Genomic DNA, 40,794 nt, shown 5'->3' on the forward strand with positions numbered 1-40,794 from the left:
CTGAGGCAAGCCCCGGTCTGAGGCCGGGGCCTCTATCGATGTGACATCGACCAGGCTGCAACGACATCGCCCCGCCAAAGCGGGGCGATTCGAGCGACCTCTGACAAGCCGTTTTGACACGGCCTGCTCGGGGTGGCTTTTTTCATGCCTGGCACCGCGAGATGGGCGACTCAGGCCTCTTCCGCCTCACGGGCGCGGTGCACCGCCTCAGACAGCGAACGGGTCAGGTCGACGACCCGGCGCACGCCATCTTCGGGACGTGCGGCCTCTCCGATGGCGTCGGTGAAGGCAGAGCCGACCACCACCGCGTCGGCGAAGCGGGCGATGCGCTCGGCCTGCTCGGGGGTACGGATGCCGAAGCCGACGCCAATCGGCAACGCGGAGTGCGCGCGGATGGCCTCGACTTCCTCCGCCACGCGTTCGGCGGACGGCGCGGCGGCGCCGGTCACCCCGGTGCTGGAAACGTAGTAGAGGAAGCCCGAGGTGTTCTCGAGCACCAGCGGCAGACGCTTGGCGTCGGTGGTCGGCGTCGCCAGGCGGATGAAGTCGATGCCGTGGGCCTGGGCCGGCAGGCAAAGCTCGGCATCGTGCTCCGGCGGGAGGTCGACCACGATCAGTCCGTCCACGCCGGCCTCGGCGGCCTCGGCCAGGAAGGCCTCGACGCCCATGCAGTAGATGGGGTTGTAGTAGCCCATCAGCACCACCGGGGTGGTATCGTCGCGCTCGCGCAGGGCGCGCACCATGGAAAGCGTCTTGGCCATGGTCTGCCCGCCTGCCAGGGCGCGCAGCGTGGAGGCCTGGATAGACGGACCATCCGCCATGGGATCGGTGAACGGCATGCCCAGCTCGATCACGTCGGCGCCCGCCTCGGGCAGCGCCAGCAGGGTCTCGAGGCTGGACGCGTAGTCGGGATCGCCGGCGCTGATGAAGGTGACAAGGCCAGCGCGGTTGGCGGCCTTGAGTTCGGCAAAGCGACGCGCGATGCGGTCGTGGCGTTGAGTCATCGTCTCTCTCCTCAGTCTGCCAGCTCGGCGGCCAGGCGCTCGGTGACGGTGGTCATGTCCTTGTCGCCCCGCCCGCTCAGGTTCAGCACCATCACGTGATCTTCCGGCAGCGTCGGCGCCAGCTTGATCGCATGGGCGATGGCATGGGAGGACTCCAGGGCCGGAATGATGCCCTCCAGTCGGCACAGGGTCTTGAAGGCGTCCAGCGCCTCGTCGTCGGTCACGGCGACGTACTCGGCGCGGCCAACCTCGTGCAGCCAGGCATGCTCGGGGCCGATGCCCGGGTAGTCGAGGCCTGCCGAGATGGAGTGCGCGTCGGTGATCTGGCCCTCGGCGGACTGCAGCAGGAAGGTCCGGTTGCCGTGAAGCACGCCGGGGCTGCCACCCTGCAGACTGGCGGCGTGCTTGCCGGTATCCAAGCCTTCACCGGCCGCTTCCACGCCGATCAGTCGTACGCTCTCGTCCTCGAGGAAGGGATGGAACAGGCCCATGGCGTTGGAACCGCCGCCGATGCAGGCCACCAGCGAGTCGGGCAGTCGGCCTTCCTTTTCGGCCATCTGCTCGCGCACCTCTTGGCCGATCACGGACTGGAAATCGCGCACCATGGCCGGATATGGGTGCGGGCCGGCCACGGTACCGATGATGTAGAAGGTGTCCGCGACGTTGGTCACCCAATCGCGCAGGGCGTCGTTCATCGCGTCCTTGAGCGTGCCGGTACCGCTGGTCACGGGAATGACCTCGGCGCCCAGTAGCTTCATGCGCTGCACGTTGGGCTGCTGGCGATCGATGTCGGTGCTGCCCATGTAGATGATGCATTCCATGCCGAAGCGGGCCGCCACGGTGGCGGTGGCCACGCCGTGCATGCCGGCACCGGTCTCGGCGATGATGCGCTTCTTGCCCATGCGCCGGGCCAGCAGCACCTGGCCGATGCAGTTGTTGATCTTGTGCGCGCCGGTATGCATCAGGTCTTCGCGCTTGAGATAGATCCGCGCGCCGCCAAGAAACTCGGTCAGCCGCTCGGCGAAATAGAGCGGGCTTTCGCGGCCGATGTAGTCGCGGCGCAGCGCGTCCAGCTCGGCGTGAAAATCGGGGTCTTGCTTGGCCGACTCATAGGCCTGCTGAAGCTCGAGGATCAGCGGCATCAGGGTTTCGGCGACGAAGCGGCCACCGAAGCGGCCGAAGAAGCCATCGGCATCCGGGGCGAGTTCGGCGGTGGGGTGCGGCAGACCCATGGTGACGACTCCTGACAGTGGATAATGGCCACCAAGATACATCGCACCGCACCTTGTGATTAGCGATCATTGCTCGCTAACCTGTGAGAAAAGCTGACACATCAGGAGCCTGCCTTGAGTGATCGACTGCCCTCGCTGAATGCCCTGCGCGCCTTCGACGAGACGGCTCGCACGCTGAGCGTCACCCGCGCCGCCGAGGCGCTTCACGTCACCCACGGCGCGGTCAGCCGCCAGCTCAAGCAGCTCGAGGAACAGCTCGGGGTGGCACTGTTTCGGCGCCAGGGCCGCGGCCTGTCGCTGACCCAGGAAGGCGAACTGCTGCGTGCCTCGACCTCACAGGCCTTCGAACGGCTCGGCCAGGCCTGCACCCAGCTGCGCCGGCGCGCCTCGGAGGCACCGCTGGTGCTCGGCTGCCCAGGCAGCTTCCTCGCCCGCTGGTTCATTCCCCGACTGGACCGCCTCAAGGCCCAGTGCCCGGAGCTGAACCTGCACCTGACCGCCGACGAAGAAGTGGTCGGCCGGTTGGGCACCGACGTGGACGCCGTGCTGCGCTTCGCCGAACCGCCCTGGCCCGATGACGTGCGGGTGGTCGAACTGGCGCCTGAGCGCATGGGACCGGTGCTGGCACCGGAGCTGCTCGGCACGCCCTCTATCGACGCCTCCTCTCACGACAGCCCGGGGCACGACACCGCCGCGCTGACGTCGCTGCCGATGCTGCCGATGCTACATACCCAGTCGCGCCCCCAGGCCTGGTCGCAGTGGTTCACCGCCCAGGGCCTGGACCCCACGACGATGCGCCACGACCAGTCGTTCGAGCACCTCCACTACATGCTGGAGGCGGCGCTGGTGGGCCTCGGCGTTGCCATCGCGCCGTCCTATCTGGTGGAAGAGGACCTGCGCACGGGCCGGCTGGTCGCGCCCTGGGGCTTCATCGAAACGCCGGCTTGGCTCGGGCTGTGGCTGCCACCGGGCGAGCCGCGTCGGGACATCGAGCGGCTGGTCGAGTGGCTGACACAGGAGCTTGCGCGCTCCACCGGCTGACGCTCCGCCGACGCACGGGCAGCAAAAAGCCCCCGGGGTCGCCGGGGGCTTCTCGGTCCGCGTGCCGCCGGGTGGGCGGCGTCTGGGCTCGCCTGGTGCGATGTCTAGGCGACGCCTTGGGCCTCATCGGGCGAGAAGACTTCGCGGGCATGGTGATAGAGCACGCCGGCATAACCGTTGCGCTGCATCACCTTGAGGATCTTGGCAGGGTTCTGGTCGTCGAGCGCGCGACGCAGCTTGTCCTGCTGCTCGTCGTCCAGCGCCTCGTGCCAGTGGTAGGGCTCGCCATTCGCGCTGGCCGCCTCCGCACGACGGATCAGGTCCATCTCGACCCGGCCGCCGTAGCGGTACAGCAGATCGTAGCCTTCCTGGAGATGCAACGCCGGCACATCGCACGGCTTTTCCAGGCTTTCCAGCACGTTATAGTAGTAATAGCTGAGCGGTTCCATCATCACTCCTCTCGCGAATGAGGGGCATGGCCCGGCCTTGGAGAGCGAGGCGGCCGGGGTGCATGGAGCCGGGGCATCGAACGCCGCCGACTCTCCCAAGCTACACCGACTCGCGGACTCAGAACAGTCTTGTGAACGTCACCGGATGTAACGTCCCCGAACGCAAGACGCCTCCGCGGCTCAGCCGCGGAGGCGTCTCGGTAGACCGGGCCACGAATCGTGCCATCTCGAACACGACGGCAGCGCCGGCGCGCCCTCAGAAGTGGGGCTTGAGCTGCTTCAGCAAGGCCTTGAACAGGCGCGGACCGGCAGCCATCAGCTGCCCCTCGGCGGTCACTGACGGCTGGCCGTCGGGCGTACCCTGCAGGGCGCCGGTTTCCTTGAGCAGCAGCGAGCCGACCAGCAGGTCCTGCTCCTCGACCCCCAGTACGAAGACCGCATCGACGCGACCCGCCGCCAGCTCGGCGATGTCCAGCAGGCCGCTACCGGAGGCACGCAACAGCTCCAGCTGAGGCGCCAGCTGCTGGGTCAGGGTCAGGTAGGAAGGCAGTTGCCGATCGCGCAGCCAGGTCTCCGGCAGGCTCATGGCAACCCGGGTACCGGGGATCGCCGTGGCCTTGGACACGCGGAGGCGCTTGCCGTTGAGCTGAGCGCCGCGGCCGCGGCTGGCCAGGTACTCGTCGTCGCTGAAGGGACAGATCACCACCGCATGCTCCGGGCGGCCCTTGACCAGGCATACCAGCGACAGCGCGAAGCCGGGGGCGGCGACGGACAGGTTGGAATAACCGTGGAAGGGTTCGATGCGCCACAGCACATCGGCACCCTCGCCCTCGCCACTGCGGTGGGGCGTGTAACGGCCGACAACGCCGTGCTGGGGATAGCCACGGGACAGCTGACGCGTGATCAGCGCCTCGGCATTGCGGGCGGTATCCTCGAGCAGCTTGTCGAGGTTGTGCTCTTCGTGGGCGTTTTCGACGCGCTCACGGATACGCAGAAACTGTTCGCCGGCGCTGCGTGCGGCACGCAGGGCGTACTGGACCATCGGATGCATGATCGGGCCTTGGGGAGTCGGTAGTGTTAAAGAACGGGTCGGCGCGAATCCTAGCAGAACCACGTGCCGCACGCCACGCAAGCGCCCTCACCACTCAACGAAGCTCGAAGCTCGAAGCTCGAAGCTCGAAGCTCGAAGCTCGAAGCTCGAAGCTCGAAGCTCGAAGCTCGAAGCTCGAAGCTCGAAGCTCGAAGCTCGAAGCTCGAAGCTCGAAGCTCGAAGCCAGCATGCTAGACTGCGCCTTTCCCATCTTCGATAGCCCCAACCGGAAGTTCCCATGCTCGAGCGCATCCGCATCGTCCTGATCGGCACCAGCCACCCCGGCAACATCGGCGGCACCGCCCGCGCCATGCACAACATGGGCCTGGCGGACCTGGCCCTGGTGGCGCCACGCTGCGAACCGCTCACCGCGGATACCGTCTCCCGCGCTTCGGGCGCCGATGCGCTGGTCCATGGCGCGTGCACCGTGGAGACGCTGGAGGAGGCCGTCGCCGACTGCACCCTGGTGGTGGGCGCCAGCGCCCGCTCGCGGACCCTGCCCTGGCCGATGATCACGCCGCGGGCGCTCGGTGAGCGGCTGCCCGAAGAGTTGGCCACACCGGAAAGCCGCATCGCCCTGGTGTTCGGCCGCGAGGACAGCGGGCTCACCAATGCCGAACTGCAGCGCTGCCACGCCCACGTGCATATCCCCACCAATCCGGACTTCAGCTCGCTGAACCTGGCTGCCGCGGTGCAGGTGCTGGCCTACGAGTGCCGCCTGGCCTGGCTGGATCATCAAGCCGAAGAGCCGCAAGCGCCGGCCGAGCAGCCGCTGGCCAGCCATGAAGAGCTGGAGCACTACTTCGCCCACCTGGAGCGCACCCTGGTCGCCATCGGCTTCCACGACCCGGCCACGCCACGCCAGCTAATGGCGCGGCTGCGCCGCTTCACCCTGCGCGCCCGGCCGGAGCGCATGGAACTCAACATCCTGCGCGGCATCCTCTCCTACACCGAACGGCTGGTACCGCGGCGCGAGGACGACTGAGCGCGGCGACGGGGGCACCCGCGGCTTGAAGCCGGCTCGCCACGCCCCCACTATGAAGGGAACATCACGCCTCTTCAGGCCTCAGGCTCTGAACGAAAACTGTCTGCGCTCTGTGATGCTGCGTTGAATCGATGTCAGAATGCTCATTTACACCCCGTAAATTCCGCTTCTTCGTTCGATTTCGCCTTGCCTGACCGTCGCTCGACGACTTTTCGTACCAGGCCTAGCCCTGCAACCAAGGATCCGCCGCATGTTTCAACGTCTGCGCGAAGACATCAACAGCGTATTCGCCCGTGACCCGGCGGCGCGCAACTTCCTGGAAGTGCTCACCAACTATCCGGGCCTGCACGCCCTGCTCGTCCATCGCCTGAGCCACTGGCTGTGGCAAAAGAACCTCAAGTGGCTGGCACGCACCCTGTCGAGCCTGGCACGCTGGTTCACCGGCATCGAGATCCACCCCGGGGCCACCATCGGCCGACGTTTCTTCATCGATCACGGCATGGGCGTGGTGATCGGCGAGACTGCCGAGGTCGGCGACGACGTTACCCTCTACCAAGGCGTGACCCTAGGCGGCACCAGCTGGAACAAGGGCAAGCGTCACCCCACCCTGGAGGACGGCGTGATCGTGGGTGCCGGCGCCAAGATCCTCGGCCCGTTCACCGTCGGCGCCGGCGCCAAGGTCGGCTCCAACGCCGTGATCACCAAGGAGGTGCCCGCCGGCGCCACCGTGGTGGGCATTCCCGGCAAGGTGGTCAAGCGCGACGAGCCCGACACCGTCACCCCGCTCGAGGTCGATCCCGAGCGGCGCGAGGCCATGCGCCGCAAGTTCGGCTTCGACGCCTACGGCGTCAGCCAGGACATGCCCGACCCGGTGGCGCGTTCGATGCAGGCCATGCTCGATCACATGCACGCCGTGGATGAGCGCATCGAGCGCATGTGCTCGACGCTGCGCCAGATCGATGCCGGCTTCCGCGACGGCCGCCTGCCCGAACTGCGCGACGAGGACTTCGCCAACATCCTCGCCGACGTGGACACCTGCTGCGGTCCCCAGGAGGGCACGGACAAATCCGATTCCGACGACTCCAAGCCAGAACGCCAGGACCCCGAACCGCGCCGCCGCCAGAATGGTTGACCGCCACGCTCGGGCTTTATCATAATGGCTGGCCGACCCGACGCCACGGGCGTCGGCCCGCTTCACCGATGGTCGACGCCGGCGTCGGCACCGAGGTGATTACCCCATGCGCCTGACTACCAAGGGACGCTACGCCGTCACCGCCATGCTCGACCTGGCCATGAATGCCGACGAGGGCCCCACCAGCCTCGCCGACATCTCGCGTCGCCAGGAGATTTCGCTGTCCTACCTCGAGCAGCTGTTCGCCCGACTTCGGCGCGCGCGCCTAGTCGACAGCGTGCGAGGCCCCGGCGGCGGCTATCTGCTGGCCCTGGCGCCGGACGCCATCTCGGTGGCCCGGGTGATCGACGCAGTCAACGAGTCGGTGGACGCCACTCGATGCGGTGGACTATCGCACTGCCAGCAAGGCGACACCTGCCTGACCCATCACCTTTGGAGCGAGCTGTCCGAACAGATCCACGGCTATCTGGAAGGCGTAACGCTCGGCCAACTAGCCGGCCGCGAGGAGCTGCGTCGCATCGCCGAACGCCAGCAACGCCGCCTCGACGACGACCAGATCCCGACCGTCTCGCCTTGAACCCCATTACCGTCACGAGCCCATGAGCGCACCCGTCTACCTCGATTACGCCGCCACCACCCCCGTCGACCCTCGGGTCGCCGAGGTCATGAGCCGCTATCTGACCCTGGAAGGTACCTTCGCCAATCCGGCCTCACGCAGCCACATGCCCGGCTGGCAGGCCGAGCAGGCGGTGGAGAGCGCCCGGCGCCAGGTCGCCGACCTGATCGGCGCCGACCCCCGCGAAATCGTCTGGACCAGCGGCGCCACCGAGGCCGACAACCTGGCACTGACTGGCTACATGCGCGCCAACCGCGCCCGCGGCCGCCACCTGGTGACCTCGATCATCGAGCACAAGGCGGTCGTTGATACCGCCAAGTCCCTCGAGCAGGAAGGTGTCGAGGTCAGCTGGCTGACGCCGGATCGTGACGGCCGCATCACGCCGGAGGCGCTGCGCGACGCCATGCGCGACGATACCGTGCTGGTCTCGCTGATGGCGGTGAACAACGAGCTGGGCACCATCCACGACTTGCCCGCCCTGGCCGAGGTGGCCCACGCCGGGGGCGCGGTATTCCACGTGGATGCGGCCCAGGCGGTGGGACGCATCTCACTGGACGTGGCCGCTCAGGGCATCGATCTGATGTCGGTGTCGGCCCACAAGGTCTACGGTCCCAAGGGGGTGGGAGCGCTGTACGTGAAGCGCGACCCGGACATGCGCCTGGAAGCACTGATCCATGGCGGCGGCCACGAGCGCGGCATGCGCTCGGGCACCCTGCCGACCCATCAGATTGCTGGCATGGGCGAGGCCTTCGCCATCGCCGGTCGCGAGGGCGAAGACGATCAGGTCCATATTCGCGCCCTGCGCGACCGTTTCCTGGCCGGCCTCGAGGATCTCGACGGCGTGCACCGCAATACCTCGACCGAGCACGCGGTGCCCAATATTCTCAACCTGGCCTTCGAAGGCGTCGACGGCGAATCACTGCTGATGGCACTGCGTGACATTGCGCTGTCCACCGGCTCGGCCTGCAACTCGGCCAGCGTCGAGCCATCCTATGTACTGAAGGGTATCGGCGTGCCACGCCGGCTGGCGCTCGCCTCGCTGCGCTTCAGCTTCGGACGCTTCACCACCGAGGCCGATATCGACCGTACACTCGCGGCGCTGCGGCATGCCCTGACCGGGCTGCGCCGCTGACGAAGAGCGCGGCCCCGCCGGCTTTTCGCCAACGAACTTCTTACCTCCGCAGGAGACATACCATGGCGAATCTTTCGATCACCACCGCCGCCGCCGACCAGATCCGCCGGGTGCTCGACGAGCGCGGCCACGGCCTGGGCCTGAGGGTCTCGGTCAAGCCCAGCGGCTGCTCCGGCTACAGCTACGTGCTCGACTTCGCCGACGAAGCAGCCAACGACGACGTAATCGTCGAAGAGCACGGCGTGAAGGTCTACGTCGCTCCCGAGGCGCTGGACATGCTCGACGGCAGCGAGGTCGACTATGTCTCGGAAGGCCTGAACCGCTACTTCCGCTTCCGCAACCCCAACGTCAAGGACGAGTGCGGCTGCGGCGAAAGCTTCAGCGTCTGAGCCGACGCCACGGATTGTCCATCGCCATCCGGGGGCGGTATACTCTGCGCCCATTCGGCGTCCGGCGTCGAACCGCATCTTTTCCCGGCCTCGCGCCGCCCCGGGCCTTCCGGGGCGGCGCGAGGCCGTCAACGCTCGTGACTTTCCAGACTGGAGACCACCCATGGCTACCGAACGCACCCTGTCCATCATCAAGCCCGATGCCGTCGCCAAGAACGTGATCGGCGAAATCGAAAGCCGCTTCGAGAAAGCTGGCCTGAAGATCGTCGCCGCCAAGATGCTCCAGCTGTCCCAGGAGCAGGCCGAAGGCTTCTACGCCGAGCACAAGGAACGCCCCTTCTTCGGCGACCTGGTCGGCTTCATGACCTCCGGCCCGGTGGTCGTGCAGGTGCTGGAAGGCGACAACGCCATCGTCGCCAACCGCGACCTGATGGGCGCGACCAACCCCAAGGAAGCCGAGGCCGGCACCATCCGCGCCGACTTCGCTCAGTCGATCGACGCCAACGCCGTCCACGGCTCCGACTCTCCGGAATCCGCGGCTCGCGAGATCGCCTACTTCTTCGAAGACAGCGAGATCTGCTCCCGCTAAGGAAACGCCGATTTATTGCTGCGCTCGCGTAGTTGATACAAGAGCCGGCCTCTGACGGCCCTCTTAGCCCTCTTCGCTCGCGACATAAATCTGCAGTTTCCTCCCGGACTGGCAGCCTCACTGCCGAGCGGGGGCGATCTTGCCCCCGCACCTTGCCCCACCGACGCCGCTGACCGCCCATGACCGACACCACCGCTCCCCAACGCTCCAACCTGCTCGGCATGACCCGCGAGGAGATGGAAGCCTTCTTCCTTTCCATCGGCGAGAAGAAGTTCCGTGCCGCCCAGGTGATGAAATGGATCCATCACGAGGGCTGCGCCGACTTCGCGGCCATGACCAACCTGTCCAAGGCGCTGCGCGCACGTCTCGAAGAGGTCGCCGAGATTCGCGGCCCAGGCGTGGTCTACGAGGGCACTTCCAGCGACGGCACGCGCAAGTGGGTGCTGGAAGTGGAGGACGGCAGCTATGTGGAAACGGTGCTGATTCCCGCCGAGAACGGCAAGCGCCGAACCCTCTGCGTGTCTTCCCAGGTCGGCTGCTCGCTGGACTGCAGCTTTTGTTCCACCGGCAAGCAGGGCTTCCAGCGCAACCTGACCGCGGCCGAGATCATCGGCCAGGTATGGGTCGCCAGCAACAGCTTCGGCCCGCGCAACGACACCGCCAACCGCCCGGTCACTAACGTGGTGATGATGGGCATGGGCGAACCGCTGCTGAACTACGACTGCGTCGTGCCGGCGATGAAGCTGATGCTCGACGACAACGGCTACGGCCTCTCCAAGCGCCGCGTCACGCTCTCCACCTCCGGCGTGGTGCCGATGATCGACCGCCTGGGCGACGAGCTCGACGTGAGCCTGGCCATCTCGCTGCACGCCGCCAACGACGAGCTGCGCAACGAGCTGGTGCCGCTCAACCGCAAGTACGACATCCGCACCCTGCTCGATGCCTGCCAGCGCTACCTGGCCAAGTGCGGCGACACCCGGCTGATCACCATCGAGTACACCCTGATCAAGGACGTCAACGATCAGCAGGAACACGCCCGCCAGCTCGCCGAACTGCTCGAAGAGCTGCCGTGCAAGATCAACCTGATCCCGTTCAACCCCTTTCCCCATTCCGGCTACGAGAAGCCGTCGCGCAATCAGACCATGCGCTTCCAGCAATGGCTCGCCGATCTCGGCTATACGGCGCCGATCCGCTCTACCCGCGGTGACGACATCGACGCCGCCTGCGGCCAGCTGGTGGGCCGCGTCAAGGATCGCACCAAGCGTCATGCCCGCTACATCCAGTCGATCCAGATCGACGCCGATTGAGCCCCGGGGCACCTTGACTTCAACAAGGCACGACGCTTTGATGGTCGGGCCTTTTTCAGCAACGGTCGAGTGCCGCCCCCGCGCCGCTCCCTCAGAGAGGATGCCATGACACGCCGCCCGCCCGGTCATCGACAGTTTTCCATTACCGTCGTCCTGGCGAGCGCCCTTTGGCTGACCGGCTGTGCCGCGCCCAGCGGCACGACACCGCCCGCGACGGACACACCCGACCCCGTCGATGCCTATACCCGGCTCGGCACCGCCTACCTGGAGCGCGACAACCTGCCCCGAGCGCTGTCGGCCCTGGATCACGCCCTGGAGATCGCCCCGGACGACGCCGAGGCCCTACAGGCCATGGCCATCGTCTACCAGCGCCAGGGCGAGGCGGAGCTCGCCGACCGGACCTTTCGACAAGCGCTCGACGCCGCCCCCGGGCTGACCCGGGCACGCAACAATTACGCCGCTTTCCTGTATGATCAGGGACGCACTCGCGAGGCCTGCCGCCAGCTCGAACAGGCCACCGCCGACACCCAGTACGCCAACCGCGCCCAGCTGTTCACCAATCTGGGCCAGTGCCAGCGACGCCTCGGCGACGTCGAGGCCGCACGCACCAGCCTGCAGCGCGCCCAGGACATCGACCCGCGCCGCGCCGCCAGCTACCTGCGCCTCGCCCAGCTCGAATATGCTCAAGGACAGTATGGTCAGGCGGACCAGCAGCTCGAGGCCTTCGTGCGTCTGGCCGGCGCCACGCCGGTGGCGCGCCAACTGGCCGATGACCTGGCACGCGCCCGCGGCAACCGGTCGGCGGCATCCGATGACGCACCCTGATCCCGTTTTTCCCATGAAGGATGCCACGCCATGAGCGACACCCCCTATCTGGAGCCCGACGCGAACGCCTCCCAGGCCTCGCCCGGCGAGCTGTTGCGCCGCGAGCGCGAGGCCCTGGAGCTGTCGCGCGAAGAGGTCGCCGAGGCCCTGAACCTGCGCCCGGCCGTGATCGAGGGCCTGGAAAACGATGTCTATGACGAGGTACCGATCGCCACCTACCGGCGCGGCTACCTGCGCAGCTACGCCAATCTGCTGGGCATGGACGCCGAGCGGGTGCTGGCCGCCTACCAGGCGCGCTTCGGCAGCGAAGACAAGGAGCGCAAGGTCACCCCGGTGCACGTGGTCAACAAGCCGCCCTCGCGCCTCGGCGCATGGCTGTTCCGCCTGGCCACCCTGCTGGTGATCGCCGGCCTGGTCGGCCTGACTCTGCTGTGGTGGCAAAGCCGCGGCGGCAGCCAGCCACCCACTCCGGGCGACAACGCCCCGGTGGCGGTGGACAGCCTCGACGGCACCACCGTGACCGAGGGCGGCGAACCGGCCACCGACGATGGCGCCACGACGGAGCGTGACTGGAGCCGCGAGGTCGCTACCGAGGCCAGCGACGAAACCAGCACCAACGACGACGCCGGCCAGGTCACTAGCGACGAAACGTCAACCGACGGTGCAACTTCGGCGGCACCCGATGCCCAGGCTCAGACGGCAGACGCCACCCCTGACGCTGCCGCTGAGACCGACAGCGCCGCCGATGCCAGTGCCGAGCCCCAGGCCGCTGACGAGGCAACCGCGGAGGCCGAGGAGGCCACCGCACCGGCGGGAGATCGCCGAGTGCTGGAGTTGACCTTCAACGAGCAGTCCTGGACCGAGATCTTCGACGCCAACGGTCAGCGCATCTTCGTCGGCCTCCAGGAACCCGGCACCACGGCGCGCGTCGAAGGCGAACCGCCCTTCCGCCTGACCGTGGGCAACGCCACCGGGGTCGAACTGGCCTGGCGCGGCGAGTCAGTGGACCTGGCGCCGCGTACCGGCGCCAACAACGTCGCCCGCTTCACTCTGGGAGAATGAGTCAGATGCACGCTACATCGCCCATCACTCGTCGCCAGTCACGCCGCATCCACGTCGGCAAGGTGCCGGTCGGCGGCGGCGCGCCCATCTCCGTCCAGAGCATGACCAATACCGACACCCTGGACGTGGCCGCCACCGTGGCGCAGATCCGCCAGCTGGAGACGGCCGGCGCCGACATCGTGCGCGTGTCGGTGCCGACCATGGACGCCGCCGAGGCCTTCGGCCGCATCAAGCGCGAGGTCGAGGTGCCACTGGTGGCGGACATCCACTTCGACTACAAGATCGCCCTGCGCGTCGCCGAGCTCGGCGTCGACTGCCTGCGCATCAATCCCGGTAATATTGGCCGCGAAGACCGCGTCAAGGCCGTGGTCAGCGCCGCCCGCGACAACGGCATCCCGATCCGCATCGGCGTCAACGCCGGTTCCCTGGAGAAGGACCTGCAGAAGAAGTACGGCGAGCCGACCCCGGAAGCCCTGGTCGAGTCCGCGATGCGTCACATCGACCATCTCGAGCGCCTCGATTTCCCCGACTTCAAGGTCAGCGTCAAGGCCTCCGACGTGTTCATGGCGGTGGCCGCCTACCGCGATCTCGCCACCCGCATCGAACAGCCGCTGCATCTCGGCATCACCGAGGCCGGCGGGCTACGCTCAGGCACCGTCAAGTCGTCCATCGGGCTCGGCATGCTGCTGATGGATGGCATCGGCGACACCATTCGCGTGTCGCTGGCGGCCGACCCGGTCGAGGAGATCAAGGTCGGCTTCGACATGCTCAAGAGCCTGCGCCTGCGGGCCAAGGGCATCAATTTCGTCGCCTGCCCGAGTTGCTCGCGCCAGAACTTCGACGTCATCGGCACCATGAACGAGCTCGAGGAACGCCTCGACGACGTGATGACACCGCTCGACGTCTCGGTCATCGGCTGCGTGGTCAACGGTCCGGGCGAGGCCAAGGAAAGCGACATCGGCCTGACCGGCGGCAGCCCCGCCAACCTCGTCTACATCGACGGCAAGCCGGCCAGCAAGCTGCGCAACGACCACCTGGTCGACGACCTGGAGCGATTGATTCGCGACAAGGTCCGCGAGAAGGAACAGGCCGAGCAGGACGTCATCGCCCGGGACGCCTGAGGCGTGCCGACAAGGAGCCAGCATTGAGCAAGTCCGACACCAGCAAGAAAAAGATCCAGGCCATTCGTGGCATGAACGACCTGCTGCCGGAGCAGTCCCCGCTGTGGCAGTACTTCGAGGGCCAGGTGCGCACCCTCATGGGCCGCTACGGCTATGACGAGATACGCACGCCCATCGTCGAGCAGACGGCGCTGTTCAAGCGCTCCATCGGCGAGGTCACCGACATCGTCGAGAAGGAGATGTACACCTTCGACGATCGCAACGGCGACAGCCTGACCCTGCGCCCCGAGGGCACGGCGAGCTGCGTGCGCGCCGCCATGGAACACGGCCTGCTGCACAACCAGACCCAGCGGTTGTGGTATCAGGGCCCGATGTTTCGGCACGAGCGCCCCCAGAAGGGCCGCTACCGGCAGTTCCACCAGGTCGGGGTAGAAACCTTCGGCCTCGAGGGGCCGGACATCGACGCCGAGCTGATCCTGCTCTCGGCTCGGCTGTGGAAGCAGCTCGGGCTGTTCGAGCACGTCACCCTGGAGCTCAACTCGTTGGGCTCGCCGGAGGCCCGCGCCGCCTATCGCGACACCCTGGTGGCCTACTTCGAGCAGCACCATGAGGTGCTCGACGAGGACTCCCGCCGCCGGCTGACCACTAACCCGCTGCGCATCCTCGACTCCAAGAACCCGGACATGGGCCCGATGCTGGCCGACGCGCCGCGGCTGATGGATCACCTGGACGAGGCATCGAAGGAGCACTTCGAGCGGCTCACCGCCATGCTCGACGCCGCCGGCATCGCCTACGTGGTCAACCCGCGGCTGGTGCGCGGCCTCGACTACTACTCGCGCACCGTCTTCGAATGGACCACCACGGCGCTCGGCAGCCAGGGCACGGTGTGTGCCGGCGGCCGCTACGACGGGCTGGTAGAGCAGCTCGGCGGCAAGCCGGTGCCGGCGGTCGGCTTCGCCATGGGCATCGAGCGGCTGATCCTGCTGCTCGACACCCTGGACCTGGTGCCCGACGAGGCCCGCGGCGAGCTCGACGTCTACCTGCTGCCGATGAGCGAGGCCACCGAGTCTGCCGCTCTGCTGCTGGGCGAGCGGCTGCGCGGGGCGCTGCCCGACATGAGCGTACAGCTGCACTGCGGCGGCGGCAGCTTCAAGAGCCGTATCAAGAAAGCCGACAAGAGCGGCGCCCGCCTGGCGCTGCTGCTCGGCGAAGACGAACTCGCCGAGAATGCCGTGACGCTGAAGTTCCTGCGCGAGGACCGCGAACAGCAGCGTCTTAGCCAGGACGCACTCGCCGAGGCCCTCACATCCCTGCTGGCAGGCGACGCCTGACGGCCCACGGACACAAAAGGAGACCGCCCGTGGCGGAGATGAGAAGCGAAGAAGAACAGGTGGAGGCGCTCAAGCGCTGGTGGAAGGAAAACGGCACCTCGCTGATCGCCGGCGCGGTGATCGCCGCGGCCGGGGTATTCGGCTGGAAGGCCTGGCAGGACTACCAGGCCGGCCAGGCCGAGGCCGCCTCGGCCACCTACCAGCAGCTGCTGACCCTGAGCGGACAGGACACCCTCGACGAGGGCGCCCGTCAGCAGGCCGAGCAACTGGTGAGCAACCTCGCCGAGGAGCACGGCGACAGTCTCTACACCGACCTGGCGCGTCTGCTGGAAGCACGTCTGGCGGTGCAGGCCGGCGACACCGACGCGGCGAAGACCGCCTTGGAAGCCCTGGTATCCGACGCCGAGCGCCCCTATCTTCAGGGGCTGGCCCGCGTGCGCTTGGCCCGGCTGCAGTTGGCCGGCGATGACGCCGAGTCGGCGCTCGCCACCCTGGACGGCGAGATCCCTGCCCCGCTGGCCGCCCAGCGCGCCGATATCCGCGGCGACGCGCACCTGGCGCTCGGCGACCGCGAGGCCGCCCGGGATGCCTGGCAGGAGGCGCTGAGCCTCTCCGAAGCCAGCGATCAGCCACTCTACGGCGTACAACTCAAACTGGACGACCTGGGCGTCGAGGAGACCTCATGAGCAAGACGACTCTCGCCATCGCCGCCGCCGCGCTTGGCCTGTTGACCGGCTGTGCAGGGCAAGTGGAGCCCGAGTATCCGCCCAAGGAACTGCACGATACCGCCGGAACCACCCGCGTCGAGACCCTGTGGCAGGAACAGGTCGGCGACGGCCTCGGCCAGAGCGGCTACCCCCTGGCCCCGGCCAGAGACGGCGACACTCTGTTCGCCGCCGATCAGCATGGTCTGGTCGAGGCCATCGACGCCACCAACGGCGAGCCACGCTGGAGCGTCGAGCTCGATGCCGGCGCGTCCAGCGGCCTGACCGCGGTGGCCGACCGGCTCTATCTCGGCACCCGCAACGGCGAGGTGCTGGCCCTGGACCAGGCCGACGGCGAGGTACTGTGGCGGACCCGCGTCAACAGCGAAGTGCTGGCCGCGCCCCAGGTCAACCGCGAACTGTTGGTAGTGCAGGCGGTGGATGGCAGCGTCACGGCCCTGGACCGCCAGAGCGGCGCCGAGCGCTGGGTCCACAGCGGTTCCCGCCCCGCACTGACCCTGCGCAACACCGGCACCCCACGGGTCATCGACCAGGTCACCATCGCCGGCCAGGCCAACGGCCGACTGGTCACCCTGGACAACCGCAGCGGCCAACCACTGTGGGAACGCCGCATCGCCGTTCCCCAGGGACGCAGCGAGATCGAACGGCTGGTCGACCTGGCAGGCCAACCGCTGCTGACCCCGGACGGCCGGCTGTTCGTGACCAGCTACCAAGGGCGGGTAGTCGCCCTGCAGGCCGTCAGCGGCGAGATCATGTGGTCCCGTGACCTGTCCAGCTATCGCAGCCCGATGCTGGTCGGCGACTACCTGTTCGTGATCGATGAAGCCAGCCACGTGCTCGCCCTCAACGCCGACAGCGGTGCGACGGTATGGCAGCTCGACGACCTCGAGGGCCGCGAGCTCACCGACCCCGTCTTTGCCGACGGCCGCCTGGTGGTGGGCGATTTCGAAGGCTACCTGCATATGATCGATGCCCGAGACGGCACCCTGGTCGGCCGTACCGAAATCGACGGCTCCGGCATCAGCGTGGCCCCGCTCACCGACGGCAAGCGCGTCTATGCCCTTGCCGACGACGGCAGCTTCGAGGCCCTGAGACTGCAACCATGAATCCCGTGATCGCACTGGTCGGCCGCCCCAACGTGGGCAAGTCGACCCTGTTCAACCGCCTGACACGCTCTCGCGATGCCCTGGTCGCCGACTTTCCGGGGCTGACCCGGGACCGCAAGTACGGCAACGGCGTGCTCGGCGGCAAGGCCTATACGGTGATCGACACCGGCGGCATCAGCGGCGACGAGGAAGGCATCGATGCGGCCATGGCCGAGCAGTCGCTGCAGGCCATCGACGAGGCCGATATCGTGCTGTTCCTGGTCGACGGTCGCAGCGGGTTGAACGTGGCCGACGAGGCCATCGCCAACCACCTGCGCATCAACCAGAAGAAGACCTGGCTGGTGGTCAACAAGACCGATGGCCTGGAGGAGCACTCCGCCATGGCCGACTTCTGGCAGCTCGGCATCGGCGACCCGCACCCCATCGCCGCCGCCCATGGCCGCAACGTCACCGCACTGATCGAGGAGGTGCTCGCCCCCTTCCCCGAGCGTGACGAAGACATTCCCGCCGACACCGGCACCAAGGGCATCCGCATCGGCGTCATCGGCCGCCCCAACGTGGGCAAGTCGACGCTGGTCAACCGCCTGCTCGGCGAGGAGCGCGTGGTGGTCTTCGATGAAGCGGGCACCACCCGCGACGCCATCGAGATCCCCTTCGAGCGACGCGGCGAGCCCTACGTGCTGGTCGACACCGCCGGCGTGCGGCGGCGCAAGAACGTCAGCGAGACCGCCGAGAAGTTCTCGATCATCAAGACCCTCGAGGCGATCAAGGAGTGCCACGTCGCCGTCATGGTGCTCGATGCCAGAAGCGGCCTGGTGGAGCAGGACCTGCATCTGCTCGACTACGTGCTGACCAGCGGCCGCGCGCTGGTGCTGGCGGTCAACAAGTGGGACGGCCTGGAGAGCGAGGCCAAGGACAAGATGCGCGCCCAGATCAAGCGTCGCCTGGGCTTCGCCGACTACGCCGACCTGCACTTCATCTCGGCACTGCACGGCACCGCGGTGGGCGACCTCTACCCGTCCATCGAGCGCGCCTTCTCTTCGGCGAACAGCCATTGGTCGACCAACCGCCTGACCAATATCCTCCAGGATGCCGTGGAGCAGCATCCGCCGCCGATGATCCACGGCCGGCGCATCAAGCTGCGCATGGCCCACCAGGGCGGCAGCAACCCGCCGATCATCGTGGTCCACGGCAACCAGACAGACTCGCTGAGCGAGGCCTACAAGCGCTACCTGACCAACACCTTTCGCAAGGTGCTCAAGGTGCGCGGCACGCCGATGCGCTTCGAGTTCCGGTCGGGCAGGAATCCCTACGACCACATGGCCGGCGCCAGCGACCGCGAGAAGGCCAAGAAGCGCGAGCTCAACCGCACCAAGGAGTCGCGCCGCGGCCGGCGCTGATGTCTCCCCGCGGCGACAGGCACCGTCGCCGCCCATCGACTCTCGACGCGCGATCGAATCTCGCCGATAGTACCCACCGCCGGCCCCTGTGCCGGCGGTTTACGTATGTCACCCCGAGGCGCTCGCCATGGCGCGCCGCCGACGGGCAAGACGAGAAACTTTTGACCAGGAGGGGCAAAAGTCGCGCGCCATGGCGGACTCAGCGCGATTTCTCGATGCCCCGTCGACGACACGGCACGCCCCCGCGAGCGCTCAGGAGCCATTCCCTCCCGTTAGCGAGAGTCGTCATGTCCCTGCGTTTCCTGCGCCGCCGAGCGCGCTATCTGATTCCCGGCTGCCTGGTGCTGCTGCTCGGCGGCTGCCTGGCACTGCCACAGACCGGCCTGTTCGCCTTCCGCCTGGCCGTCACTTCTCTCGGCGTCGAGAACATCCGCATCGGGCCCTACGCCCTCGATGCCGGCCTCGACACCTCCGACCTCACTTCGCTGATCGCCTCCAGCCTGGGTACCGGCAGCCTGCCGATACAGGCCACCATGGCCATGGGCCTGGGCCTGCCCGCCGGGATACCCGCCGTGCGGATGAGCGGCTTCGACTGGAACCTCGACGTGCCGGGGCTCGAAACGGTCAGCGGCCGCTATGAGCAGGACGTGGCCCTGAGCCCGGGCGACGATGCCGACCTGAGCCTGCCGGTAGCCTTCGACCTGCTGCAGGGAGACCGCAGCCAGCTGGCCCCGCTGGTCGACCTGGCCCGGCAGATGGGCCGCACCGGCGAGTTGCCCGCCGGCAGCGAACTGGCCATCACCCCCGGCGATCTCAGCGGCCTGGGCATGACCCTGCCGGCCGGGTTGCTGACGCCAACCCTGCGCCTGACCGTAGGCGAGGATGGCACGCTGCGACCGCTCGGCGATCAGGCCTCGTCGTAGAGCCGCCGCCGGCCGATCCACTGGCAAGCGAACTGCCAGGCCACCCGACCACTGCGTCCGCCGCGCAGGGTGGCGAAACGCAGCGCCTCGGCCCGCGCTGCCTCGTCCCAGTCGTCCTGCCGGCCGAGGCGCCGGGTCCAGTGTTCGCAGGCCTCGAGGTAGGCGTCCTGGGCGAAGGGGTGGAAGGCCAGCCACAGTCCGAAGCGATCGGAGAGCGAGATCTTCTCCTCGACGGCATCCCCATGGTGAAGTTCCTCGCCGACCAGGCGGGTAGCGTCGTTGTCGGCCATCGACTCGGGCAGCAGGTGGCGGCGGTTGGAGGTGGCGTAGAGCAGCACGTTCTCGGGCGGCCCGGTCAGGGTGCCATCGAGCACGCTCTTCAGCGCCTTGTAGGCGTCGTCGTGGCCCTCGAAGGAGAGGTCGTCGCAGTAGACCACGAAGCGGTGCGGCTGATGGCGCAGCTGATTGACCAGCGAAGGCAGGCCGGCCAGGTCGTGGCGGTCCACCTGGACCAGACGCAGTCCCTCATCGGCCAGGCCGTTGAGCAGCGCCCGCACCAACGACGACTTGCCGCTGCCTCGGGCGCCCCACAGCAGGGCGTGGTTGGCCGGATGGCCGTGCAGGAAGGCGCGGGTGTTGTCGACCAGCGCCCGTTTCTGGCGCTCGATGCCGAGCAGGTCGTCCAGCGCCAGGGCGTCCCGGGGCGGCACCGGCACCAGGCGGCCGCCCAGGGCATGGCGCTCCCAGAGCGCGGCCACGTCGCGCTGCCAGTCGACGCTCTCGGCGGCCGGCGGCAGCCAGGGTTCCACGCGCTCCAGCAGCCGCATCAGGCGCTGCGCCAACTCGTCGTCCATGCACTTCCTCCGTGATTGCAGGTTTCGCGTTTGATCTTGCAGACAGTCGGGGTATCTTGTGGCGAACCCTTATCCGCCGTCCAGTGGCACCGCCACGGCCGGCTCCCAGGAGGTCCTTCATGCGCTGGATTCACTGTCTCGCCGTGGGCGCCCTGAGCGCCGCCCTGGCCGCCTGCACCACCTCGCCCACCGGACGCTCGCAGCTGACCCTGATGTCCGACGAGCAGCTCGATCAGATGGGCGCCCAGGCCTTCGCCGAATACCAGCAGGAGCGCACCACCGTGGGCGGGGCTCCCTATCGGCTTGCACAGTGCATCACCCGCGAGATCGTCGCCGCCCTGCCGGCCGAGCTGCAGCAGGAAAACTGGCAGGTGCGGGTCTTCGATGACGATTCGGCCAATGCCTTCGCACTGCCCGGCGGATACGTGGGGATCAATACCGGACTGCTCGAAATCACCGAGAACCAGGACCAGCTGGCCTCGGTCATCGGCCATGAGATCGGCCACGTGCTGGCCCATCACGCCAACGAGCGCGCCTCCACCCAGAGCGCCACCAACCTCGGCCTCTCGGTGCTCTCCTCGGCTGCCGGCCTGGAGGGCGCCGGCGGCCAGCAGGTGATGGCGGCACTGGGCATGGGCGCCCAGTACGGCATCCTGCTGCCCTTCTCGCGCAGCCACGAGAGCGAAGCCGACACCATCGGCCTGCGGCTGATGGCCGACGCCGGCTTCGACCCACGGGCCAGCATCGCGCTGTGGCAGAACATGGAACGCGCCGGAGGCGGACAGCCGCCGGAGTGGATGTCCACCCACCCCAGCCATGGCAGCCGCATCGCCGGCCTGGAAGCCGGGATGCCCGAGGCGCTGCAACGCTACCGGCAGGCCGGCCCCGCGCCGGACTGCGGCACGCCCTGAAGCATGCTGCGCTTAGGCCTCGTCCTGCTGATCCTGCCGCCGCTGGGCCTGATGGGCGCCTATTTCCTGGAGCTCGGCGACGTCCGCGAGTGTCAGTTGATCCAGCAGGGCCACTGGGACTACCTCGCAGGCGTGTGCCGCGACGCCCCGCAGCCCTTCGTGCCCTGGATCGACCGCCGCCCCTGGCTGGTCAACGGCGGTCTGCTGCTCTCGCTGGCCGGCCTGGGCATGTGCCTGGCCGGGCGCCTCGTGCGGCGGCGCTGAGGCCGGTTCAGGCCAGGCGCACCACCCGCTTGCCGATGCCGGTATCGCCGGTGAAGAGGCCACAGAAGGCGTGCGGCCAGGCCGCGAAACCCTCGACAACGTCCAACGGCGCCCGTAGCAGCCCGTCGAGCGCCGCCATCTCACGCTGGAAGTCGGCCCAGTGGGCCGCCTCGTGGCCCGGCACCACGAAGGGTGTGATGCCTGCACCGATCCGTGTCAGCCGCCCAAGGTTGGATGGCGCGCGCCGGGGCTCGGCGTCGTGGTACTGGCTGACCAGACCGCACAGCACCACTCGCCCGCCCGGGGCCAGCACATCGATGGCGGCCTCGAACACCCTTCCCCCTAGCTGCTCGAAGTCCAGGTCGAGGCCCTGCGGCACCGACGCTGCGAGGCGCGGCGCGATATCGGGAGCGTGGTGGTCCAGCGCCGCGGCCACGCCCAGGGTCTCCCGCAACCAGTCGCGCTTGGCCGCGCTGCCTGCGGTGGCGACGACCCTCGCCCCAGCACGTCGGGCCCACTGCACGGCGAGACCGCCCACCGCTCCGGCGCCTGCCGACACCAGCACGCTTTCACCGGGCTGAGGCCGGCCATAGCGACGCATCCCCAGCCAGGCAGTGAAGCCGGTCATGCCGCGCTCGTGGAGCCACTGCTGGGGGCGGGGCTGGTCGGCCGGCAGCACCAGCGGCAGGCCGCCCTCGTCGGAGGGCGGGCGCAGCAGGCAGCGCTCGGCCACCGGCATGTGACCGATGACCCAATCGCCTTCTCGCCACGAGCCGCGTGACTCGATCACCCGCGCCAGACCCCAGGCCGACAGCGGACTGCCCGGCCGCCACTTGTCCAGGTAGCCGTAACCCGTCGGCTGCATCCGGGTGCGCATGTAGGGGTCGACCGAGAGCCAGTGGGGCACGACCAGCGCTTCCCCCTCCGCGGGCGTCGCCAGGCTCGCCCGGCGGCAGACGAAGTCCTCGGCAACCGGCAATCCCCGCGGCGTGAGGGCCAGATGCCAGGCGCGGGTCATGACGCGGCTCACAGCGCCCGACGCAGAGTCTCCAGCACCGGGGTAACGTCCGGACGCACCCCGCGCCACAGCATGAAGGACTCGGCGGCCTGGCCCACCAGCATGCCCAGGCCGTCGAGGGTCTCGGCGCCGCGCTCGCTGGCCCAACGCAGGAAGACGGTGGGTTCGGCGCCGTACATCATGTCGTAGGCGGTCGCCCCGGGGGCAAAGAGGTCATCGGGCAGCGGCGGCAGCTCGCCGCCGAGGCTGGCGCTGGTGCCGTTGATCACCACGTCGAAGGAGCCTTCGACCGCGCCGAAGCCGCCGCCGCTCACCTTGCCCAGGTCGCGGAAGTCCGCGGCCAGGGCGCTGGCCTTCGCGGCGGTGCGGTTGGCGATGTGCAGGCTCGCCGGGCCGGCCGCGAGCAGCGGCTCCAGCACGCCGCGCACCGCGCCGCCGGCGCCGAGCACCAGGATGTGTGCACCGGCCAGCGTCACGCCGCAGCGCTCGAGGTCACCGACCAGGCCGGCGCCGTCGGTGGTGTCGCCGCGGGTGCGGCCATCGGCCTCGAGGATCAGGGTGTTCACCGCCCCGGCGCGCTCGGCCCTCGGGGTGAGCGTGTCGCACAGCCGGTAGGCGTCCTCCTTGAAAGGCACGGTGACGTTGGCGCCGCGCCCGCCCGCCTCGACGAAGGCGCGCCAGGCGCCGGCGAAGTCGTCCCGCGGCGCCTCGATGGCGGTGTACTCGAGCCGTTCGCCGGTCTGCTCGGCGAAGGCGGCGTGGATGGCAGGTGACTTGGAATGGCCCACCGGGTGGCCGAAGACGCAGTAGCGGTCAGTCATGGGAGCTCCAGGTTGTCCAGAAGGCGTTTAAGACGCCGTCGAACGCCAGGACGCGCATGGCGCCCGGGTGCGGCATCGACAGCGACGCGGCGGAGGAGGTCGGCCGGGCTGGCGTCCGGAACTGCGCGATGCCGGCGTTCAGGCGCTTAGTCGGTATCTTCCGCGAGCCAGTCACGGGGATGCAGGTAATCGCGGGTCAACGCCGCCTCGGGGCTGTCGGGCGCCGGCGTCCAGGCGTACTCCCAGCGTGCCAGCGGCGGCATCGACATCAGGATCGACTCGGTGCGCCCGCCGCTCTGCAGGCCGAACAGCGTGCCACGGTCCCACACCAGGTTGAACTCCACGTAGCGCCCGCGGCGGTAGAGCTGGAAGTCGCGCTCGCGCTCGCCGAAGGTCGTCTCGCGGCGGCGCCGCACGATCGGCAGGTAGGCATCGAGGAAGCTGTCACCGACCGCTCGCTGGAAGGCGAAGCAGTGATCGAAGCCGCCTTCGTTGAGGTCGTCGAAGAACAGCCCGCCGACGCCGCGGGTCTCGTCGCGGTGTTTCAGATAGAAATAGTCGTCGCACCAGGTCTTGTAGCGCGAATAGACGTCTTCGCCGAAGGGCGCGCAAGCGTCACGGGCCACTCGGTGCCAGTGGCGCACGTCCTCGAGCACCGGATAGAAGGGCGTCAGATCATAGCCGCCTCCAAACCACCACACGGGGTCCTCGCCCTCTTTCTCGGCGATCAGGAAGCGCACGTTGCCATGGCTGGTGGGCACATGGGGATTCTCCGGGTGCAGCACCCAGGACACGCCCACCGCGTGGAAGCCGCGGCCGGCGAGCTCGGGACGCGCGGCCGTGGCCGATGGCGGCAGGGTAGCACCGTACACGTGGGAGAAGTTGACGCCGCCCTTCTCGAACAGCGCGCCGTGCTCGATCACCCGCGAGCGACCGCCGCCGCCCTCGGCACGCTGCCAGGCGTCTTCGCGGAAGCTCGCCCGACCGTCCTCGGCGGCCAGGGCCTCGCACAGCCGGTCCTGGAGATCGAGCAGGTAGGTCTTCACGGGGTCGAGATGGGCGTAGGCCACGGGGCCTCCTTGGTCGGCAGCGAAAAGGATCAGTCGCGCAGCACCCGGCCAGTGACCAGGTCGCGAATGGTGCTGGGGCGGTCGTGGCCGCCCAGAGGGCCGTCGAGCACGGCGTCGAGCTCCTCGCCCGCCTGACCGAAGATCGCGCGGATCTCCTCGGCGCTCATCGCCGAAGGCTCGCCGGCGCGGTTGGCGGAGGTCGAGACGATGGGCCCGCCGAAGGCCCGGCACAGCTCAACCACTAGCGGATGGGTGCTGATCCTGAGCGCCACCCGATCATGCTCGCCGCGCACCAGCGCCAGCGCCCGGCCGTTGTCCGGCACCAGCCAAGTGGTCGGCGTGTCGCAGGGTGTGCTCAGGGTCGCGCGGCGCTCGGCGTCGAGCCCCTCCAACCAGGGCGCGAGCTGGTCGATATCGGCGGCCACCAGGATCACGCCCTTGGCCGGGTCGCGGCGCTTGAGCGCCAGCAGCCGGATCAGGGCCTCGGCATCGTCGGGGTCGCAGCCGAGGCCCCATACGGCCTCGGTAGGATAGGCGATCACGCCGCCGGCACGCAGGGCGGCCACGGCGGTGGCAAGAGCGGTGTCCTGAATCATCGTAGAATACTGGCGGTCACGGGCATGGGCCGGGATTCTACCATGCTCCCCCAGGCCCCGGCAGGCGCACCCAACCGCCGACGGCGGGGGCGGCAAGCCCCTCCAGCTCGAGCGTCAGCAGCCGCCGCTGACAGTCGGCCACCTTCAGCCCGGTGAGGCCGACCAGGGCGTCCACCGGCGTCGGGGTGTCGCTGAGCCAGGCCAGCAGGGGATCGTCTCCGCACGATGGCGACGCCTCATCGCCTGTCTCGCGCGGCGCGGGAGGCATCTCCTGCGGTGCGTTCCAGGCCGGCAGCTCGGCAAGGATGTCGTCGACGTCGCGCACCAGTACGCCGCCGTCGCGGATCAGCTTCAGGCAGCCGCGCGCCTGGGGGTTGTGGATCGATCCCGGCACGGCGAACACCTCGCGGCCCTGGTCCCCGGCCAGTCGCGCGCTGACCAACGAGCCGCTGCGCTCGGCGGCTTCCACCACCAGCACGCCGCGCGCCAGTCCGGTGACGATGCGATTACGGCGCGGGAAATAGGCCGGGTGAGGCTTGGTGCCCGGCGGATGCTCGGAGAGCAGCAGTCCACCCGGCTCGCGCAGCCGCTCGTGCAGGGCGCGATGGCGAGCCGGATAGATCACGTCCACCCCGCCGCCGAGCACCGCCACGCTGCGCCCGCCGGCCTCCAGGGCCGCGTGCTGGGCGGCGCCATCGATGCCCAACGCCATGCCGCTGACCACGCCCCAGCCACGGCTGGCCAGCGCCCGGGCGAAGCCGGCGGCATTGTTGAGGCCCTCGCGGGTCGGCTTGCGCGTACCGACCATGGCCAGCCGCGGCGGAGCAAGCGCCGTGAGGTCGCCCCAGGCCCACAGCACCGGCGGCGGATCGGGGATCTGGGCCAGCAGCGCGGGCCAGTCCGGATGATGGGGGTGCAGCAGATGGCGGCCCGGGGCCGCGGCCAACCAGGCCTCGTCGGCATCGAGCGTTCCGCGCAGCGGGCTCTTGTCGGGATGCTCAAGCCACAGCCGCAGTGCCGTCGCCGCCTCGGGCGGCATTACCGCCAGCCAGCCAGCGGGCCAGGCCGGCGAGCGAGCCACCAACTCGGCCAGCCCCACGGCCCCGAGACCGGGCAAGCGCGACAGCAGCAGCCACTCCCTGGCCGTCAACATGGGCGGCACCTAACGCTGCGCCGTGCCCAGGACCGGGCGCGGATTGTGGAGACGGTCGCCCACCGCCAGGGGACGACTGGCGCGCATGACCAGGCCGTAGCTCATCTTCTCGAAGGCTCGCACGACCATCACCAGGCCGGCCTCCTCGCCGGGCAGCCTCAGCATTTCGCCGCTGCGCGGATCGGCGACCCATTCGCCGCGCCGTTCCACCGCCAGCACGTGGCCGGGAGCCAGGCCATTGCGGGTGCCGCGGTCCAGGGCGACCATCTGCCGCCGCCCGAAGAAACGCACCCCATCGGGTACCGCCAGGACGCGGCCTTCGACCGGCTGCGACGGCGCCCGGGGCTGAAAGCCAGTGAGCGGAAATCCGGCCTCCAGCGGCAGCAGGACGTCATCGCTGCGGATCTCGCGACTGGCCCGGGTGGCCTCGAGCACCGCGATGTCCTCTTCCTGACGCACTCGACGGGCCTCGCCCACGCTCTCGAGCTCGAGCCCCAGCAGCTCGCCGCTGGTCTCATCGCGATAGCGTTCGCCGGGACGATAGATGCCGACGCGCCCGTCGGCGGGAACGCGCCCACGGGCATGGAAGCGGTCACCCGCCCCGCTGATCAGGCGACCGTCATCGCCGGCCACCACGTAAGCCAGCTCGTCGAGAGACGCAGGATCGCCGACGACCCGATGGCCGCGCAGGAAGGGCCGCACCGCCTCCAGCGGGATCGGTGCGATGGCCTCGCGTCGCGGTACGGCACGCATCTCCGGCGAGAGGCGTACCACGTTCCGGCCGCGTTCCAGCCCCAGGCAGGGTCGCCCGCCGCAGTCGTGGAGGGTGACGGTATCGCCGGGATAGATCCGGTGCGGGTTTTCGATCTGGGGATTGACCTGCCAGACTTCCGGCCACTGCCAGGGATGGCGCAGGAAGCGCGCGGCGATGTCCCAGAGGGTATCCCCGCGCACCACGGTGTAGCGGTCCGGGGCGTCGTCGCGCAGGCCATCGTCCCAGGCCAACCCTTGCGCCTGTGAGATGGCGGCGGCGGCAAGGAGCCCCAGGGCCAGCGCTCCCAGCCGGTGCCTCGCGAGCTTGACGCGTCCAGTGTGTCTCATCCCCACGGTCCCTCGCCCGGTGATCGCGGCAGCCCCAGGAACCTCGCCGCCGTGATATAGTCTGATGCTATCGGTACGATGCGCGGGGCGTGGTTTCACCGCGACCCGCAGGCTTCTAGAATGATCGCATTCCCTGAATGACAGCATAACGGTGACACCAACGCCATGGCCAAACTCCCCATTCTCGAATTCCCCGACGAGCGGCTTCGCACCAAGGCGGCCCCCGTGGAGACGGTCGACGACGAGGTGCGCCAACTGATCGACGATATGCTCGAGACCATGTATGACGCCCGCGGCATCGGCCTGGCCGCCACCCAGGTGGACGTCCACAGGCGGGTCATCGTCATGGACGTCAGCGACGACCAGAGCACCCCGCTGGTGCTGATCGATCCCGAGTACACGCCGATCGGCGACGAGCGCGAGCCCATGCAGGAAGGCTGCCTGTCGATCCCCGAGTACTACGCCGAGGTGCCCCGCGCGCTCAAGGTTCACCTCAAGGCCCTGGACCGTGATGGTCAGCCCTACGAACTGGAGGCCGAGGGCCTGCTGGCTCACTGCATCCAGCACGAATACGATCACCTGGAGGGCGTGCTGTTCGTCGACTACCTCTCGCCGCTCAAGCGCAACCGGGTGATGAAGAAGATGCAGAAGCGCCACAGGCTGCAGCAGCCCGCCTGACCCGCAACCGCTGATGATCGCGAAGGCCGGCGCCGTTGATGGCGCCGGCCTTCGTCGTTTGCGCTTCGCTCCGTTATCATAGGGGGCATTCATTTCGGCAAGGCCCTCGATCCCATGTCCCGACCCCTGCGCGTCATCTTCGCCGGCACGCCCGACTTCGCTGCCGAGAGCCTGGCAGCGCTGCTGGCGAGCTCCCACCGCGTCGTCGCCGTCTATACCCAACCCGACCGCCCTGCCGGCCGCGGGCGCAAGCTCACGCCAAGCCCGGTCAAGGCGCTGGCCCAGGAACACGGCCTGCCGGTTTATCAGCCGGCCTCCCTCAAGACGCCGGACGCCCAGGCCGAACTGGCCGCCCTGGAGCCGGACATCATGGTGGTCGTGGCCTACGGCCTGATCCTGCCGCGCGCCGTGCTCGATGCACCGCGGCTCGGCTGCATCAACGTTCACGCCTCGCTGCTGCCGCGCTGGCGCGGTGCGGCCCCGATCCAGCGCGCCATCGAGGCACGCGACGACGAGAGCGGCGTGACCATCATGCAGATGGACGAAGGCCTGGACACCGGCGCCATGCTGCGAATCGAACGCACGCCGATCACCGCCGCCACCACCGGCGGCAAACTGCACGATACCCTGGCCGAGCTGGGCGGCAAGGCGCTGGTCGAGGCCCTGGACGCCCTGGCCGGAGAGGGCCTGGAGGCCACCCCCCAGCCCGAGGCCGGCGTCACCTACGCCGCCAAGCTCTCCAAGGCCGAGGCCGAGATCGACTTTCGCGAGGACGCCGAGGCGCTCGCCGCCCGCATCCGCGCCTTCAATCCCTGGCCGGTGGCCTGGTGCGCGCTGGGCGACGACCGCCTGCGGCTGCTGATGGCCGAGGCGACGCCGGGCGAAGGCGATGCCGCCGCCCCCGGCACCCTGATCGCCGCCGAAGGCGACGCACTGCAGATTGCCTGCGGCGCGGCCGGCGATCAGGTTCTGCGGGTGACCCGGGCTCAACTGCCCGGTGGCAAGGCATTGGACGTCCGCGAGCTGCTCAAGGCCCGCGCGGATCGCTTTCCCCCGGGCCTGTGCCTGGGCCAGCCGCATCGGGAGACCAGCTCATGAGCAACCACGGCGGACGTTCCAAGTCCCTCGACAACGGCCTGGCGGTGCGCGCCGCCGCCGCCCGGGCCCTGGCTCCGGTGATCACCGGCAAGGGCTCGCTCAACAACCTCGACGACCACCAGGTCGTGTCCCGGGACCGCGGCCTGTTCAAGGAGCTGTGCTTTGGCAGCTGCCGCACCCTGTGCCGACTCGAAGCGCTCGCCGGCAAGCTGCTGGACAAGCCCTTCAAGGCCCGCGACGCCGACATCCAGGCCCTGCTGCTGGTGGGCATCTACCAGCTGCTCTACCTGCGCATTCCGGCCCATGCCGCGGTGGGCGAGACCGCCGGAGCCGCACGGATGCTCAACAAGGCCTGGGCGACCCGGGTGATCAACGGCTGCCTGCGTCGCCTGCAGCGCGAATCTTCGGCCCTGCAGGCCGAGGTGGATCGCGACCCCGCCGTGGCCCTGCTGCATCCGAAGTGGTGGCTCAAGGCGTTTCGCCAGGCCTGGCCGGACGACTGGCGTGCCATCTGCGAGGCCAACAATCAGCCAGGCCCAATGACGCTGCGCGTCAACCGCCGCCACGGCGATCGCGAGTCTTACCTCGAACGTCTCGATTCGCCGGGCATCGGCGCGCGGCTGTGCCTGCACGCCCCCGAGGGCTTGACCCTGGACAAGCCTCGCGATGTGGCTTCCCTGCCCGGCTTCGACGAGGGCCTGGTCAGTGTCCAGGACGAGGCGGCCCAACTCGCCGCGGTGCTGCTAGGCCCGATGATCGCCCCGCGGCCCGGCGCCCGAGTGCTGGATGCCTGCTGCGCCCCGGGCGGCAAGACCGCTCACCTGCTCGAGCTGTTCGACATCGAGCTCCAGGCCATCGACAGCGACGACGCCCGCCTGGCACGGGTGGAGGACACCCTGTCTCGGCTGGGCCTGTCCGCTGAGCTGGCCCATGGCGACGCGACCCAGCGCGACTGGTGGGACGGCACGTCCTTCGACGCCATCCTGCTCGATGCCCCCTGCTCGGGCAGCGGCGTGATCCGACGCCATCCCGATATCAAGCGCCTGCGCCGGCCCTCGGACATCGCCAAGCTGGCCGAGCTCCAGGCCCGGCTGCTCGACAACCTCTGGCCGCTGCTGACCCCGGGCGGCACCCTGCTCTACGCCACCTGCTCGGTGCTGCCCGAGGAGAACGCCGACCAGATCGCCGATTTCCTAGCGCGCACGCCGGATGCCGAGGTGACCACCCCCGAAGGCGTGGCCTGGGGACGCCCTGCCGGCGCAGGGCGCCAGCTGCTGCCGAGCATCGACAGCCATGACGGCTTCTTCTATGCCAGACTGAGGAAGCGCGCCGCCTGAGCGGCCAGGATGCCGACCAGGGACACGAGCACCGCCCCTGGTCGGCATCCTCACCATTTCCTCGCTGCCAAAGGACGACACCATGAGCCATACCTACAAGCACATCGAGCTGACCGGCACCTCCGAGAAGGGAATCGAGGATGCCATCCAGGGCGCGCTGGCCAAGGCCTCGGAGAGCCTGCACAGCATGCGCTGGTTCGAGGTCATCGACACCCGCGGCCACATCGAGCACGGCCGGGTGGCCCACTGGCAGGTCACCCTCAAGGTCGGCTTCACCCTGGATTGACGGGGCTCGCCCTGTTCATCCATCCCCGGCTGGTTTAGGCTTGCCGCCACCCATGCGACGGCGCACCCGCGGCGCCGTCCGTCTTGCTGCGGACTGTGACACGCGATGAAGATCATCATCCTCGGCGCCGGCCAGGTCGGCGGTACCCTGGCCGAGCACCTGGCACGCGAAGAAAACGAGATCACGGTGGTGGACACCGATGCCAAGAAGCTCCGCGAGCTTCACACCCGGCTCGATATCCGCACCGTGACCGGCGCCGGCTCCTACCCCATGGTGCTGCGCCAGGCCGGCTGCGAAGACGCCGACATGCTGATCGCGGTGACCAACTCCGACGAGGTGAACATGATCGCCTGTCAGGTCGCCTACACGCTGTTCCGCACCCCGACCAAGATCGCCCGGGTACGCGCTACCGCCTACCTGACCCGCAAGGGCCTCTTCGCCCACGAGGCGGTGCCGATCGACGTGCTGATCAGCCCCGAGCAGGTGGTCACCGACCATATCCGCCGGCTGATCGAGCACCCCGGCGCCCTGCAGGTGCTGGAGTTCGCCGGCGGCCTGGTCCAACTGGTTGCGGTCAAGGCGTTCTACGGCGGGCCGCTGGTGGGTCAGGAGCTGGGCTTCCTGCGCCGACACATGCCCAGCGTGGACACCCGCGTCGCCGCCATCTACCGCCGCAACCGGCCGATCATCCCGCGCGGCGACACCGTCATCGAGGCCGATGACGAGGTGTTCTTCATCGCCGACCGTCGCGACATCCGCGCGGTGATGAGCGAACTGCGGCGCCTCGAGCGCGACTTCCGCCGGGTGATCATCGCCGGCGGCGGCAACATCGGCGAGCGCCTCGCCGAGCACCTGGAACACAGCCACCAGGTGAAGATCATCGAGCACAACCTCGAGCGCTGCACCCAGCTCTCCGAGCGCCTGGACCGCACCGTGGTGCTTCACGGCAGCGCCACCAGCAAGCGCCTGCTGGAGGAAGAGAACATCGAGGAGTGCGACATCTTCTGCGCGCTGACCAACGACGACGAGGTCAACATCATGTCGTCGATGCTGGCCAAGCGCATGGGCGCCAAGAAGGTCCTCACCCTGATCAACAACGCCGCCTACGTGGACCTGGTCCAGGGCGGCGAGATCGACATCGCCATCTCGCCTCAGCAGGCCACCATCGGCAGCCTGCTCACCCACGTGCGCCGCGGCGACATCGTCAACGTCCACTCGCTGCGCCGCGGCGCCGCCGAGGCCATCGAGGCCATCGCCCACGGCGATCAGCAATCGTCCAAGGTCGTGGGGCGCGCCATCGGCGACATCGACCTGCCTCGGGGCACCACCATCGGCGCCGTGGTGCGCGGCAAGGACGTGCTGATCGCCCACGACGACGTGGTCATCCAGTCCGGCGATCACCTGATCCTGTTCGTCATCGACAAGCGCCGCATCCGTGACGTGGAGCGGCTCTTCCAGGTCGGCCTGACCTTCTTCTGAGCTCCGCCGCAGCCCGCACGCAAGGGAAGGGACCCCGCATGAGACACCCGTCATCGCTCGCCGACGTCGTCAGCCGACTGACCGCACGCCCCGTGGAGCCGCGCCCATGAGCCTGCAGACCACTGGAGCGACCCTGTATCGGACCCGCCACTGGGCCCCGGTGTTCAAGGTGCTGGCGCTGCTGTGGCTGGTACTGGCGGCCTTCATGCTGGTGCCTTGGCTGGTGCTGCTGCTCGAGCAGGACGCCGACGCCACGGCCTTCGGCCTGTCGATCCTGATCGTGCTGGGCTCGGTGGCCGCGGTGCTGCTGTCGACGCTGCGCGTGGAGATCAGCTTCAAGCCCTGGCAGATGTTCGTGCTGACCACCCTGAGCTGGGTCTCTATCAGCGGCTTCGCCAGCCTGCCGCTGGCGCTGGGCGTGCCCCAGCTGTCGTTCGCCAATGCGGTCTTCGAATCGGTGTCGGGCATCACCACCACCGGCTCCACGGTGTTGACCGATATCGACCGGCTGTCCGACGGCCTCAAGCTGTGGCGCGGCATCATGCAGTGGCTAGGCGGGGTCGGCATCATCGTCATGGGCATCGCCATCCTGCCGTTCCTCAAGGTCGGCGGCATGCGGCTGTTCCACACCGAGTCCTCGGACTGGTCGGACAAGGTCATGCCGCGCACCGGTGGCATCGCCAAGGCAACCCTTGCCATCTACTGCGGGATGACCCTGGCCGCGGCGGCGAGCTACTGGCTCGGCGGCATGGCCCCGCTGGACGCCGTCGTGCATGCCATGACCTCGGTGGCCACCGGCGGCTTCGCCAACTCGGACGCCTCCTTCGGCGCCTACGCCGACCAGCCCCATCTGCTGTGGATGGGCAGCCTGTTCATGCTCGGCGGCGCCCTGCCCTTCGTGATCTACATCCGGGTGCTGCGCGGCGCCCACATGGCCCTGTGGCACGACCAGCAGGTGCGCGGCCTGCTGGGCCTGCTGGCGATCGTCATCGCCATGCTCACCGCCTGGCGCATCTGGCTGGGCGATGCGGCCTTCGAATCCCTGACCCAGGTGACCTTCAACGTCGTCTCGGTGGTCACCACCACCGGCTATGCCGCGGACGACTACAGCACCTGGGGACCGTTAGCTGTCGTCGCCTTCTTCTACCTGACCTTCGTCGGCGGCTGCAGCGGCTCCACCAGCGGCGGCATGAAGGTGTTCCGCTTTCAGGTCGCGACCATCCTGCTGCGCAACCAGCTACGCTTCCTCGTCCACGCCAACGGCGTCTTTTCCGCCCGCTACAACGGCCACCCGCTGACCGATGACGTTACCCGCGGCGTCATCGCCTTCTCGTTCTTCTTCTTCCTGACCATCGCCGGGCTCGCCCTGGGGCTCTCGCTGCTCGGCCTGGACCTGGTCACCGCGCTGTCGGGCGCGGCGACGGCGGTCGCCAACGTCGGCCCGGGCCTCGGCGATACCATCGGCCCGGCGGGCAATTTCAGCACCTTGCCCGACGCCGCCAAGTGGCTGTTGTGCATCGGCATGCTGATGGGCCGCCTGGAAATCCTCACCGTGCTGGTACTGTTCACCCAGATGTTCTGGCGCAAGTAGGGAAAACGCAGATTTATTGCTGCGCGCGGCATAAATCAGCGCGTCCCCAGGCATTCCATCGGACGCGGTGCCGCGACAACTCGCAAAGCCGGTGCAAGCGCCCCCGGCGGGTTTGGCCCGCCGGCGGGCTTCGTGGATAATCGAGCCTTCACCCTTCAGACCCGAGCGTCCATGACCGACTCCCAGGACACCGCGACCGTCGAGCGCGAGCAGGCCGCCGGCGGCGGTCCCCGCCGCACCCTCCAGGTGGGCGAGACCCGCTACACCCTGCTGGGCACCGCTCACGTCTCCGCCGAGAGCGCCGACGAGGTGCGCGAGCTGATCGACTCCGGCGAGTTCGATGCCGTGGCCATCGAGCTGTGCGACTCGCGTCACCAGAATCTCGCCAATCCCGACGCCCTGGGCGAGCAGGACCTGTTCCAGATCTTCCGTCAGGGCAAGGCCGGCATGGTGGCCGCCAGCCTGGCGTTGGGCGCCTTCCAGCAGCGCGTCGCCGAGCAGTCCGGCATCGAGCCCGGCGCCGAGATGCGCGCCGCCCTCGAGGAGACCCGGGCCCGAAACCTGCCGCTGGTGCTGATCGACCGCGACGTCGGCGTGACGCTCAAGCGTATCTACCACAACGTGCCCTGGTGGCAGCGCTTCTCGCTGTTCTCGGGGCTGCTCGGCGGAGTGCTGTCGCGGCAGGACGTCTCCGCGGCGGATATCGAACGGCTCAAGGAGGGCGACGTGCTGGAGTCCACCTTCAGCGAGTTTGCCGCCGAGTCCGAGACCCTGTTCACGCCGCTGATCAGCGAGCGCGACCGCTACATGGTGCTGCGCCTGGCCGAGCAGTGCCCACCGGGGCGCTACCGCCACGTGCTGGTGGTGATCGGCGCCGGCCACCTCAAGGGCATGGCCGAGCATCTGGAGCGGCCGCTGCCAGAATCCCCGACCCCTGAGCGCGAGACGCTCGAGGCTACGCCGCCGCCGTCGAAGGTGTGGAAGGCGCTGCCCTGGGTCATCACCGCCCTGGTACTCACCGGCTTCGCCATCGGCTTCTCGCGCAATACCGAGCTCGGCTGGCAGCTGGTGGCCGAATGGTTCCTGATCAACGGCGTGCTCTCCGGCGCCGCCACCCTGGTGGCACTGGCCCACCCCCTGACCGTCGCCGCCACCGTGGTGGCCGCGCCGCTGACCTCGCTCAACCCCACCATCGGCGCCGGCTTCGTGGCCGCCGGGGTGGAGCTCGCCATGCGCAAGCCCAAGGTGCGCGACTTCGCCACCCTGCGCCATGACGTCACCGAACTGAAGGGCTGGTGGCGCAACCGGGTCTCGCGCACCCTGCTGGTGTTCCTCGCCGCGACCCTGGGCTCCGCCGCCGGCACCTGGATCGCCGGCTTCCGCATCGCCGGTGCCCTGTTAGGCGGCTGACATCGCCACCCCCCACGACGAAAGGGCCCCGGGCATCACTGCCCGGGGCCCTTGTCGTGCCGCGGCCCTGATCAGCGCGCCTGCAGCGCCGGTGACGGCTCGTCAGCCGCCGAACGACGCTTCCACCAGCCGGCCAGCAGCGAGCCCGAGACGTTGTGCCATACCGAGAACAGCGCCCCCGGCAAGGCAGACGTGGCGGTGAAGAACTGGTTGGCCAACGCCACGGCGAGCCCGGAGTTCTGCAGCCCCACCTCGAAGGCGATGGTTCGGGCCGTGCGCTCGTCGAAGCGCAGCGCCCGAGCCAGGCCGTAGCCGCCGGCCAGGCCGATGGCGTTGTGGGCAACCACCGCCAGCGCGACGATCGGGCCCAGGGTCGCCAGCCGCTCGGCATTGAGGGCCACCACGATGGCGATGATCACCACGATGGCCAGCATCGCCAGGCTCGCCAGCGCCGGCTCGACCCGGGCGATGCGATCTCCCAGCCAGTGATTGACGATCACCCCGATCAGGATCGGCGCCACCACCAGCTGGGCGATGCTGGTCAGCATCCCCGCCACCGGCACGTCGACGCTCTGACCGACCAGCAGCAGGGTCAGCAACGGCGTAGCGACGACCGAGAGCAGCGTCGAGACCATGGTCATCGACACCGAAAGCGCTACCCGGCCGCCGGCCAGCCAGGTCATGACGTTGGATGAGGTGCCTCCGGCGGTGGCCCCGACCAGTACCATGCCGATGGTCAGGGCATCCGACAGGCCCAGCAGCCGGGAGATCCCCAGCGCCGCCACCGGCATAATCAGGAACTGCAGCGCCACGCCCACCGCGATAGGCGCCGGCGACTTCACTACCCGGGCGAAATCCGCCTTCGAGAGCGTCAGCCCCATGGCGAACATGATGACCACCAGCAGCGTCTTGATGCTACCGGCCAGGCCGGTGAAGAGCTGCGGCTGGAAGGCAGCCAGTGCCGCCAGCAGCACCGCCCAGACGGGAAACAGGCGATTGAAGCGTTCGAAGAATGACATGACGTGTCCTTGCGTTGATGGTTAGCGGCCTCTCCGGCTCGTTCGTTCGCGGGTCGCCCCGCGGCCTCCTATGGTCGTTGCAACGTGGCGCGCGGGCAATGACTGACAAGCCCGGCCGGACGTGGTAGGTTGTCGGAAAATAATTAGCAAGAGAACTTATTGCATGACAACGACCTCCGCCCGGGAACGCTTCGGCATCCGCCTTACCACTGTATCGCGCCGCTGGCGCCGCGCCCTCGACCACCGGCTGGCCCTCGCCGGCCACACCGATACCAGCTGGGCGCCGCTGTTCCATCTCGAAGCGGGTGGCGACGGTCTCAGCCAGAAGGACCTGGCCAAGTTCGTGGGCATGGAGGGCTCCAGCATGGTGCGCCATCTGGATCGCCTGGAATCCAGAGGCCTGGTCCGCCGGCAGTGCGACCCTCGGGACCGTCGTACCAAACGAATCTTTCTGACCTCGGCAGGACGCGATGCCGTGACGACCCTTCGCGCCGACCTGCAGGCTGCCGAAAAGACGCTGCTCGCCGATCTCGACGACGCCCGGCTAGAAACCCTCGTCGAGGCCCTGGAGATCCTCGACCGGCGTTTGCAGGGCGACGCCGAGGGCAATGAGGAATCCTCGTGAGCGCCAGGCACGCTATCACGACACCGACACCACCCAGATCGAGACGCTCCGGCGTCAGGTGATCCGTCATCGCGACTGGGTGCACGGCCGGCAGGCCCTGCGCGTGCAGGCGGCCTTCTTCCGGCGCACTCAGGCGGCGAGTACCGCCTAACGCGCCGCCAGCAGCCGCTGCATGGCCGGTGTCGGCGACGCGATCTTGCCGTGGCGGCGGCTGGCGGCATAGCTGTCGTTGAAGACGTCGAAGTAGTCGTCGAGCCGGCCGGCGGCCTCGACGTCGCCGGCCTGACGTAGCAGTTCCACAGCCACCTCGGCGGTACACAGGTGCTCGGAGGAGGCCGGCTTGCGCAGCCGGTAGCGGGTCAACCGGTCGGTGGACAGCGGCAGTACCGGGAGGTTGGCCAGGTAGGGGCTCCTGCGGAAGATGCGACGCGCCTGACGCCAGGTGCCATCGAGGATCAAGAACACCGGAACCCGCCCTGCCTGCTGACGCGCCGCCACGCATTCCATGCCAACGACGCGATGAGCGTAATCCTCCTGGTCATCGGGGAAGATCACGAAGGGCGCATAGCGCTCGTCCTCGAGCAGCGCCAGCAGCCGCGGGTCGGGCGCGGTGCGATACCAGGTGAAGACCTCGGTGGTAGGCAGCACGTCGCGGATCAACCGGCCGGTGTTGGTGGGCTTGTAGTGCTCCAGCGGATGGGTCAGCAGCCAGACGCGAGTACGACTGTCCGCCGTCACCCGATAAGGGCACAGGCAGTTCAGCGCCGGCAGGTTGCAGCCCTCGCAGCGCCGCACGAAGCTGCCGCGGGCCTTGAACTCGCGACGCGGCGGGCGCGGTCGGCCGGTACCGGGATCGATATCGGCATGATCGGAGCGGGAAGTGTCGTCCTGCATGGGGCATCATCGGGCCGGAAAGGGGAGCGCCATTCTAGCATGACCACGACGCCTCTCTTCCTCACCTCTCAGCCATCACCTCCCAACCCGAGCTACTTACGCCTCGCAGCTTGCAGTCCACAGCTCGATACCCGTCGCCCGCAGCTCGATGCCCGCAGCTTGATGCCCGCAGCCCATAGCCCATAGCCCATAGCCCATAGCCCGTATCCCGTAGCCCGTAGCCCGTAGCCCGTAGCCCGTAGCCCATCGTCCGCAGCCAAACCTCACTCCGGCACCCGCAGCCGCCCCTCGTGGCGCCAGTGGCGAACCAGCCCTGGCACGCCCTCACCGGCGGGCGTGGCGAGGCATGCCACTCCCGGGGGCGCCAGGGCATGGGCCTCGGGGTCCACCAACACGCAGGGCGAGCCGAGCGGTGCCTGCTCGAGCAGCATGGCGGCCGGCATCACCGCCAGCGAGGTGCCGACCACCAGCAGCAGGTCGGCCTCGGCGACGATCTCGCAGGCAGCAGGATAGTGCGGCACGGCCTCGCCGAACCACACCACGTCAGGGCGCAGCTGCCCCCCCTTGTCGCACAGGTCGCCCAGGCGGATGCCGCCCCGGGGCAGCGGATAGCGCAGCGCCGGGTCGACGCTGGAGCGCGCCATCAGTATCTCGCCGTGCAGGTGCAGCACGCGGCGCGAGCCGGCCCGCTCGTGCAGATCATCGATGTTCTGGGTGACGATACTGACCCGAAAACCGTCCGCCTCGAGCTGGGCCAGGGCAAGGTGGGCGGCGTTGGGGCTCGCCCGGCGCACCTGGTCGCGGCGTGCGTCGTAGAAGCGCAGCACCCGCTCGGGGTCGCGGGCCCAGGCGTCGGGAGTGGCGACCGCCTCCACGGGCTCGTCGGCCCACAGGCCGTCGGCAGCGCGGAAGGTCTGGATACCGCTCTCGGCGCTGATGCCGGCGCCGGTCAGCACCACCAGATGGGGGCGGGAAGCGTCGCTCATGGTCGTCTCGCGAGTTGGGGAACTCGCTTCAGCTTGCCATATTATGTCCCGGCAGCGCAGAGGCCACTGGGGACAAGCCGGAAAGGCGATGGATGACATCCACACGCCACACAGCGACAATGGGCACCCTCGCAACATCCCCGAGCCGCCGATGTCCGAACCGCTGCCCATCCTCCATCACGACGAGCACCTGGTCGCCGTGCACAAGCCCTCTGGGCTGCTGGTGCATCGCAGCGCTCTGGCCCGGGGCGAGCGCCACTTCCTGTTGCAGGCCCTGCGCGACCAGCTGGGCCAGCGGGTCTATCCGGTGCACCGCCTCGACCGCCCCACTTCGGGGCTGATGGTGTTCGCGCTGTCGCCCGAGGTCGCCCGTCGCCTGGGCGAGGCCTTCGGGCAGCACCGGGTCGCCAAGCGCTACCTCGCCGTGGTGCGCGGCACCGGGCCGGCCGCCGAGCGCCTCGAGTACGCCCTGCGTGAGGAGGACGGTCGCCGCCCCAAGGCCGAGATGCCAGCCATGGAGGCCATCACCGAGGTGCGGCGCCTTGACAGCGTCGAGCTGCCGGTGCGGGTCGACCGCTACCCCACCAGCCGCTACTCGCTGATGGAGGCTCGGCCGCTGACCGGGCGGCGTCACCAGATCCGTCGCCACCTGTCCCAGCGCGGCTACCCGATCATCGGCGACGCCAAGCACGGCAAGGGCGTGCACAACCGCTTCTTCGCCGACCATCTCGACTGCCCACGGCTGCTGCTGGCCGCCGTGGGCCTGAGTCTCGAGCATCCGGTGGAGGGCCACCGACTGGACCTGGGCTGCGCCCTGGATGCGACCATGACCGAACTGTTCCAGCATTTCGGCTGGGCAGGTCACCTGCCCGCCAACCGCCGCGCCCCCTCCCCCGAGCCCAGTGAACTGCCATGAACGACTTCCCGAACCCCGCCTCTCTCGAGACCGACGACCACGAGCTGCGCTTCGGCGGCATTCGGCGCCTCTACGGCGCCCGCGCCCTGGCCCGGTTCCGCGCCGCCCATGTGGCGGTGATCGGGGTCGGCGGCGTGGGTAGCTGGGCCGTGGAGGCCCTGGCCCGCTCCGGCATCGGCAAGCTGACGCTGATCGATCTCGACGACGTCTGCGTGTCCAACGTCAACCGCCAGCTGCATGCCCTGGACGGCACCGTCGGCCGCCCCAAGGTGGAGGTGCTGGCCGAACGCTGCCGGGCCATCCAGCCGGGCATCGAGGTGGTGGCGGACGCCGCCTTCGTGACCCCCACCAACCTGGCCGAGCGGCTGCCCGAGGATCTCGACCACGTGATCGACGCCATCGACAGCGTGGTGGCCAAGGCGGCGCTGATCGCCTGGTGCAAGCGCCGCAAGCTGCCGATCACCGTGACCGGCGCCGCGGGCGGCCAGAGCGACCCGACCCGCATCAAGGTCGCCGACCTGACACGCACCGAGCACGACCCGCTGCTGGCCAAGGTGCGTTCGCGGCTGCGCCGCGACCACGGTTTCTCGCGCAACCCCAAGCGACGCTTCTCGGTGGAGTGCGTCTACTCCGACGAGCAGCTCGTCTATCCCGGCGCCGACGGCGAAATCTGCCATGCCAAGCCCGGCCACGGCGAGGCCACACGCCTCGACTGCGCCTCGGGCTTCGGCGCGGCGACCTTCGTCACCGGCAGCTTCGGCTTCGTGGCCGCCTCGCGTACCCTGGCCAGGCTGGCCCGCGACGCCGCTTCCTCCCCCTGACCCGGAGATCTCATGGACGTATCGCATCCCGTGCCCGGCATCTATCGCCACTACAAGGGCCCGCTCTACGAGGTGATCGGCGTGGCCCATCACAGCGAGACCGAGGAGCCGCTGGTGACCTATCGCGCCCTCTACGGCGACTATGGCCTGTGGGTGCGCCCGCTGGACATGTTCATGGAAACCGTCGAGGTGCAAGGCGAGCCGCTGCCGCGCTTCGCCCTGGAGAAGGCCTTTTCCTGAGCTCGGCAAGGCTCACGCCGAACGCAAGAAGGCGCCCCATGCAGGCCGTGTCAAAACACAACCTCGGCTGGCACACTGCCCATCAGGTTTCCTGATGGGCAGTTTTCATCATGGCACGCTATATCACCGGCGCGTCTCGCGAGCAGCTCGATCTGCTGCCCCCTTCC

At 68.7% G+C, this 40,794-nt stretch carries 44 protein-coding genes; 30 read left to right on the forward strand and 14 right to left on the reverse strand.

Going from position 1 to position 40,794, the window contains the following annotated elements; genetic code table 11:
* Positions 1–170: 170 nt before the first annotated feature.
* Entirely contained in the window at positions 171–1,004 is an 834-nt protein-coding gene (trpA, locus tag ACGTN6_RS18655) for a tryptophan synthase subunit alpha (RefSeq protein ID WP_394594465.1), read from the reverse strand.
* A gap of 11 nt (positions 1,005–1,015) precedes the next feature.
* Positions 1,016–2,236, reverse strand: coding sequence for a tryptophan synthase subunit beta (trpB, locus tag ACGTN6_RS18660; protein ID WP_394594466.1), 1,221 nt, complete (start codon positions 2,234–2,236; stop codon positions 1,016–1,018).
* Positions 2,237–2,350: 114 nt separating this feature from the next.
* On the opposite strand from trpB, the gene ACGTN6_RS18665 reads away from it, so the two are divergent.
* Entirely contained in the window at positions 2,351–3,277 is a 927-nt protein-coding gene (locus ACGTN6_RS18665) for a LysR family transcriptional regulator (protein WP_394594467.1), read from the forward strand.
* A 104-nt stretch (positions 3,278–3,381) separates the two neighbouring features.
* On the opposite strand, the gene ACGTN6_RS18670 is transcribed toward ACGTN6_RS18665, so the two are convergent.
* On the reverse strand, positions 3,382–3,729 hold the full coding sequence (locus tag ACGTN6_RS18670; protein WP_394594468.1) for a hypothetical protein: 348 nt from the start codon (positions 3,727–3,729) through the stop codon (positions 3,382–3,384).
* A gap of 253 nt (positions 3,730–3,982) precedes the next feature.
* Positions 3,983–4,777, reverse strand: coding sequence for an inositol monophosphatase family protein (locus tag ACGTN6_RS18675; protein ID WP_394594469.1), 795 nt, complete (start codon positions 4,775–4,777; stop codon positions 3,983–3,985).
* Between the two features lie 277 nt (positions 4,778–5,054).
* Here ACGTN6_RS18675 and trmJ point away from each other — a divergent pair, with 277 nt between their 5' ends.
* The 15 genes from trmJ to ACGTN6_RS18750 all read left to right on the forward strand — a co-directional run bounded on the left by trmJ (position 5,055) and on the right by ACGTN6_RS18750 (position 19,459).
* Positions 5,055–5,801 (forward strand): tRNA (cytosine(32)/uridine(32)-2'-O)-methyltransferase TrmJ, encoded by a 747-nt coding sequence (trmJ, locus tag ACGTN6_RS18680; RefSeq protein ID WP_394594470.1) that lies wholly within the window; start codon positions 5,055–5,057, stop codon positions 5,799–5,801.
* Between the two features lie 250 nt (positions 5,802–6,051).
* Positions 6,052–6,933, forward strand: a complete 882-nt coding sequence (cysE, locus tag ACGTN6_RS18685) for a serine O-acetyltransferase (protein WP_394594471.1) — start codon at positions 6,052–6,054, stop codon at positions 6,931–6,933.
* Positions 6,934–7,039: 106 nt separating this feature from the next.
* Positions 7,040–7,510 (forward strand): Rrf2 family transcriptional regulator, encoded by a 471-nt coding sequence (locus ACGTN6_RS18690; protein ID WP_394594472.1) that lies wholly within the window; start codon positions 7,040–7,042, stop codon positions 7,508–7,510.
* Positions 7,511–7,532: 22 nt separating this feature from the next.
* Positions 7,533–8,681 carry an aminotransferase class V-fold PLP-dependent enzyme gene (locus ACGTN6_RS18695; RefSeq protein ID WP_394594473.1) on the forward strand — a complete coding sequence of 383 codons (1,149 nt, stop codon included), beginning with the start codon at positions 7,533–7,535 and terminating at the stop codon, positions 8,679–8,681.
* Positions 8,682–8,743: 62 nt separating this feature from the next.
* On the forward strand, positions 8,744–9,070 hold the full coding sequence (locus ACGTN6_RS18700; protein ID WP_183385886.1) for a HesB/IscA family protein: 327 nt from the start codon (positions 8,744–8,746) through the stop codon (positions 9,068–9,070).
* Positions 9,071–9,233: 163 nt separating this feature from the next.
* Positions 9,234–9,659, forward strand: a complete 426-nt coding sequence (gene ndk / locus ACGTN6_RS18705) for a nucleoside-diphosphate kinase (protein ID WP_394594474.1) — start codon at positions 9,234–9,236, stop codon at positions 9,657–9,659.
* Between the two features lie 179 nt (positions 9,660–9,838).
* Positions 9,839–10,966, forward strand: coding sequence for a dual-specificity RNA methyltransferase RlmN (gene rlmN / locus ACGTN6_RS18710; protein ID WP_394594475.1), 1,128 nt, complete (start codon positions 9,839–9,841; stop codon positions 10,964–10,966).
* A gap of 105 nt (positions 10,967–11,071) precedes the next feature.
* The gene (gene pilW, locus ACGTN6_RS18715; protein WP_394594476.1) at positions 11,072–11,791 is read left to right on the forward strand and encodes a type IV pilus biogenesis/stability protein PilW; all 720 of its coding nucleotides are present in this window, start codon (positions 11,072–11,074) and stop codon (positions 11,789–11,791) included.
* Between the two features lie 30 nt (positions 11,792–11,821).
* A complete protein-coding gene (locus ACGTN6_RS18720; protein WP_394594477.1) occupies positions 11,822–12,853 on the forward strand; it encodes a RodZ domain-containing protein in 1,032 nt (343 codons plus the stop codon).
* A gap of 5 nt (positions 12,854–12,858) precedes the next feature.
* Positions 12,859–13,974, forward strand: a complete 1,116-nt coding sequence (ispG, locus tag ACGTN6_RS18725) for a flavodoxin-dependent (E)-4-hydroxy-3-methylbut-2-enyl-diphosphate synthase (protein ID WP_394594478.1) — start codon at positions 12,859–12,861, stop codon at positions 13,972–13,974.
* A 23-nt stretch (positions 13,975–13,997) separates the two neighbouring features.
* Positions 13,998–15,305 (forward strand): histidine--tRNA ligase, encoded by a 1,308-nt coding sequence (gene hisS / locus ACGTN6_RS18730; protein WP_394594479.1) that lies wholly within the window; start codon positions 13,998–14,000, stop codon positions 15,303–15,305.
* Positions 15,306–15,334: 29 nt separating this feature from the next.
* Positions 15,335–15,991: a YfgM family protein gene (locus ACGTN6_RS18735; protein WP_394594480.1), complete on the forward strand. Its 657-nt coding sequence runs from the start codon at positions 15,335–15,337 to the stop codon at positions 15,989–15,991.
* Positions 15,988–17,136: an outer membrane protein assembly factor BamB gene (gene bamB, locus ACGTN6_RS18740; RefSeq protein WP_394594481.1), complete on the forward strand. Its 1,149-nt coding sequence runs from the start codon at positions 15,988–15,990 to the stop codon at positions 17,134–17,136. The genes ACGTN6_RS18735 and bamB overlap by 4 nt, the downstream gene beginning before the upstream one ends.
* Entirely contained in the window at positions 17,133–18,536 is a 1,404-nt protein-coding gene (der, locus tag ACGTN6_RS18745; protein WP_394594482.1) for a ribosome biogenesis GTPase Der, read from the forward strand. The genes bamB and der overlap by 4 nt, the downstream gene beginning before the upstream one ends.
* Before the next feature lie 287 nt (positions 18,537–18,823).
* Entirely contained in the window at positions 18,824–19,459 is a 636-nt protein-coding gene (locus ACGTN6_RS18750) for a hypothetical protein (RefSeq protein ID WP_394594483.1), read from the forward strand.
* Here ACGTN6_RS18750 and ACGTN6_RS18755 read toward each other — a convergent pair.
* On the reverse strand, positions 19,444–20,313 hold the full coding sequence (locus ACGTN6_RS18755) for an ATP-binding protein (protein WP_394594484.1): 870 nt from the start codon (positions 20,311–20,313) through the stop codon (positions 19,444–19,446). The two genes, ACGTN6_RS18750 and ACGTN6_RS18755, sit on opposite strands and share 16 nt — an antisense overlap.
* A gap of 119 nt (positions 20,314–20,432) precedes the next feature.
* Here ACGTN6_RS18755 and ACGTN6_RS18760 point away from each other — a divergent pair, with 119 nt between their 5' ends.
* Positions 20,433–21,224 carry a M48 family metallopeptidase gene (locus ACGTN6_RS18760; RefSeq protein WP_394594485.1) on the forward strand — a complete coding sequence of 264 codons (792 nt, stop codon included), beginning with the start codon at positions 20,433–20,435 and terminating at the stop codon, positions 21,222–21,224.
* A gap of 3 nt (positions 21,225–21,227) precedes the next feature.
* Positions 21,228–21,488 (forward strand): hypothetical protein, encoded by a 261-nt coding sequence (locus ACGTN6_RS18765; protein ID WP_394594486.1) that lies wholly within the window; start codon positions 21,228–21,230, stop codon positions 21,486–21,488.
* 7 nt (positions 21,489–21,495) lie between these two features.
* Here ACGTN6_RS18765 and ACGTN6_RS18770 read toward each other — a convergent pair whose 3' ends face one another.
* From ACGTN6_RS18770 to ACGTN6_RS18795, 6 genes are all read right to left on the reverse strand, one after another.
* The gene (locus ACGTN6_RS18770) at positions 21,496–22,506 is read right to left on the reverse strand and encodes a zinc-binding dehydrogenase (protein WP_394594487.1); all 1,011 of its coding nucleotides are present in this window, start codon (positions 22,504–22,506) and stop codon (positions 21,496–21,498) included.
* 8 nt (positions 22,507–22,514) lie between these two features.
* Positions 22,515–23,327 (reverse strand): shikimate dehydrogenase, encoded by an 813-nt coding sequence (gene aroE / locus ACGTN6_RS18775; protein ID WP_394594488.1) that lies wholly within the window; start codon positions 23,325–23,327, stop codon positions 22,515–22,517.
* Positions 23,328–23,473: 146 nt separating this feature from the next.
* Positions 23,474–24,397, reverse strand: a complete 924-nt coding sequence (gene hemF / locus ACGTN6_RS18780; protein ID WP_394594489.1) for an oxygen-dependent coproporphyrinogen oxidase — start codon at positions 24,395–24,397, stop codon at positions 23,474–23,476.
* Positions 24,398–24,426: 29 nt separating this feature from the next.
* Positions 24,427–24,993: an L-threonylcarbamoyladenylate synthase gene (locus ACGTN6_RS18785; protein WP_394594490.1), complete on the reverse strand. Its 567-nt coding sequence runs from the start codon at positions 24,991–24,993 to the stop codon at positions 24,427–24,429.
* Between the two features lie 37 nt (positions 24,994–25,030).
* Positions 25,031–26,146, reverse strand: coding sequence for a DNA-processing protein DprA (dprA, locus tag ACGTN6_RS18790; RefSeq protein ID WP_394594491.1), 1,116 nt, complete (start codon positions 26,144–26,146; stop codon positions 25,031–25,033).
* 9 nt (positions 26,147–26,155) lie between these two features.
* Positions 26,156–27,247, reverse strand: coding sequence for a LysM peptidoglycan-binding domain-containing protein (locus ACGTN6_RS18795; RefSeq protein ID WP_394594492.1), 1,092 nt, complete (start codon positions 27,245–27,247; stop codon positions 26,156–26,158).
* A gap of 165 nt (positions 27,248–27,412) precedes the next feature.
* On the opposite strand from ACGTN6_RS18795, the gene def reads away from it, so the two are divergent.
* The 7 genes from def (at position 27,413) to ACGTN6_RS18830 (ending at position 35,126) form a co-directional block, all read left to right on the forward strand.
* Positions 27,413–27,925, forward strand: a complete 513-nt coding sequence (def, locus tag ACGTN6_RS18800) for a peptide deformylase (RefSeq protein WP_394594493.1) — start codon at positions 27,413–27,415, stop codon at positions 27,923–27,925.
* 114 nt (positions 27,926–28,039) lie between these two features.
* A complete protein-coding gene (gene fmt, locus ACGTN6_RS18805; RefSeq protein ID WP_394594494.1) occupies positions 28,040–29,023 on the forward strand; it encodes a methionyl-tRNA formyltransferase in 984 nt (327 codons plus the stop codon).
* On the forward strand, positions 29,020–30,360 hold the full coding sequence (rsmB, locus tag ACGTN6_RS18810; protein WP_394594495.1) for a 16S rRNA (cytosine(967)-C(5))-methyltransferase RsmB: 1,341 nt from the start codon (positions 29,020–29,022) through the stop codon (positions 30,358–30,360). The genes fmt and rsmB overlap by 4 nt, the downstream gene beginning before the upstream one ends.
* 82 nt (positions 30,361–30,442) lie before the next feature.
* The gene (locus tag ACGTN6_RS18815) at positions 30,443–30,646 is read left to right on the forward strand and encodes a dodecin (protein WP_183385907.1); all 204 of its coding nucleotides are present in this window, start codon (positions 30,443–30,445) and stop codon (positions 30,644–30,646) included.
* A gap of 105 nt (positions 30,647–30,751) precedes the next feature.
* Positions 30,752–32,125 (forward strand): Trk system potassium transporter TrkA, encoded by a 1,374-nt coding sequence (gene trkA / locus ACGTN6_RS18820; protein WP_394594496.1) that lies wholly within the window; start codon positions 30,752–30,754, stop codon positions 32,123–32,125.
* A gap of 106 nt (positions 32,126–32,231) precedes the next feature.
* The gene (locus tag ACGTN6_RS18825; RefSeq protein WP_394594497.1) at positions 32,232–33,716 is read left to right on the forward strand and encodes a TrkH family potassium uptake protein; all 1,485 of its coding nucleotides are present in this window, start codon (positions 32,232–32,234) and stop codon (positions 33,714–33,716) included.
* 171 nt (positions 33,717–33,887) lie between these two features.
* The gene (locus tag ACGTN6_RS18830) at positions 33,888–35,126 is read left to right on the forward strand and encodes a TraB/GumN family protein (RefSeq protein ID WP_394594498.1); all 1,239 of its coding nucleotides are present in this window, start codon (positions 33,888–33,890) and stop codon (positions 35,124–35,126) included.
* Positions 35,127–35,197: 71 nt separating this feature from the next.
* On the opposite strand, the gene ACGTN6_RS18835 is transcribed toward ACGTN6_RS18830, so the two are convergent.
* The gene (locus ACGTN6_RS18835) at positions 35,198–36,145 is read right to left on the reverse strand and encodes a bile acid:sodium symporter family protein (RefSeq protein ID WP_394594499.1); all 948 of its coding nucleotides are present in this window, start codon (positions 36,143–36,145) and stop codon (positions 35,198–35,200) included.
* A gap of 163 nt (positions 36,146–36,308) precedes the next feature.
* Between ACGTN6_RS18835 and ACGTN6_RS18840 the strand changes: the two genes are divergently transcribed.
* Positions 36,309–36,770, forward strand: a complete 462-nt coding sequence (locus tag ACGTN6_RS18840) for a MarR family winged helix-turn-helix transcriptional regulator (RefSeq protein WP_394594500.1) — start codon at positions 36,309–36,311, stop codon at positions 36,768–36,770.
* The gene (locus ACGTN6_RS18845) at positions 36,754–36,921 is read left to right on the forward strand and encodes a hypothetical protein (RefSeq protein WP_394594501.1); all 168 of its coding nucleotides are present in this window, start codon (positions 36,754–36,756) and stop codon (positions 36,919–36,921) included. Before ACGTN6_RS18840 ends, ACGTN6_RS18845 begins: the two co-directional genes overlap by 17 nt.
* On the opposite strand, the gene ACGTN6_RS18850 is transcribed toward ACGTN6_RS18845, so the two are convergent.
* Together ACGTN6_RS18850 and ACGTN6_RS18855 are read right to left on the reverse strand one after the other, a co-directional pair.
* Entirely contained in the window at positions 36,918–37,664 is a 747-nt protein-coding gene (locus ACGTN6_RS18850; protein ID WP_394594502.1) for a tRNA-uridine aminocarboxypropyltransferase, read from the reverse strand. The two genes, ACGTN6_RS18845 and ACGTN6_RS18850, sit on opposite strands and share 4 nt — an antisense overlap.
* 263 nt (positions 37,665–37,927) lie before the next feature.
* On the reverse strand, positions 37,928–38,650 hold the full coding sequence (locus ACGTN6_RS18855; protein ID WP_394594503.1) for an SIR2 family NAD-dependent protein deacylase: 723 nt from the start codon (positions 38,648–38,650) through the stop codon (positions 37,928–37,930).
* A 151-nt stretch (positions 38,651–38,801) separates the two neighbouring features.
* Between ACGTN6_RS18855 and ACGTN6_RS18860 the strand changes: the two genes are divergently transcribed.
* From ACGTN6_RS18860 to ACGTN6_RS18870, 3 genes are read left to right on the forward strand one after another with little or no spacing between them, the layout of a single operon-like run.
* Positions 38,802–39,566 carry a pseudouridine synthase gene (locus ACGTN6_RS18860; RefSeq protein ID WP_394594506.1) on the forward strand — a complete coding sequence of 255 codons (765 nt, stop codon included), beginning with the start codon at positions 38,802–38,804 and terminating at the stop codon, positions 39,564–39,566.
* The gene (gene tcdA, locus ACGTN6_RS18865) at positions 39,563–40,387 is read left to right on the forward strand and encodes a tRNA cyclic N6-threonylcarbamoyladenosine(37) synthase TcdA (RefSeq protein WP_394594504.1); all 825 of its coding nucleotides are present in this window, start codon (positions 39,563–39,565) and stop codon (positions 40,385–40,387) included. The genes ACGTN6_RS18860 and tcdA overlap by 4 nt, the downstream gene beginning before the upstream one ends.
* A 12-nt stretch (positions 40,388–40,399) precedes the next feature.
* A complete protein-coding gene (locus ACGTN6_RS18870) occupies positions 40,400–40,627 on the forward strand; it encodes a DUF1653 domain-containing protein (RefSeq protein ID WP_394594505.1) in 228 nt (75 codons plus the stop codon).
* Positions 40,628–40,794: the final 167 nt, after the last annotated feature.

Source organism: Halomonas sp. B23F22_20 (assembly GCF_043496985.1).
In the GTDB taxonomy this organism is placed as follows: domain Bacteria; phylum Pseudomonadota; class Gammaproteobacteria; order Pseudomonadales; family Halomonadaceae; genus Halomonas.

Excerpts from the sequence above, each read along its gene's own strand:
- trkA (WP_394594496.1), top strand. The coding sequence starts at position 30,752 with ATGAAGATCATCATCCTCGGCGCCGGCCAGGTCGGCGGTACCCTGGCC.
- ndk (WP_394594474.1), top strand. The coding sequence starts at position 9,234 with ATGGCTACCGAACGCACCCTGTCCATCATCAAGCCCGATGCCGTCGCC.
- ACGTN6_RS18835 (WP_394594499.1), bottom strand. The coding sequence starts at position 36,145 with ATGTCATTCTTCGAACGCTTCAATCGCCTGTTTCCCGTCTGGGCGGTG.
- der (WP_394594482.1), top strand. The coding sequence starts at position 17,133 with ATGAATCCCGTGATCGCACTGGTCGGCCGCCCCAACGTGGGCAAGTCG.
- ACGTN6_RS18670 (WP_394594468.1), bottom strand. The coding sequence starts at position 3,729 with ATGATGGAACCGCTCAGCTATTACTACTATAACGTGCTGGAAAGCCTG.
- cysE (WP_394594471.1), top strand. The coding sequence starts at position 6,052 with ATGTTTCAACGTCTGCGCGAAGACATCAACAGCGTATTCGCCCGTGAC.
- ACGTN6_RS18770 (WP_394594487.1), bottom strand. The coding sequence starts at position 22,506 with ATGACCCGCGCCTGGCATCTGGCCCTCACGCCGCGGGGATTGCCGGTT.
- aroE (WP_394594488.1), bottom strand. The coding sequence starts at position 23,327 with ATGACTGACCGCTACTGCGTCTTCGGCCACCCGGTGGGCCATTCCAAG.
- rlmN (WP_394594475.1), top strand. The coding sequence starts at position 9,839 with ATGACCGACACCACCGCTCCCCAACGCTCCAACCTGCTCGGCATGACC.
- ACGTN6_RS18840 (WP_394594500.1), top strand. The coding sequence starts at position 36,309 with ATGACAACGACCTCCGCCCGGGAACGCTTCGGCATCCGCCTTACCACT.
- ACGTN6_RS18720 (WP_394594477.1), top strand. The coding sequence starts at position 11,822 with ATGAGCGACACCCCCTATCTGGAGCCCGACGCGAACGCCTCCCAGGCC.
- ACGTN6_RS18860 (WP_394594506.1), top strand. The coding sequence starts at position 38,802 with ATGTCCGAACCGCTGCCCATCCTCCATCACGACGAGCACCTGGTCGCC.
- trmJ (WP_394594470.1), top strand. The coding sequence starts at position 5,055 with ATGCTCGAGCGCATCCGCATCGTCCTGATCGGCACCAGCCACCCCGGC.
- def (WP_394594493.1), top strand. The coding sequence starts at position 27,413 with ATGGCCAAACTCCCCATTCTCGAATTCCCCGACGAGCGGCTTCGCACC.
- trpA (WP_394594465.1), bottom strand. The coding sequence starts at position 1,004 with ATGACTCAACGCCACGACCGCATCGCGCGTCGCTTTGCCGAACTCAAG.
- ACGTN6_RS18870 (WP_394594505.1), top strand. The coding sequence starts at position 40,400 with ATGGACGTATCGCATCCCGTGCCCGGCATCTATCGCCACTACAAGGGC.
- ACGTN6_RS18695 (WP_394594473.1), top strand. The coding sequence starts at position 7,533 with ATGAGCGCACCCGTCTACCTCGATTACGCCGCCACCACCCCCGTCGAC.
- bamB (WP_394594481.1), top strand. The coding sequence starts at position 15,988 with ATGAGCAAGACGACTCTCGCCATCGCCGCCGCCGCGCTTGGCCTGTTG.
- trpB (WP_394594466.1), bottom strand. The coding sequence starts at position 2,236 with ATGGGTCTGCCGCACCCCACCGCCGAACTCGCCCCGGATGCCGATGGC.
- ACGTN6_RS18690 (WP_394594472.1), top strand. The coding sequence starts at position 7,040 with ATGCGCCTGACTACCAAGGGACGCTACGCCGTCACCGCCATGCTCGAC.
- ACGTN6_RS18830 (WP_394594498.1), top strand. The coding sequence starts at position 33,888 with ATGACCGACTCCCAGGACACCGCGACCGTCGAGCGCGAGCAGGCCGCC.
- pilW (WP_394594476.1), top strand. The coding sequence starts at position 11,072 with ATGACACGCCGCCCGCCCGGTCATCGACAGTTTTCCATTACCGTCGTC.
- ACGTN6_RS18845 (WP_394594501.1), top strand. The coding sequence starts at position 36,754 with ATGAGGAATCCTCGTGAGCGCCAGGCACGCTATCACGACACCGACACC.
- ACGTN6_RS18785 (WP_394594490.1), bottom strand. The coding sequence starts at position 24,993 with ATGATTCAGGACACCGCTCTTGCCACCGCCGTGGCCGCCCTGCGTGCC.
- ACGTN6_RS18700 (WP_183385886.1), top strand. The coding sequence starts at position 8,744 with ATGGCGAATCTTTCGATCACCACCGCCGCCGCCGACCAGATCCGCCGG.
- rsmB (WP_394594495.1), top strand. The coding sequence starts at position 29,020 with ATGAGCAACCACGGCGGACGTTCCAAGTCCCTCGACAACGGCCTGGCG.
- ACGTN6_RS18760 (WP_394594485.1), top strand. The coding sequence starts at position 20,433 with ATGCGCTGGATTCACTGTCTCGCCGTGGGCGCCCTGAGCGCCGCCCTG.
- ACGTN6_RS18755 (WP_394594484.1), bottom strand. The coding sequence starts at position 20,313 with ATGGACGACGAGTTGGCGCAGCGCCTGATGCGGCTGCTGGAGCGCGTG.
- tcdA (WP_394594504.1), top strand. The coding sequence starts at position 39,563 with ATGAACGACTTCCCGAACCCCGCCTCTCTCGAGACCGACGACCACGAG.
- dprA (WP_394594491.1), bottom strand. The coding sequence starts at position 26,146 with ATGTTGACGGCCAGGGAGTGGCTGCTGCTGTCGCGCTTGCCCGGTCTC.
- ACGTN6_RS18825 (WP_394594497.1), top strand. The coding sequence starts at position 32,232 with ATGAGCCTGCAGACCACTGGAGCGACCCTGTATCGGACCCGCCACTGG.
- ACGTN6_RS18815 (WP_183385907.1), top strand. The coding sequence starts at position 30,443 with ATGAGCCATACCTACAAGCACATCGAGCTGACCGGCACCTCCGAGAAG.
- ACGTN6_RS18795 (WP_394594492.1), bottom strand. The coding sequence starts at position 27,247 with ATGAGACACACTGGACGCGTCAAGCTCGCGAGGCACCGGCTGGGAGCG.
- ispG (WP_394594478.1), top strand. The coding sequence starts at position 12,859 with ATGCACGCTACATCGCCCATCACTCGTCGCCAGTCACGCCGCATCCAC.
- ACGTN6_RS18675 (WP_394594469.1), bottom strand. The coding sequence starts at position 4,777 with ATGCATCCGATGGTCCAGTACGCCCTGCGTGCCGCACGCAGCGCCGGC.
- ACGTN6_RS18855 (WP_394594503.1), bottom strand. The coding sequence starts at position 38,650 with ATGAGCGACGCTTCCCGCCCCCATCTGGTGGTGCTGACCGGCGCCGGC.
- ACGTN6_RS18850 (WP_394594502.1), bottom strand. The coding sequence starts at position 37,664 with ATGCAGGACGACACTTCCCGCTCCGATCATGCCGATATCGATCCCGGT.
- ACGTN6_RS18765 (WP_394594486.1), top strand. The coding sequence starts at position 21,228 with ATGCTGCGCTTAGGCCTCGTCCTGCTGATCCTGCCGCCGCTGGGCCTG.
- ACGTN6_RS18750 (WP_394594483.1), top strand. The coding sequence starts at position 18,824 with ATGTCCCTGCGTTTCCTGCGCCGCCGAGCGCGCTATCTGATTCCCGGC.
- fmt (WP_394594494.1), top strand. The coding sequence starts at position 28,040 with ATGTCCCGACCCCTGCGCGTCATCTTCGCCGGCACGCCCGACTTCGCT.